General features: G+C 70.6%; 53 protein-coding genes (2 of these 53 cut by a window edge). 19 read left to right on the top strand and 34 right to left on the bottom strand.

The window, feature by feature from the left end:
- On the bottom strand, positions 1-220 hold the start of the coding sequence (locus MKK65_RS15745; protein WP_058192046.1) for a phosphoribulokinase. 641 nt of this gene lie to the left of the window's left edge; 220 of the gene's 861 nt are visible here — the first part of the coding sequence; the start codon lies at positions 218-220; the stop codon falls past the left edge of the window.
- A 21-nt stretch (positions 221-241) separates the two neighbouring features.
- Positions 242-1,297: a class 1 fructose-bisphosphatase gene (locus tag MKK65_RS15740; RefSeq protein WP_243958763.1), complete on the bottom strand. Its 1,056-nt coding sequence runs from the start codon at positions 1,295-1,297 to the stop codon at positions 242-244.
- 182 nt (positions 1,298-1,479) lie between these two features.
- On the opposite strand from MKK65_RS15740, the gene MKK65_RS15735 reads away from it, so the two are divergent.
- Together MKK65_RS15735 and MKK65_RS15730 are read left to right on the top strand one after the other, a co-directional pair.
- The gene (locus MKK65_RS15735; protein WP_243958762.1) at positions 1,480-2,421 is read left to right on the top strand and encodes a LysR family transcriptional regulator; all 942 of its coding nucleotides are present in this window, start codon (positions 1,480-1,482) and stop codon (positions 2,419-2,421) included.
- Positions 2,418-3,659, top strand: coding sequence for an NAD(P)/FAD-dependent oxidoreductase (locus tag MKK65_RS15730; protein ID WP_243958760.1), 1,242 nt, complete (start codon positions 2,418-2,420; stop codon positions 3,657-3,659). The genes MKK65_RS15735 and MKK65_RS15730 overlap by 4 nt, the downstream gene beginning before the upstream one ends.
- Positions 3,660-3,674: 15 nt before the next feature.
- Here MKK65_RS15730 and MKK65_RS15725 read toward each other — a convergent pair whose 3' ends face one another.
- The 3 genes from MKK65_RS15725 to MKK65_RS15715 all read right to left on the bottom strand — a co-directional run bounded on the left by MKK65_RS15725 (position 3,675) and on the right by MKK65_RS15715 (position 6,970).
- Positions 3,675-4,919 carry an MFS transporter gene (locus tag MKK65_RS15725; protein ID WP_243958758.1) on the bottom strand — a complete coding sequence of 415 codons (1,245 nt, stop codon included), beginning with the start codon at positions 4,917-4,919 and terminating at the stop codon, positions 3,675-3,677.
- 77 nt (positions 4,920-4,996) lie between these two features.
- Entirely contained in the window at positions 4,997-5,908 is a 912-nt protein-coding gene (locus MKK65_RS15720) for an amino acid ABC transporter substrate-binding protein (RefSeq protein WP_243958756.1), read from the bottom strand.
- A gap of 162 nt (positions 5,909-6,070) precedes the next feature.
- The gene (locus tag MKK65_RS15715; RefSeq protein ID WP_313902043.1) at positions 6,071-6,970 is read right to left on the bottom strand and encodes a LysR family transcriptional regulator; all 900 of its coding nucleotides are present in this window, start codon (positions 6,968-6,970) and stop codon (positions 6,071-6,073) included.
- Between the two features lie 97 nt (positions 6,971-7,067).
- On the opposite strand from MKK65_RS15715, the gene MKK65_RS15705 reads away from it, so the two are divergent.
- Complete coding sequence (locus MKK65_RS15705) at positions 7,068-7,694, top strand: glutathione S-transferase family protein (protein WP_243958754.1); 627 nt, start codon at positions 7,068-7,070, stop codon at positions 7,692-7,694.
- Between the two features lie 8 nt (positions 7,695-7,702).
- On the top strand, positions 7,703-8,626 hold the full coding sequence (locus tag MKK65_RS15700; protein WP_243958753.1) for a pyridoxamine 5'-phosphate oxidase family protein: 924 nt from the start codon (positions 7,703-7,705) through the stop codon (positions 8,624-8,626).
- Position 8,627: 1 nt separating this feature from the next.
- On the opposite strand, the gene MKK65_RS15695 is transcribed toward MKK65_RS15700, so the two are convergent.
- A complete protein-coding gene (locus MKK65_RS15695) occupies positions 8,628-9,278 on the bottom strand; it encodes a glutathione S-transferase family protein (RefSeq protein ID WP_243958751.1) in 651 nt (216 codons plus the stop codon).
- Between the two features lie 240 nt (positions 9,279-9,518).
- Between MKK65_RS15695 and MKK65_RS15690 the strand changes: the two genes are divergently transcribed.
- From MKK65_RS15690 to MKK65_RS15670, 5 genes are all read left to right on the top strand, one after another.
- The gene (locus tag MKK65_RS15690; RefSeq protein ID WP_058192055.1) at positions 9,519-9,899 is read left to right on the top strand and encodes a response regulator; all 381 of its coding nucleotides are present in this window, start codon (positions 9,519-9,521) and stop codon (positions 9,897-9,899) included.
- A gap of 89 nt (positions 9,900-9,988) precedes the next feature.
- Positions 9,989-11,965, top strand: coding sequence for an AI-2E family transporter (locus MKK65_RS15685; RefSeq protein WP_243958749.1), 1,977 nt, complete (start codon positions 9,989-9,991; stop codon positions 11,963-11,965).
- A 143-nt stretch (positions 11,966-12,108) separates the two neighbouring features.
- Complete coding sequence (locus tag MKK65_RS15680) at positions 12,109-13,725, top strand: hybrid sensor histidine kinase/response regulator (RefSeq protein WP_243958747.1); 1,617 nt, start codon at positions 12,109-12,111, stop codon at positions 13,723-13,725.
- 17 nt (positions 13,726-13,742) lie between these two features.
- A complete protein-coding gene (locus MKK65_RS15675) occupies positions 13,743-14,042 on the top strand; it encodes a plasmid stabilization protein (protein WP_243958746.1) in 300 nt (99 codons plus the stop codon).
- 133 nt (positions 14,043-14,175) lie between these two features.
- Positions 14,176-15,141: an alpha/beta fold hydrolase gene (locus tag MKK65_RS15670; protein ID WP_243958744.1), complete on the top strand. Its 966-nt coding sequence runs from the start codon at positions 14,176-14,178 to the stop codon at positions 15,139-15,141.
- 50 nt (positions 15,142-15,191) lie between these two features.
- On the opposite strand, the gene MKK65_RS15665 is transcribed toward MKK65_RS15670, so the two are convergent.
- Together MKK65_RS15665 and MKK65_RS15660 are read right to left on the bottom strand one after the other, a co-directional pair.
- Positions 15,192-16,112, bottom strand: a complete 921-nt coding sequence (locus tag MKK65_RS15665; RefSeq protein WP_243958742.1) for a ketopantoate reductase family protein — start codon at positions 16,110-16,112, stop codon at positions 15,192-15,194.
- Positions 16,109-19,195 carry an FAD-binding and (Fe-S)-binding domain-containing protein gene (locus tag MKK65_RS15660; RefSeq protein WP_243958740.1) on the bottom strand — a complete coding sequence of 1,029 codons (3,087 nt, stop codon included), beginning with the start codon at positions 19,193-19,195 and terminating at the stop codon, positions 16,109-16,111. Before MKK65_RS15660 ends, MKK65_RS15665 begins: the two co-directional genes overlap by 4 nt.
- Positions 19,196-19,310: 115 nt before the next feature.
- On the opposite strand from MKK65_RS15660, the gene MKK65_RS15655 reads away from it, so the two are divergent.
- The 6 genes from MKK65_RS15655 (at position 19,311) to rpmG (ending at position 24,763) form a co-directional block, all read left to right on the top strand.
- On the top strand, positions 19,311-19,649 hold the full coding sequence (locus MKK65_RS15655; protein WP_243958875.1) for a hypothetical protein: 339 nt from the start codon (positions 19,311-19,313) through the stop codon (positions 19,647-19,649).
- 137 nt (positions 19,650-19,786) lie between these two features.
- Positions 19,787-22,108, top strand: coding sequence for a ribonuclease R (gene rnr / locus MKK65_RS15650; RefSeq protein WP_243958738.1), 2,322 nt, complete (start codon positions 19,787-19,789; stop codon positions 22,106-22,108).
- Between the two features lie 23 nt (positions 22,109-22,131).
- Positions 22,132-22,602 (top strand): DUF983 domain-containing protein, encoded by a 471-nt coding sequence (locus MKK65_RS15645; RefSeq protein WP_058192063.1) that lies wholly within the window; start codon positions 22,132-22,134, stop codon positions 22,600-22,602.
- Entirely contained in the window at positions 22,553-23,302 is a 750-nt protein-coding gene (locus MKK65_RS15640) for an NUDIX hydrolase (RefSeq protein ID WP_243958736.1), read from the top strand. The genes MKK65_RS15645 and MKK65_RS15640 overlap by 50 nt, the downstream gene beginning before the upstream one ends.
- Positions 23,299-24,489, top strand: coding sequence for an MFS transporter (locus tag MKK65_RS15635; protein WP_243958734.1), 1,191 nt, complete (start codon positions 23,299-23,301; stop codon positions 24,487-24,489). Before MKK65_RS15640 ends, MKK65_RS15635 begins: the two co-directional genes overlap by 4 nt.
- Positions 24,490-24,595: 106 nt before the next feature.
- A complete protein-coding gene (rpmG, locus tag MKK65_RS15630) occupies positions 24,596-24,763 on the top strand; it encodes a 50S ribosomal protein L33 (protein WP_058192064.1) in 168 nt (55 codons plus the stop codon).
- 364 nt (positions 24,764-25,127) lie between these two features.
- Here rpmG and MKK65_RS15625 read toward each other — a convergent pair whose 3' ends face one another.
- From MKK65_RS15625 to MKK65_RS15570, 12 genes are all read right to left on the bottom strand, one after another.
- Positions 25,128-26,048 carry a LysR family transcriptional regulator gene (locus MKK65_RS15625; protein ID WP_243958732.1) on the bottom strand — a complete coding sequence of 307 codons (921 nt, stop codon included), beginning with the start codon at positions 26,046-26,048 and terminating at the stop codon, positions 25,128-25,130.
- Between the two features lie 91 nt (positions 26,049-26,139).
- The gene (locus MKK65_RS15620; protein WP_243958730.1) at positions 26,140-27,801 is read right to left on the bottom strand and encodes an OFA family MFS transporter; all 1,662 of its coding nucleotides are present in this window, start codon (positions 27,799-27,801) and stop codon (positions 26,140-26,142) included.
- A 137-nt stretch (positions 27,802-27,938) separates the two neighbouring features.
- A complete protein-coding gene (locus tag MKK65_RS15615; protein WP_058192067.1) occupies positions 27,939-28,232 on the bottom strand; it encodes a formate dehydrogenase subunit delta in 294 nt (97 codons plus the stop codon).
- A gap of 4 nt (positions 28,233-28,236) precedes the next feature.
- Entirely contained in the window at positions 28,237-31,098 is a 2,862-nt protein-coding gene (gene fdhF, locus MKK65_RS15610; protein WP_243958729.1) for a formate dehydrogenase subunit alpha, read from the bottom strand.
- Between the two features lie 11 nt (positions 31,099-31,109).
- On the bottom strand, positions 31,110-32,669 hold the full coding sequence (locus MKK65_RS15605) for a formate dehydrogenase beta subunit (RefSeq protein WP_243958727.1): 1,560 nt from the start codon (positions 32,667-32,669) through the stop codon (positions 31,110-31,112).
- Complete coding sequence (locus tag MKK65_RS15600) at positions 32,666-33,151, bottom strand: formate dehydrogenase subunit gamma (protein ID WP_243958725.1); 486 nt, start codon at positions 33,149-33,151, stop codon at positions 32,666-32,668. Before MKK65_RS15600 ends, MKK65_RS15605 begins: the two co-directional genes overlap by 4 nt.
- Positions 33,152-33,408: 257 nt before the next feature.
- The gene (locus MKK65_RS15595; protein ID WP_243958723.1) at positions 33,409-34,065 is read right to left on the bottom strand and encodes a glutathione S-transferase family protein; all 657 of its coding nucleotides are present in this window, start codon (positions 34,063-34,065) and stop codon (positions 33,409-33,411) included.
- A 97-nt stretch (positions 34,066-34,162) separates the two neighbouring features.
- Positions 34,163-34,594: a cytochrome c-type biogenesis protein gene (locus tag MKK65_RS15590; protein WP_243958720.1), complete on the bottom strand. Its 432-nt coding sequence runs from the start codon at positions 34,592-34,594 to the stop codon at positions 34,163-34,165.
- A 236-nt stretch (positions 34,595-34,830) separates the two neighbouring features.
- Complete coding sequence (locus MKK65_RS15585; protein ID WP_243958718.1) at positions 34,831-36,834, bottom strand: heme lyase CcmF/NrfE family subunit; 2,004 nt, start codon at positions 36,832-36,834, stop codon at positions 34,831-34,833.
- A 10-nt stretch (positions 36,835-36,844) separates the two neighbouring features.
- Positions 36,845-37,360, bottom strand: a complete 516-nt coding sequence (gene ccmE, locus MKK65_RS15580) for a cytochrome c maturation protein CcmE (RefSeq protein WP_243958715.1) — start codon at positions 37,358-37,360, stop codon at positions 36,845-36,847.
- A gap of 148 nt (positions 37,361-37,508) precedes the next feature.
- Positions 37,509-38,996, bottom strand: a complete 1,488-nt coding sequence (gene ccmI, locus MKK65_RS15575; protein ID WP_243958713.1) for a c-type cytochrome biogenesis protein CcmI — start codon at positions 38,994-38,996, stop codon at positions 37,509-37,511.
- A gap of 175 nt (positions 38,997-39,171) precedes the next feature.
- On the bottom strand, positions 39,172-40,590 hold the full coding sequence (locus tag MKK65_RS15570) for a sensor histidine kinase (protein WP_243958711.1): 1,419 nt from the start codon (positions 40,588-40,590) through the stop codon (positions 39,172-39,174).
- Between the two features lie 369 nt (positions 40,591-40,959).
- Between MKK65_RS15570 and MKK65_RS15565 the strand changes: the two genes are divergently transcribed.
- Entirely contained in the window at positions 40,960-41,559 is a 600-nt protein-coding gene (locus tag MKK65_RS15565) for a GNAT family N-acetyltransferase (RefSeq protein WP_243958709.1), read from the top strand.
- Positions 41,560-41,764: 205 nt separating this feature from the next.
- Here the strand turns inward: MKK65_RS15565 and MKK65_RS15560 are convergent, their stop codons facing one another.
- The 7 genes from MKK65_RS15560 to MKK65_RS15530 all read right to left on the bottom strand — a co-directional run bounded on the left by MKK65_RS15560 (position 41,765) and on the right by MKK65_RS15530 (position 46,357).
- A complete protein-coding gene (locus MKK65_RS15560) occupies positions 41,765-42,985 on the bottom strand; it encodes a 2-methylaconitate cis-trans isomerase PrpF family protein (protein WP_409565436.1) in 1,221 nt (406 codons plus the stop codon).
- 5 nt (positions 42,986-42,990) lie between these two features.
- Complete coding sequence (locus tag MKK65_RS15555) at positions 42,991-43,668, bottom strand: response regulator transcription factor (protein ID WP_243958705.1); 678 nt, start codon at positions 43,666-43,668, stop codon at positions 42,991-42,993.
- 35 nt (positions 43,669-43,703) lie between these two features.
- Entirely contained in the window at positions 43,704-44,075 is a 372-nt protein-coding gene (locus MKK65_RS15550; RefSeq protein ID WP_243958703.1) for a PepSY domain-containing protein, read from the bottom strand.
- A 208-nt stretch (positions 44,076-44,283) separates the two neighbouring features.
- Positions 44,284-44,484, bottom strand: a complete 201-nt coding sequence (locus MKK65_RS15545) for a hypothetical protein (RefSeq protein ID WP_058192080.1) — start codon at positions 44,482-44,484, stop codon at positions 44,284-44,286.
- Positions 44,481-44,813, bottom strand: a complete 333-nt coding sequence (locus MKK65_RS15540; protein WP_243958701.1) for a hypothetical protein — start codon at positions 44,811-44,813, stop codon at positions 44,481-44,483. The genes MKK65_RS15545 and MKK65_RS15540 overlap by 4 nt, the downstream gene beginning before the upstream one ends.
- 372 nt (positions 44,814-45,185) lie before the next feature.
- Positions 45,186-45,689, bottom strand: coding sequence for a hypothetical protein (locus tag MKK65_RS31220; protein WP_279596744.1), 504 nt, complete (start codon positions 45,687-45,689; stop codon positions 45,186-45,188).
- Between the two features lie 122 nt (positions 45,690-45,811).
- Positions 45,812-46,357 carry a phage tail tip lysozyme gene (locus MKK65_RS15530; protein WP_243958699.1) on the bottom strand — a complete coding sequence of 182 codons (546 nt, stop codon included), beginning with the start codon at positions 46,355-46,357 and terminating at the stop codon, positions 45,812-45,814.
- Between the two features lie 44 nt (positions 46,358-46,401).
- On the opposite strand from MKK65_RS15530, the gene MKK65_RS15525 reads away from it, so the two are divergent.
- Entirely contained in the window at positions 46,402-46,965 is a 564-nt protein-coding gene (locus MKK65_RS15525) for a GDSL-type esterase/lipase family protein (protein ID WP_243958697.1), read from the top strand.
- A gap of 320 nt (positions 46,966-47,285) precedes the next feature.
- Here MKK65_RS15525 and MKK65_RS15520 read toward each other — a convergent pair whose 3' ends face one another.
- Together MKK65_RS15520 and MKK65_RS15515 are read right to left on the bottom strand one after the other, a co-directional pair.
- Positions 47,286-48,542 carry a DUF2793 domain-containing protein gene (locus tag MKK65_RS15520; RefSeq protein ID WP_243958695.1) on the bottom strand — a complete coding sequence of 419 codons (1,257 nt, stop codon included), beginning with the start codon at positions 48,540-48,542 and terminating at the stop codon, positions 47,286-47,288.
- 144 nt (positions 48,543-48,686) lie between these two features.
- Positions 48,687-52,583 (bottom strand): glycoside hydrolase/phage tail family protein, encoded by a 3,897-nt coding sequence (locus MKK65_RS15515; RefSeq protein WP_243958693.1) that lies wholly within the window; start codon positions 52,581-52,583, stop codon positions 48,687-48,689.
- A gap of 81 nt (positions 52,584-52,664) precedes the next feature.
- Here MKK65_RS15515 and MKK65_RS15510 point away from each other — a divergent pair, with 81 nt between their 5' ends.
- Positions 52,665-52,946 (top strand): helix-turn-helix domain-containing protein, encoded by a 282-nt coding sequence (locus MKK65_RS15510; RefSeq protein WP_243958691.1) that lies wholly within the window; start codon positions 52,665-52,667, stop codon positions 52,944-52,946.
- A 96-nt stretch (positions 52,947-53,042) separates the two neighbouring features.
- Here MKK65_RS15510 and MKK65_RS15505 read toward each other — a convergent pair whose 3' ends face one another.
- Genes MKK65_RS15505 through MKK65_RS15495 form a run of 3 tightly spaced genes read right to left on the bottom strand, consistent with a single transcriptional unit; the run spans position 53,043 to position 55,099 of the window.
- Complete coding sequence (locus MKK65_RS15505; protein ID WP_243958689.1) at positions 53,043-53,576, bottom strand: NlpC/P60 family protein; 534 nt, start codon at positions 53,574-53,576, stop codon at positions 53,043-53,045.
- Positions 53,573-54,448 carry a DUF2163 domain-containing protein gene (locus tag MKK65_RS15500; RefSeq protein WP_243958687.1) on the bottom strand — a complete coding sequence of 292 codons (876 nt, stop codon included), beginning with the start codon at positions 54,446-54,448 and terminating at the stop codon, positions 53,573-53,575. Before MKK65_RS15500 ends, MKK65_RS15505 begins: the two co-directional genes overlap by 4 nt.
- Positions 54,449-54,457: 9 nt before the next feature.
- Positions 54,458-55,099, bottom strand: a complete 642-nt coding sequence (locus MKK65_RS15495) for a DUF2460 domain-containing protein (RefSeq protein ID WP_243958685.1) — start codon at positions 55,097-55,099, stop codon at positions 54,458-54,460.
- A gap of 241 nt (positions 55,100-55,340) precedes the next feature.
- On the opposite strand from MKK65_RS15495, the gene MKK65_RS15490 reads away from it, so the two are divergent.
- Positions 55,341-56,249 carry a TauD/TfdA dioxygenase family protein gene (locus MKK65_RS15490; RefSeq protein ID WP_243958682.1) on the top strand — a complete coding sequence of 303 codons (909 nt, stop codon included), beginning with the start codon at positions 55,341-55,343 and terminating at the stop codon, positions 56,247-56,249.
- A gap of 78 nt (positions 56,250-56,327) precedes the next feature.
- Here the strand turns inward: MKK65_RS15490 and MKK65_RS15485 are convergent, their stop codons facing one another.
- Positions 56,328-56,825, bottom strand: a complete 498-nt coding sequence (locus tag MKK65_RS15485) for a GNAT family N-acetyltransferase (protein WP_243958680.1) — start codon at positions 56,823-56,825, stop codon at positions 56,328-56,330.
- A gap of 46 nt (positions 56,826-56,871) precedes the next feature.
- On the bottom strand, positions 56,872-56,927 hold the final stretch of the coding sequence (locus MKK65_RS15480; protein WP_243958678.1) for a hypothetical protein. It continues 142 nt past the right edge of the window; only the last 56 of its 198 coding nucleotides appear in the window; its start codon lies beyond the right edge, outside the window — the gene reads right to left on this strand; it ends in the stop codon at positions 56,872-56,874.

The raw sequence follows: 56,927 nt of genomic DNA, 5'->3' as shown, positions 1-56,927 counted from the left end.
CCGGCAGCAGGTTCGCCCGGGGTGCGAAATGCGACAGCGTCGGCTCACGAGCCATCATGGCCCGCATCGTATCCCGGTCGAAGGCGTGGAAGCCGTCGCCTTCGATGAACACCGCGCGCACGTCCTCCCGGCGGAAGATCTGCTCGAAGGTGTTGCGCACCGAAGTTGTGCCGGCCCCGGAGGAGCCGGTCACCGAGATGATGGGGTGCCGCGCCGACATTCTGTGTTCTTGGCGTCCTGCCTATGAGCGCATCAGGCCGCGCTGGCCGAACAGCGGCGAGCGGCCGGCATCGGGCTTGCCGCCGGCGTAATAGGAGGCCACGCAATCGACCTCCTCGGTGGAGCCGCAGACCAGCGGGGCGCGCTCGTGGATCCCGGTGGCCACCAGGTCGAGGATGCGGGTCTGGCCGTCGGTCGCGGCGCCGCCGGCCTGCTCGATGAGCATCGCCACCGGGGCGACCTCGTAGAGCAGCCGCAGGCGGCCGCGGGCGTAGTTCTTCCGGGCGTCGCCCGGATACAGGAACACGCCGCCCCGGGTCAGCACGCGCTGAATGTCGGCCACCAGGGAGGCGAGCCAGCGCATGTTGTAGTCCTTGTCGCGCGGCCCCTCGGTGCCGCGCTGGCAATCCTCGATATAGGCCTTCACGGGGGCGTCCCAGTGCCGGACGTTGGAGGCGTTGATCGCGAATTCCTTGGCCGAGGCCGGAACGGACATGCCTGCGCTGGTCAGGCGGAACACGCCGTCCGCGCGATCGAGCACGTAGGATTGCGTGCCGTCGCCGAGCGTCAGGATCAGCGCGGTGGCCGGGCCGTAGGTCACGAAGCCGGCGGCGATCTGGGCGGTGCCCGGGGTGGTGAACGAGGCCAGCGGGTTGGCCGGATCCTTGATCGACGGGCGGATGCCGAAGATCATCCCCACCGCCATGTTGACGCCGATGTTGGACGAGCCGTCCAGCGGGTCGATGGCGACCGCAAGCGGCGCGTCCGGGTTCAGCCGCATCACCTCCTCGGCCTCCTCGGAGGCGACCTCGGCCACCGGAGCGCCTTGCAGGGCGGCGGTGACGCTCTCGTGGGCGATCACGTCGAGCGCCTTCTGCACGTCGCCGTCGCTGTTATGCTCGCCCGCTGCCGCGAGGTCGCCGCCGAGCGCGCCGCGCCCGATCAGCGCGCTGATCTCCACCGCCGAGCGCGCGATCGCGCCGATCACCGCGGCGGCATCCTTCAACGCCGGGTTGGTTTCGACCGCCTGCACCAGGCAGGTCTCGAGAGGCGTCCCGATCGCTGCTGAAATTGCCATCGGCCTATCTCTCCTGCTGGAATCCCGCCTGCCGGGATCGCGCGTTCCGCGCCGGGTCTGTACCGGGCCCTCTACCACCAAGATAGCGGGCCGCGCGCCTGGATCGACAGGAACCGGGGACGCCACGCTCAAGATTTCTGAGGGATCTTGTGTCATAGGACAAAAAAAACGACATCTCCGCCATGCGCAATCTCTCCCTCAAGCAGCTCCAAGCGGTGGCGGCGGTGGCCCGCCTGGGTACCATGACCCGGGCCGCGCAGGAGTTGAACGTCACCTCGGCCGCGCTCTACGCGCGCATCCGCCAGCTGGAGGAAGAGGCCGGACTGCTGCTGTTCGACCGGACGCCCGGCGGTCTCAAGCCCACCGATGCCGGGCGCGAGATGCTCTGGGCGATCGACAGCATCAACACCGTCCTGGAGACCTGCACCGACCGGCTGCGGACCCTGCGCGGCGCCGAGGGCGGCCGGGTCGCGCTGGGCGTCGTCTCGACCGCGAAGTATTTCGCGCCCCAGGTGATCGCGGGCTTCGTCAAGCAGCACCCCGGCGTCGAAATCAGCCTGTCGGTGCGCAACCGCGGCCAGACCGTCGAGGCGCTGCGCGGCTACGAGATCGACTTCGCCGTGATGGGCCGCCCGCCCCGGGACTTCCCGATCGAGGCCGCGACCTTCGGGCCACACCCGTTGGTGCTGGTCGCGGCCCCGAGCCATCCGCTCGCCGGCCGGACCGGCCTGTCCCGCGAAGATCTGGCCGATCAGCCGTTCTTTTTCCGCGAAGAGGGCTCCGGCACGCGCACGGTCTTCGAAGAGTTCATGAGCGGCATCCTGGTCAAGCGGGCGCTGCTCGACATCGACACCGGCTCCAACGAGACCATCAAGCAATCGGTGATGGCCGGGCTCGGCATCGCGCTGCTGTCGGTCCATTCCGTCGCGGCCGAGGTCGAGAGCGGCCGCCTCGCCCTTCTCGACGTCAAGGGCCTGCCGATCCGGCGCGACTGGTACGCGGTGCGCCGGGCCGACAAGGTGCTGGGGCCGGCGGCCTCCGCGGTCTGGTCCTACCTGATGAGCGACGGCGCGCGGATGCTGCCGGGCGTCACGCTCCCCGAAGTCACCGGGGCCAAGGCGTGAGCACCCCCGGCATCGTCGTCGCCGGGGCCGGCCAAGCGGGCTTCCAGCTGGCCGCCTCCCTGCGCGAGGGCGGCTTCCGGGCCCCGATCACCCTGGTGGGCGACGAGACCGCCCTGCCCTATCAGCGCCCGCCCCTGTCGAAGGCCTATCTGGCCGGCAAGACCGACGCCGAGGGGCTGTTCCTGCGCCAGCCCGGCTTCTTCGCCGAACACGCGATCACTCATCGGCCGGGGATCCGCGCCCTGGCGATCGACCGCGCGGCGCGCCGCCTGCAACTCTCGGACGGCCAAAGCCTCGCCTACGATCACCTCGTTCTGGCCACCGGCGCCCGCAACCGGCCGCTGCCGGTGCCGGGGGCCGATTTGCCGAACGTGCGCCAATTGCGCGGCCTTGCCGATGCCGACGCGCTCCGGATGGCGCTCGGCGAGGCCAAGGCGATCGTGGTGATCGGCGCCGGCTTCATCGGGCTGGAATTCGCCGCCGTGGCCGCGGCACGGGGCCTGTCGGTGACCGTGGTGGAGGCGGCCGACCGGCCGATGGCCCGGGCGGTCTCACGGGAGATCGGGCAGTTCTTTCAGGCAGCCCACGAGGCGATGGGCGTGCGCTTCGCCTTCGGGGGGGGCGTGACCGCGATCGTCGGCCGGGCGGGCCGTGCCACGGGCATCGTCCTGGCGGACGGACGGGAGCTTCCCGCGGACTTCATCCTGATCGGCATCGGCGTGCTGCCGAACCGGGAACTCGCCGCAGACGCCGGTCTCCCGGCCGAGGACGGGGTGCGGGTCGACGCCTTCCTGGCGACGCCCGATCCGGCGATCTCGGCGATCGGCGATTGCGTCCGCTTCCCGAGCCCGTTCGCCCACGGGCTCACCCCGGACGGCACGGTGCGGATCGAGTCGGTGCAGAACGCCATCGACCAGGGCCGCTGCCTCGCCGCGCGGCTCAACGGCAAGCCGGCGGCCTACGGGGCGCTGCCGTGGTTCTGGAGCGACCAGGGTCCGCACAAGCTGCAGATCGCCGGCCTGTCCGGGCCTGGCGATACCAGCGTGGTCCGGGGCTCGGGCTCGGCGTTCTCGGTGTTCCGCTTCCGGGACGGTGCCTTGAGGGCCGTGGAGTCGGTCGACCGGGCGGGCGACCATATGATCGCCCGGCGCCTGCTGGCGGCGGGCACGCCGCTCACCCCGGAGCAGGCGGCCGATCCGGGCTTCGATCTCAAGGCCCTGGCGATGAAGCGGCCCTGACCGGGGACAGACCGATCAATCCGAGAAGGCGATCTTCGGGCCCGGCCGCTGCAGGGCCACGGCGGTGGCAATTCCCAGACCCAGGATCGTGACCGCGCAGGCTGCCAGCGCCCCGAACTGCCCGAGTTGCAGCAGGGCCTGACCCAGCACCGCGACCCCGAGCGCCTGGCCGCAGAAGAACGAGAAGGCGTGCAGCGCCACCGCGGAGGCGCGGGCGGTCGGCGCGACCTCGGTCACCTGGGTCTGGAAGGTGTTGTGCAGCATGTAGAAGCCGAGCCCCATGGCGGTGAGCGCCGCGCAATCGACCTGCCAGCTTCCGGCCAGCCCGACCACGGTGAGCGAGGCGCCGCAGATCAAGCCGCCGCCGATCAGCATCCGGGGCATGCCGAGCAGCCGCACCAGCAGCCCGACCAGGGCCGAGTAGAGCAGGCCGCCAATGGCGAAGCCGGCCAGCACCAGGCCGGCCTCCCGCGGGCCGCCCTCGCCGCGGGCCTCGATCAGCGGGGCGAGATGCGGGAACACGCCGAAGATCGCGATCGCCTCGATGAATACCGCCGAGAACAGGACCCGGGCGCGCGGATTGGCCAGGATCGTCCGGTAGCGCCCCACCGCCTGCCCGAAGGCGGGACGGCGCGCGGGCGCGCGGCCGGTGCGATCGAAGCCGAACACCGTCGCGGCACAAGCGATGGCAGCGACGAGCGCTGTGATCGCGAACACGCCGCGCCAACCGATCGCCGCCTCGATCAGCCCCGCGAAGGTCGATCCTGTGAGCTGCCCGAGAATGACCGCGACGAGGAAGCGCCCGATCGCGACCTGCCGCCGGTCCATCGGCACCCGGTCGCCGAGCAGCGCCAGCGAAAGAGGGATGCAACCGCCCGCCGCCGCCCCGGCCAGCATGCGCAAACCGAACAGGCTGGAGAGATCGGGGGCGAGGCTGCACAGGACGAGGGCGCCGGCGAGGACCGCCAGGCAGACGCTCATCACCCGCTCCTTGCCGAGCGCGTCACCCACCGGACCGAGCACCGGCTGGATGAAGGCGTAGGGCAGCGCGAAGGCGGTCGAAAGCAGCGCCACCGTGTGGGCGTCGCTGCCGAGGTCCCGGGCGAGCACGCCGACCAAGGGCTCGACCGAGCGCAGGGCGAAGGTGCTGCCGAATCCCGCGCAGGCCAGGACGACGATCAGGCGCGGGATCGAGGCGGCGGCCGGCTCCGACCCGTGGGTCGCGGACGGCGTGAGCGCCGGCTCTTGTCTGTCGAGCATGGTGAGGATTCGCGCCGCGGGCGGGACTCAAGACCCGCGGCATCGCATCTCCGCGGCCGGAGCGAAACCCGTCGGGATCAGTGCGCGTAGAAGGCCGGATCCGAATTGTCGCTCGGATGCTCGAACGCCCACTGGAGCGCCGAGGACAGGGGGATGTTGTAGGTCAGCCCCCGCGGCGGCACCGGCTTGAGGAACCAGGTCTCGTAGATCGTCCTGATCTCGGGACTGCGATAGAGATCGGCGGTGGCCTTATCGACCACCGCCTTGAAGGCCGGATCGTCCCGGCGCAGCATGATCCCGTAGGGTTCCGGGTTGGACAGGGTCTCCTGACTGATCACGTAGGCGGCGGGGTCCTTCGACTGGGCTGCCACGACGCTGAGCTGCACGTCGTCCATGACGAAGGCCGCCGCCCGACCGGTCTCGACCAGCAGAAAGCCTTCCGGCACGTCTTTTGCCGAGATCACCGTGATGCCGAGCTTGCGCTCGTTGTTGGCCTTGATCAGCATCAGGATGTTGGTCGAGCCGGCCACCGACGACACCGCCTTGCCGCGCAGGTCCTCCAGGCTGTCGATCTTCTGGTCCTTGCGGGAGACGAACCGGGTCGCCGTGAGGAAGTGGGTGTTTGTGAAAGCGACCTGCTTCTTGCGCTCCGCATTGTTGGTCGTGGTGCCGCATTCGAGATCGGTCGTGCCGTTGGTCATCAGCGGGATGCGGGACGAGGAATTCACGAACTCCATCGCGACCTCGAGCCCCGGCATCTTCAATTCACGCTTCACGGCATCGGCGATCTTCAGGCAGATATCGACCGCGAAGCCGACCACCTTCTGGTTCTGGTCCAGGTAGCTGAACGGCGGCGCGGTATCGCGCACGCCGAGCACGAGCCGGTTGTTGTCCTGGATCTTCTTGAGGGTGCCGGTCTGCGGCTCGGCCCGAGCCGCAGGGGGGAGCACAGCGAGCAGCACGGCGACGATCGGGGTGAGCAGGCGCATGGGCTGGCGGGCTCCGGGGGCGTGCAACGAGGCGCCGACCGCGAGGGGCGGCGGGAAGCCGGATCAGGCTTCCACCCACCGCTCAGCAAGAGTCCGGCCGCTTTGATGCGGGATGGCGGAACCAAGACCGGTCTCCGACCGAACCGAACGCTGGAATATTGATCATTTCTCCGGCTGCGCGGCGTGCAGGACCGGCAACGCGCGTAACGCGTTGGTGGCGTAATCGAGGAAGGCGTTCACCCGGGCGGACCGGAGCCCCTGGCTCGGGGTGACGATCTGCACCGGCACCGGTGGCGGCTCATGCGGAGCAAGCAGGCGCACGAGACGGCCCGCCGCAATGTCCTCGGCCGCCTGATAGGACAGCACCCGGGCGATGCCACGCCCGGCCCGGGCCGCGATCAGCGCCGCCTCGACCTCGTTGACGATCAGGCGCGGCGCGAGGCGGACGCGGTGCGCGCCGAAGCGCCATTCGCGGACATTGGAGCGGACCATGCCCAGGATGGTGTCGTGGACGCTCAAGTCGGCGGGGGTCCGGGGCGTGCCCCGGGCCGTGAGGTAGACCGGACTCGCCACGACCACTTGGCGTACCTGTCCGACCCGGCGCGCGACCAAGCGGGATTCCGCGAGGTGCCCGATCCGGACTGCAACGTCGATGCCCTCCTCCACGAGGTCGAGGTTGCGATCGGCAAGCACCAGTTCGACACGCGCCTCCGCGTAGGCATCAAGAAAGCCCGACACGATCGGCGCGACGTGCTTGCGCCCGAACAGAACCGGGGCCGTGATCCGCACAAGCCCGCGCACCGCATCGCCCGCCGCCCCCGAGACGGTGGCCTCGTAGCCAGCGAGCAGGCCGCGCGCCCGCTCGGCCAGTTCGAGCCCCGCCGGGGTCGGCGCCAGGCGTCGGGTGGTGCGCTCCACCAACCGGGTGCCGGCCCGCGCCTCCAGGCTCGCCAGCGCCCGGGTCGCGGCAGCGGCCGAGCGGTGCGACCGGCGTGCGGCCCCGGCCAGGCTGCCGGCGTCGATGATCGCGACGAAGAGAGCGAGTTCGTCCAGCCGGTCCACGGATCATTTCAGCTTATGAAATTCTGAATGCCATGAATTCCGGATTATCCCCGCGCTGTGCAAGAGCCATGTTCGGGCCTCGCTGGAGACCCCGACCATGTCCGACCCCGACCTGACCCTCTACGGCTTGCGCCTCTCGGGCCATTCGCACCGCGCGGAACTGTTCCTGTCGCTGCTGGGGCTGCCCTACCGCTTCGTCGAGGTGGCCAGCACGGAGCAGCGCGCCGCCGCCAACTTCCGGCACCTCAACCCGCTCGGCCAGATCCCGGTCCTGACCGACGGCACGGCCGTGATCGCCGACAGCAATGCGATCCTCGTCTACCTCGCCGCGTTCTACGCGCCGGAGAGCGGATGGATGCCGGCCGATCCCATCGCCGCCGCCGAGGTTCAGCGCTGGCTTTCGATCGCCGCCGGCGAGGTCCGGACCGGGCCGGCCCTCGCCCGGCTGATGGTGGTCTTCGGCGCGCGCGCCGACCGGGCGACGGTGCACGCGACCGCGGCCCGGATCCTCACCTTTATGGATGGGCATCTGGCCGATCGCCGCTACCTTGCGACCGAGCGGGCGACGCTGGCCGACATCGCCTGCTACACCTACGTCGCCCATGCCCCCGAGGGCGGCGTCTCGCTCGCCCCCTACCCGGCCGTGCAGGCCTGGATCGCCCGGGTGCAGGCCCTGCCGGGCTTCATCCCGATGCCAGCCTCCCCCATCCCCGAACAGGCGTGAGGTGCGCCATGGCCGATTTCCACGCAGACGAGTTGATCGCGCAGGCCCATGCCGGCCACGTCCTCGGCGGCACCCCGGCGATCCGGCCGTTCATGCCGGAGCAGCACCGCCTCTTCTTCGCGGGGCTGCCCTATCTTCTGATCGGGACCGCGGACGCGGCCGGCGCACCGGTCGCGACCCTGCTGACCGGCGCGCCCGGCTTCGTGCAGAGCCCGGACGCGACGCATCTTGCCATCGCCGCGGCCCTCGACCCCACCGACCCGGCGGTTGGATCCCTCGTGCCGGGCGCCGAGGCCGGGGTTCTCGGCATCGACCTGGCGACGCGGCGGCGCAACCGCGCCAACGGCCGCATCGTGCGTCGCGATCGGGATGGCCTGGCCGTGGCGGTCGATCAAAGCTTCGGTAACTGCCCGCAATACATTCAGCGGCGCGCGGTCGAGCCGGTGCCGCGCCGGCCGGGCTCGACCGAGATCCTGTCGGCCCTGGATACGGAGGCCGAGGCGCTGATCGACGCCGCCGACACGCTGTTCGTCGCCACCCGGTCGCGGGACGGGCTCCGGGAAGGCGGCGCCGACATCTCGCACAGGGGCGGGCGCCCGGGCTTCGTCCGCCGCCGCGGCGACGTGCTGACGGTGCCGGATTTCTCCGGCAACCGCTACTTCAACACACTGGGCAATCTGATTGGCGAGCCGCGCGCGGCCGTGCTGTTCCTCGATTTCGCCAGCGGCGACCTGCTGGTCCTGCAGGGCCGCACTGAAATCGACTGGACGGGCGCTGCGGGCCTCCTCGGCGCGCAACGATCCTGGTCCGTTACGATCACGGGCGGTTGGCGGCGCCGGGCGGTTGTTCCCCTGCGCTGGAGCGACCCCGAGCCCGCGCCGCAACTGGCGCGCACGGGCATCTGGGCCGAGGCTGAGGGGGTCCGATCGTGAGTCAGGACGCGCCGCCTGCCGCAGCCTCGTGCTCCCGGGCGAGACGTGCCTCTGCGGCGGCCACGGTCTGGAAGGCCGGCCGGGCACGAACGCGCTCGACATAGGCCGACAGGACCGGGTCGGGCGCAACCAGGCCGAAGCCCATCGTCCAGCCGAGCGCGCTGCCCCACAGGATGTCCGCGGCGCTGAAACGGTCGCCGAGCAGGTACGGCCCCGGACTCAGCGCCTCGGTGATGCGCGCGATCACGCTGTCGTAGTCGGCATAGGCCGACATGGCCCGCGGCCCGGGCTCGCGCTTGAGATGGCGGTCGATCACTGCAGGCTCGAAGCAGGAGCCGTAGAACACCATCCAGCGCAGATACGTCCCCCGGGCGGGGTCGGTGAGGGCGGGCGCGAGGCTGGCCTCCGGGAACATGTCGGCGAGATACAGGTAGACCGCCGCCTGCTCGGTGACGAGCGCCTCGCCATGGCGGATCGCCGGCACCTTCGCCATCGGGTTGATCGCGCGATAAGCGTCTCCGAGATGCTCGCCGGCCCGCATGTTGAGCACGTGCAGGCGATGCGGGGCGCCGAGTTCCTCCAGGAGCACGCGTACGCCCGACGACCGGGTATTCGGCGCATGGTAGAACGCTATCTCCGGCGTATTCGTCATGCCGCACCCTCTCAAATGATGTGATTTGCGCGGCTTACGCTTCGTCCGACCGGGGAACCGGGTCAATTGGGCCGCGCACCCCGCCGGCCGAATAGGTACCGCCTGTTCCAACCGGCGCCGTTCTGTACGCGTCGCTCTCTTCCGCAGGGACCGGAATCGCGGCAGGGACGTTGGGCGATTGTGCGTTGCCGCGCGTTGGGGTGCCTACCGGCTCAGCGCGACCCGGGGATTCGAGTTCTGATGGCGAAGATACTGTTGGTCGAGGACCATGAAGAGATCTGGGACTTCCTGTCCCGCCGCCTCAAGCGCCGGGGCTACGAGGTGATTTTGGCGCATGACGGCGAGGCCGGCGTCCAGCAGGCCCGTTCGGGCCAGCCCGACGTGATCCTGCTCGACATGAACCTGCCGGTGCTGGACGGCTGGTCCGCGGCGCGGGCGCTGAAATCCGGATCCGATACGCGGGCGATCCCGATCATCGCGCTCACCGCCCATGCCATGTCCGGCGATCGGGACAAGGCGATCCAGGCGGGCTGCGACGACTACCATCCCAAGCCGGTCGATTTCTCCAAGCTGCTCAGCCAGATCAGCGCCGCCCTGGGCGAGACCGCGCAGGCGGGCTGACGCCTGCCGACACGGCAGGCTTCCCGAACCGCACCGCCGTCGCGGTGCGGCAGCGTCCCCCGAGTTCGACACGTTAGTGGAGCGTACCCGTGAGCGAGGATCCCGTCACCGCCCAGCGCCTCAAGCAGGGCCTGCCGGTCATCGTCGCGCTGGCCTCCACCCTCCTCGTCGTGTCGATCATGGCGGCGCTGTATCTCGGGCGCGAAATCCTGGTGCCGGTCACGCTGGCGATCCTTCTGAGCTTCGTCCTGGTGCCGGCGGTCCGGATCCTGCGTCGGATCCGCGTGCCGCGGGCGGCGGCGGTCCTCCTGGTGGTGGTGATCGTCTTCGGCGGCCTGTTCGGGATCGGCAGCCTGATCGCCAGCGAGGCGTCGCAGCTCGCCGCCGACCTGCCGCGCTACACCCAGGTGATGAGCACCAAGATCAAGGACCTCCGCGGCGCCACTGCCGGGACCGGGACCCTGTCCCGGATGGTCGACATGGTCCAGGATCTCAGCGCCACGCTGCAGCCGCCCGCCGCCATCGAGGTCAAGGGCCAGCCGGGAACCCGCACGCATCCGCTCACGGTGGAGATCAGCCCCGCCCGGGCGAGCGTCGTCGAGACGTTCCAGACCTTCGCGGGGCCGATCCTGCACCCGCTGGCCACCACCGGCCTGATCCTGATCTTCACGATCTTCATCCTGCTCCAGCGAGAGGACCTGCGGAACCGGGCGATCCGGCTGGCGGGCGGATCCGGGGATCTGCGCCGGGTCACGGCGGCGATCGACGACGCCACCAGCCGGCTCAGCCGGTTCTTCCTGGCTCAGCTCGCCCTCAACATCGCCTTCGGTGTGGTGATCGGCGTGGGCCTATGGCTCATCGGCGTTCCGAGCCCGACGCTGTTCGGCGTGCTCGCGGCGATCCTGCGCTTCGTCCCCTATATCGGCGCCGCGATCAGCGCGCTGCTGCCGCTGATCCTCGCCGCCGCGGTCGATCCCGGCTGGACCATGGTAATCGCGACGGCAGCCCTGTTCCTGGTGGTGGAGCCGATCTGCGGCCACGTGATCGAGCCGCTGCTTTACGGGCACTCCACGGGCCTGTCGCCGATCGCCGTGATCCTGGCGGCCACGATCTGGACCTTCCTGTGGGGGCCGATCGGCCTGGTGCTCGCCACCCCGCTCACCGTCTGCCTGGTCGTGCTCGGCCGGCACGTGGAGCGGCTCTGGTATCTCGACGTGCTGCTTGGCGACCGGCCGGCCCTGGCGCCGCCCGAGATCTTCTACCAGCGCATGCTGGCGGGCGACCCGGCCGAGGCGATCGACCAGGGCTGGCAGTTCCTCAAGGAGCGGGCGCTCGTCACCTATTACGACGAAGTCGCCCTCGCAGGCCTGTTGCTCGCGCAGGAGGATCTCTCGCGCGGCACCCTGGACCGTGCCCGCCAGGACGAGGTCGGCGCCGCGATCCGCACCGTGGTGGCGCGGCTCGGGACCGCTCCGGTGGCCCGGCGGACCTGGCGGGGATCGACGCGCTCCTCCCCGGATACCGAGACCGCGGCGGCGCTCGCGGCCGTGGGACCGGACCGGCAGGTCGCCGGCATCGTGCTGGCCCGCGAGGAACTCGCCCCGGCTTGGCGGAGCGAGACGCCGGTGCTGTGCGTGTCGAGCCGCGGCCCGTTCGACGAGGCGGCGACCCTGATGCTGAGCCAGATCCTGGCCCGGCACGGGCTCGCCTCGCAGACCCTGTCGATGGCCGCGATCCGGGCCGGCGAGCGGCCCGAGAACCCGGAGGGCCTCGCGCTGATCTGCTTCTCCTACCTCGAGCCGGTCAGCCTGTCGCAGATCCGCTTCACCGTGCGGCAGGCCCGCGCCGCGGTGCCGGGCGTGCGCATCCTGGTCGGCTTCTGGCGCGAGCGCGACCCGGCGACCCTGGACCGCCTGCGCCGGGCGACCTCGGCGGATTTCCTGGTCACGTCGCTGAACGAGGCGCTCTCGGCAGTGCTCACCGCCTGCCGAAACCCGGCGCCGCCGCGGGTCGCTCCGGCGCCCATGAAGGCCCTGCCCAATGAGGCCCGGACGGCGGCGGCATAGCAGGCCACCTTCACGGGGGCGCGCGCTGAGCGCGACCTTGGTGCCATCGACAACCGCGATCGCCCCCCTAATGTCGCAACGGGATATCGGTCTCGGGCCGGTCCCCGCTCCATTCAAGTCCGAAAGCATCAAGACCGCGCGGCATGTCCGACTCTCCCGAAAAACCCCCCATCGGACCGGCCGCCGTGGTCAGGGACGGCGCGGCCAGTGATGTCGCCGACCGCAAGAGCGACATCTTCTTTGCCGCGGTGGAAACCACCCGGATGCCGATGATCGTCACCGATCCGCGCCAGCCGGATAACCCGATCATCTTCGCAAACCGCGCCTTCCTGGCGATGACCGGCTACACGCCGGAGGAACTCGTGGGGCGCAATTGCCGGTTCCTGCAGGGCCCGGAGACCGATCGCGAGACCGTCGATCAAGTCCGCTCGGCGATCGCGGACCGGCGCGAATTCGCCACCGAGATCCTGAACTATCGCAAGAACGGGTCGACCTTCTGGAACGCCTTGTTCGTTTCGCCGGTGTACAATGCGGCGGGCGAACTGGTGTATTTCTTCGGCTCGCAGCTCGACGTCTCGCGCCGCCGCGACGTCGAGGAGGCCCTGGGCCAGGCGCAGAAGATGGAAGCGCTCGGCCAGCTCACCGGCGGCATCGCGCACGACTTCAACAACCTGCTGCAGGTGATCGTCGGCTACGTCGACATCCTGGCCTCCGGCCTGGAGAAGCCGGATGCCGACCGCGCCCGGCTCGGACGTGCCACCGACAATATCCGGCAGGCGGCCGAGCGTGCGACGACGCTGACGCAGCAGCTCCTGGCCTTTGCCCGCAAGCAGCGGCTCGACGGGCGCGCCGTCAACCTCAACACGCTGATCGAGGGGATGCGCGAGATGGTCGCCCGCTCGGTGGGCGAGGTGGTGACGATCGAGCTGGATCTCGCCCGGGACCTCTGGAACTGCCGGGTCGATCCGACCCAGGCCGAGGTCGCGATCCTCAACGTGCTGATCAACGCCCGCGACGCGATGCCGGAGGGCGGCACCGTGCGGATCGCCACCGAGAACACCGAGATCGTCTCGGGCGGCGAGATCGGCCCGCTCCGCCCCGGCCGCTACGTCAGCATCGCCATCCGGGATACCGGCACCGGCATCCCGCCCGCGGTGCTCGCCCGGGTGATGGACCCGTTCTTCACCACCAAGGAAGAGGGCAAGGGCACCGGGCTCGGCCTGTCGATGGTCTACGGCTTCGCCAAGCAGTCGGGCGGCGCCGCCCAGATCGAATCGGCGGTCGGCGCCGGCACGACGGTGCGCCTGTCCTTCCCGGCCACCGATAGCGACGCGCACGCCCCGTCCAAGGTCTCGCACCGGGCGGTGGACCGGCGAGGCACCGAGACCATCCTGATCGTCGACGACCGCGAGGACGTGGCCGAGCTCGCCCGCACCATCCTGCGGGATTTCGGCTACACGACGCTGATGGCCGGCAATGCCCGCGAGGCCCTGGAAATCCTCGATTCCAGCGAGCGCATCGACCTGCTGTTCACCGATCTGATCATGCCGGGGGGCATGAACGGCGTGTTGCTCGCCCGGGAGGCGCGCCGCCGCCAGCCCAAGCTCAAGGTTCTGCTCGCCACGGGCTACGCGGAGGCGAGCCTGGAGCGAACCGATATCGGCGGTTCGGAGTTTGATCTGCTCAACAAGCCTTACCGGCGCACGGAGCTGGTTCGCCGCGTGCGGGCGATCCTCGACGGGCCGACCGGCGTAGGCTGAGCGTGAGGAACGGCGCCATGGCGCAGGGCGACAAGGCGAAATACACCGGCAAGCAGAAACGCAAGGCCCAGCACATCGCCGAGTCCTACGAGGCCCGCGGCGTTCCGGAGCAAGAGGCCGAGGCCCGCGCCTGGGCGACCGTCAACAAGGATGACGGCGGCGGCAAGAAGCCGGCCGGCTCCGGTCGCGGCAAGGCCACGGGACACCCAGCGGCCCACAAGGGCGGCGAGGCTTCTGCGAGCCGGACGCCGGAACAGCGCTCGGCCTCGGCCAAGAAGTCTGCGGCGACGCGCACGGCGAATGCCGCGAGCGCGTGATCGGACAACGTGGGATCGGACTGGCCCCAGTCATTCTTACTTCTGGAAGTGGGGTGGAAAGCAGCCCTTGCGGAGCTTCGACCACTGATCGTCGAGGCGAAACGTCGTTTCTCACGCGCGAAGGAACTGGGCCATGCCGACACAGACCGTTCTCGCCGCCGCCGCGCTGGCATTTGCACATGGTTCGCCTCAGCCGCTTCCCTCCGTCTCGGCCACGACGAGCTACCACAGGGCCGAAATCAACGGCGTGGGTGTCTTCTATCGCGAGGCTGGTCCGCGTGACGCACCCACGATCCTCCTGCTGCATGGCTATCCATCGTCGTCGCGGCAATGGGATCCGCTACTGCCGCTGCTCGCCGACCGCTACCACCTGATCGCGCCAGACTATCCAGGCTTCGGCCACAGCGATGCGCCATCGCCCGAACAGTACTCTTATACCTTCGACAACATTGCCGCGACAATCGAGGGCTTGATCGCGCATCTTGGCATCGAACGATACACGCTCTTCATGCAGGATTACGGCGGCCCGGTCGGGTTCCGCATCGCGCTCGCCCACCCCGAACGGGTGCGTGCGTTGATCGTCCAGAACGCCAACGCCTACGCGGAGGGGCTCGGGCCGAAGTGGCAGGGCATCGCCAAGTTCTGGGCCGACCCCGCAACTCACCCTGAGCAGGTCGACGCCTTCACATCCCTTGAAGGAGCCAAGCAGCGCCATCTCGGCACCAGCCCGAACCCCGAACGGTACAACCCGGACACCTGGGCGGACGAATATGCCATCCTGTCCCGGCCGGGTGAGCGGGTCATCCAGGCTGCCCTTCTCTACGACTACCGCACGAACGTGGCGTCTTACCCGGTCTGGCAGGCATGGATGCGTGGTCATCCGTTGCCGACCCTTGTGCTGTGGGGCCGCTACGACCCGTCCTTCCTCGTGCCCGGGGCGGAAGCCTATCGACGCGACATGCAGACGGCGGAGTTACATATCCTGGACGCCGGACACTTCGCGCTGGACGAGGCGACGGATGAGGTCGCGCGGCTAACGCGCGACTTTCTTGCTCGGCATATCGAGACTGCGAAAGCTCCCGCGTCCGCGCCTCAATAGAATATAGAGCGCCCGATCGAACGTCAGAGATAGTTCAATAACTGACTCCATCATCCGCCCCATACCCCCGCACCTCTCGCCCGATCCCGCCCCTCGACCAGCTTGACCAGCGTATGCAGCATCCGGTTCGCCGGCGTCGGCACGCCCAGCGCCGCGCCTCTCCGCACGACGTAACCGTTGAGGTGGTCGATCTCGCTGGGCCGGCCCCGGGCGAGGTCCTGGGCCGTGGAGGAGCGCTGGTCGGCCATGCTGGTGCTGAGGGCGAGCACCGTGTCGAGGATGTCGTCGGGCACCGATACGCCCGCAGCGTTCGCCACCGCGACGCATTCCTGCACCACGTCGGTCATTGCCGCGACCACGCCCTCGCCCTGGATCAGGCGGCCGTAGGGCAGCTGGGTCAGGGCCGAGAGGGCGTTGTAGGCGCAGTTGAGGATCAGCTTGCCCCAGAGCGCGTCCAGGGCGCGCGCTGACACAGTGGTCGGAATCCCGGCCGCATCGAACGCGGCGGCAATCGTCGGGCTCGTTCCCGAGGCGCCAAGGATCAGGTCGCCCCGGCCGTTGTGGCGGACGTGGCCCGCCCCGACCATCTCGGTGGCGACATAGACCGCCACCGGCACCACGGGCCGCCCCAGCACAGCGGCGAGGCGCTCGGCATTGTCGACGCCGTTCTGGAGGCTGAGGGTCGTGGCCGAGGAGCTGAGATGCGGGGCGATCGTCGCGCCCGCCGCTTCCGTGTCGCCCGACTTGACGCAGACCAGCACCAGATCGGCTCCGGCGACGCCGTCGCCCGACGCGGTCGCCTGGACGGCGACGGTGTCGCGCCCGGCAGCACTCTCCAGCACCAGGCCATCGGACCGGACCGCCTCGACCAGGGTCGGTCGGCCGATCAGCGTCACCGCATGGCCGGCTCGGGCCAGCAGGAAGCCGTAATAGCAGCCGACGGCGCCGGCCCCGAGAACCGCGACCTTCATCGGGCCGAAGCCACGGCGCGCTCGGGATGGAACGGCGCGGCGCCCACCGCGCTCGTGCGGACATGGTCGAGCAGGGCCTGGACCGGGTGGCGCAGCCGGACGCCGTCGACGAGCTTGGCCTGGGACCGGCAGGAATAGCCGTCCGCCAGCAGGGTGCCGGCGGGGGCGTCGGCCACGTGGCGGGCCCAGCTCAAGCCGTAGATCGCCTCGGAGGTGGCGCGGTTGCGCATCTCGTGGCCGTAGGTCCCGGCCATGCCGCAGCAGCCCGTCGCCGGCACGTCGAGCCGCAGCCCGAGATGGGTGAAGACCGCCTGCCAGTCGCGCACCGCGCCGGGGGCGTTAGTGCGCTCGGTGCAATGGGGCAGCAGCCGCAGGGTTGCGCTGCCCTGGCGGGGCGCGATCCGGTCGAGCTGCGTGGCGAGCCATTCCTGCAGGATCTGGACCTTGGGCAGGTCGTCGTTGCCGAACGCCTGGGCGTATTCGGACCGGTAGGTCAGCGTCATCGAAGGGTCGAGGCCGACGAGCGGCACGCCCGAGCGGGCGAGCGCCCGCAGCATCGCGGCGTTGGTGCGCGCCACCGCGGCGAACCGGGCCAGGAAGCCGTGGACATGCAGCGGCTTGCCGTTCGGCCGATAGGGCACGAGCCAGGGCTGGAAGCCCAGCGCGATCAGGAGCGCGCAGGCATCCACCACCAGGCCCGCCTCGAAATGGCTGGTGAAGGCATCCTGTACCAGCAGGACGGCACGCGCCCGCTCGGCCGGGGCGAGCCGGGCCAAGGCCTCCGGGGTCGCGGTGGCGACGCCGAGCGCCGCGAGCCGCGTCCTCAGATCCACGGGCGACAGGGCCGGGATCCCGACCAGGCCGGCCTTGGCCAGCAGCATCCGGGCGAGCGGGTTGGCCAGAGCCGCGTTGCTCATGCGCGGCATCCGGGCCGCGAGCGGGAGCAGCGGCTCGAGCGCCGCCACCAGATGGTCCTTCAAGGGCCGGGCGTAGCGGGCATGGTAGAGCGCCAGGAACTTCGCCCGGAAGGTCGGCACATCGACCTTGATCGGGCAGGAGCCCGTGCAGGATTTGCAGGCGAGGCAGCCGTCCATCGCCTCCTTCACGGCGTGCGAGAAGTCGCCGTCGTCGGGCGCGCGCCGGACAGCGCTCCGCAAAGTCGCAAAAAGATCGGGCAGCCAGCCGGCGCGCTGGCGCTTCAGCTCGGCGGCGGGGTCGATCCCCGCCTGCGCGGCCAGGCGCAGCCACTCGCGCATCAGCGACGCGCGGCCCTTGGGCGAATGCCGGCGCTCCCGGGTCGCCTTCCAGGACGGGCACATCGCGTCGTCCGGGTCGTAGGTGAAGCAGGCGCCGTTGCCGTTGCAGTGCAGAGCTTCGTCGAAATCCTGCCGGACCGGCGGCGGGATCGTGCGGTCCTGCTCGCCCCGGCGGGGCACGCCGTCGATCCGCGTGAGCGCGCCGCCCCGGGCCGAGGCGATCTTGCCCGGGTTCATCCGGTCGCCCGGGTCGAAGGCGCGCTTGATCGCCTCCAGCGCCGGCATCAGCGGCCCGAAGGTCGCGGGCACGAACTCGGACCGGAATCCCTTGCCGTGCTCGCCCCAGAGCAGGCCGCCATACTTGGCGGTGAGCGCGACCACGCCCTCGGTCACCTCGCGGATCAGCGCGTTCTGGTTCGGGTCCTTCAGGTCGATCGCCGGACGGACATGCAGCACGCCGGCATCGACATGGCCGAACATGCCGTAGCGCAGCCCCTTGGCGTCGAGCAGCGCCCGGAACTCGGCGATGAAGTCGGCCAACTGCTCCGGCGGCACCGCGGTATCCTCGACGAACGGGATCGGGCGCGCGTCGCCCTTGGCGGCGCCGAGCAGGCCGACCGCCTTCTTGCGCATCGTCCAGAGTTTTTCGATGGCGTCGCCGCGGGCGATGGTGAAGCCGAGGCGTTTGGTGTCGGTGCCGCGCGCGTCCGCCAGCGTCGCGGTGAGCCGCGCCAGGGCGGCATCCACGGCCTGCGCATCGTCGCCGACGAACTCCACGAGGTTGATGCCGTGGACCGGACGGCCTCCGGGATCGTCCGGGAAGAAGGCCTGCACCTCGGCCCAGATCGGATCCTGGCGGGCAAGCCCCAGCACGGTGGAGTCGATGGTCTCCACGGAGGCCGCGCCGAAGGGCAGCAGCGCCTGGGCGTCCCGCAAGGCCGCGTCGAAATCGACGTAGGAGAGCGCCACCAGCACCGAGGCCTTCGGGATCGGCAGCACGTTGAGCCGCGCCTCGGCGATCAGCGCCAGCGTGCCCTCGGAGCCGCAGATCACGCTTTTGAGGTCGAAGCGCCCTGACGCGTCGCGCAGGTGTGCGAGGTCGTAGCCGGTGAGGCAGCGGTTGAGCTTGGGAAAGCGCTCGGCGATCAGCGCCGCGTTCTCGGTGACGACCGTATCGACGGTGCGGTGGATTTCGCCGACGCGATCGTTGCGCGCCTTGGCGGCCGCGAGCCCGGCCTCGTCCAGCGGCTCGGCGTCCCAGACCGTGCCGTCGGCGAGCACGCAGATCAGGGCCAGGACGTGGTCGCGGGTCTTGCCGTAGAGGCAGGAGCCCTGCCCGCAGGCGTCGGTGGAGATCATGCCGCCGATGGTGGCGCGGTTCGAGGTCGAGAGCTCGGGGGCGAAGAACAGGCCGTGCGCGGCGAGCGCCCGGTTGAGTTGGTCCTTCACCACCCCGGGCTCGACCCGGACGGTGCGGCGCGCGACGTCGATCTCCAGAATGCGGTTCATGTGCCGCGAGGTGTCGACCACGAGGCCGTGGCCGAGCGACTGGCCGTTGGTGCCGGTGGCACCGCCCCGGGGGCGGATCACGATCTCGGTGAAGCGTGGGTCGTCGAGCAGCTTGGCGATCCGCACGAGGTCGTCACGCGAGCGCGGGAAGGCCACGGCCCCCGGCTCGACCTGATAGATCGAGTTGTCGGTGGCAAAGACCGTGCGGTCGGCAGCCGACACGGTGAGGTCGCCCTCGAAGCCGCGCAGGCGCAGTTCGGCGACAACCGCCTCATAGAGCGGCACGGCCTCGGTTTGGCGGGTCAGGACCGGGATCATGCAGGCGTTCTACACCCGGCGGATCGCGAAGGAAGATCGGCGCTTATGTCACGCCGACCCGATGGGGGCTGGCACCCTGTTTGCCACAGGGAGCGACGTTACGGAGCGGATGCACATGAACGCGAGCGTCGAACGGGTCCGGGATGCCCTGGCCGAGCTGATCAAGGCCGCCCTCATCTCCGACGACGGCAATAGCCTCGCCTGCCGCGAGGTCGGGCGGGAGAAACTCGCCGGGCTAAGGGCAGACCCGCCGGAGGCCGGGAGCCTGCGCATGGACGGCGCCTGGATGCTGGCGATCCAGCAGGCGGAGACGCCGGAGCTGGCGGCCGAGGAGGGCCAGGTGAACCTGACCCTGCCGCGCGCCTGCCCGTTCAGCCTGGACGACATCCTCGCCCCGGGCTTCGATGTGGATCACGCGGTCGAGCGCATCCGCAAGTCCGCCTCCACGGGCTGAACGCGCCTGTTGAGGACGCGACGGCCGCCGTTGCCGCGGACCGGCCGGAACCCCATCTTTGGGTGACTAGACCGAATCAGCGGTCCGGCGCCCCATCGCGGGCGCATCGCTTTCCGAGAACTGTCCGGCACCACCTTTTGGCACCACGCATCAGCGCAGAGGCGGCCGAGCCCGCCGCTCCCCCGCCCTTCCCCACCCGCGAGCAGATCCTCGCCTTCGTGGCGGAGGCGACCGAACCCGTCGGCAAGCGGGAGATCGCCAAGGCATTCGGCATCAAGGGTGCGGCCAAGATCGACCTGAAGCGGATCCTCAAGGAGATCGAGGAGGACGGCGCCCTCGATCGCGGGCGCGGCGGCTTGGCAGCCGCGGGTCGCCTGCCACCGGTAGTGCTGACCGATATCCGCTCGCGCGACCGGCACGGCGACTTCCTGGCGATCCCGGTGGAGTGGGCCGGCACCGGCAAGCCGCCGTCCATCGTGCTTACCCAGCCGCGCGGGCCGCGCAAGGGCAACCGGCCGGCCGCCGGGATCGGCGACCGCGCCCTGGTCCGGGTCGAGCGCGACGCCGAGGGCGGCTATACCGGCCGGGTCATCAAGGTCATCGGAAAGAACAAGGCCGAGATCATCGGCGTATACCGGGCTGGCGCGCAGGGCGGCCGGATCGTGCCCGTGGAGAAGCGCTCGCAGGGGCGCGAGATCCTGATCCCGCCCGGCGAGGAAGGCCAGGCCCGGGACGGCGACCTCGTCAGCGTGTCGCTGGAGCGTGAGACGCGCTTCGGCCTGCCGCGGGGCCGGGTCCGGGAGCGGCTCGGCTCGCTCGGCTCCGAGAAGGCCGTGAGCCTGATCGCGCTCCACCTGCACAACATCCCGCACGTCTTCTCCGACGCGACCCTGGCCGAGGCCGATGCCGCCGCGCCCGCCGCGCTGAAAGGCCGCGAGGATTGGCGCGACCGCCCGCTGCTGACCATCGACCCGCCGGACGCCAAGGACCACGATGACGCCGTGATGGCCGAGTCCGATTCCGACCCGGCCAATCCCGGTGGCTTCATCGTCACCGTCGCCATTGCTGATGTCGCGGCTTACGTCCGCCCCGGCTCCAGCCTGGACCGCGAGGCTTTGGAGCGCGGCAACTCGGTCTATTTCCCCGACCGCGTCGTGCCGATGCTGCCGGAGCGGATCTCGAACGACCTCTGCTCCCTGCGCGAGGGCGAGGACCGCCCGGCCATCGCGGTGCGGATGGTGATCGCCGCCGACGGCGAGAAGCGCCGCCACACGTTCCACCGGGTGATGATGCGCTCGCGCGCCAAGCTCGCCTACGCGCAGGCGCAGGCCGCCATCGACGGCCAGCCGGATGCCGCCACCGAGTCGCTGCTGGAAACGGTCCTGCGGCCGCTCTGGACGGCCTACGCCGCCCTGCGCGCGGCGCGCGACCGCCGCGGCCCGCTCGCCCTCGATCTGCCCGAGCGCAAGGTGCTGCTGTCGCCCGAAGGCGCGGTCGACCGGGTGATCGTGCCGGAGCGCCTGGACGCGCACCGGCTCATCGAAGAATTCATGATCCAGGCCAACGTCGCCGCGGCCGAGACCCTGGAGGCGGCCAAGCAGGTGCTGATCTACCGGGTGCACGACGAGCCGGCGCAGGAGAAGATGCAGGCTCTGGGCGAGGTGCTGGCCTCGGTCGGGATCAAGCTGCCCAAGGAAGGCGCGCTGCGCCCCGCCTTGTTCAACCGCATCCTCGGCTCGGTGGCGGGCAGCGAGCACGCGACCTTCATCAACGAGGTGGTGCTGCGCTCCCAGGCCCAGGCTGTCTATGCGGCCGAGAATCTCGGCCATTTCGGGCTGAACCTGCGCCGCTACGCGCATTTCACCTCGCCGATCCGCCGCTACGCCGACCTGATCGTCCACCGGGCGCTGATCACCGCCTGCCGCCTCGGCTCCGATGGCCTGTCGCCGGAGGTGGCCCTGGGCGAGCTGGCGCAGATCGGCGAGCAGATCTCGGCGGCCGAGCGCCGCGCCATGGCGGCCGAGCGCGAGACCATCGACCGGCTGATCGCCCACCATCTCGTCGACCGGATCGGCGCGACCTTCGCGGGTCAGATCGCGGGCGTCACCCGGTCGGGCCTGTTCATCAAGCTCGACGAGACCGGGGCGGACGGGTTCGTGCCGATCTCGCAGCTCGGCGCCGATTATTTCCGCCACGAGGAGGCGCGCCACGCCCTGGTGGGCGAGCGCAGCGGCGAGACGTTCCGATTGGGCGACCGGGTCGAGGTCCGGCTGGTGGAGGCCGCGCCCGTGGCCGGCGCGCTGCGCTTCGAGCTGCTCAGCGAGGGCAAGCCCCGCGCCGGTGCCGGCAAGGATGGCGGCGGCCGGAAGCCCGGCGGCCGCCCGTTCAAGGCGGCGCCGTCGGGGCGTCCGCCCGGCATCCGCAACTCCGGTACGCGCCACCGCGGCTCGCGCCGGTGACCCGGCCGGTGTAGACCCTGGACATGGCCACCGACGCGATTCCCGTGCGCACCCGCCTGATCCCCGCGATGGCGCGCGGCTTCATCGGCCGCTGCCCGCATTGCGGCCAGGGCCGGATCTTCGGGCGCTTCCTCAAGGTGCGCCCGGAATGCGACGTCTGCGGCCTGGAGCTGCACCATCACAGGGCCGACGACCTGCCCCCCTACGTGGTGATCTTCATCGTCGCCCACGTGGTCGGCTACCTGATCCTGGAGACCGAGAGCGCCTACGACGTCCCCCTCTGGGTCGAGATGGGCGTCTGGCCGGTCTTCACGCTCCTGTTCGCCCTCGTCCTGCTCCAGCCGGTCAAGGGGGCCGTCGTCGGGTTGCAATACGCCCTTGGCATGCACGGCTTTGCCACGTTACCGCGGGGCCGCCCCGTTTCGGGGTTGAAGGAGACGCGCCTTGCCGCAGCCGGAGCCGCAGCAGGAATCCGAGATCCCGACCAGCCCTGAGCCGAAGCCGTCGCCGGCGCGCCTGCGCCCGCGGGACGCTGCGACCCTGATCGTGCTCGACCGGCGCGGCAAGGGCGGGCCGAAGGTCCTGATGGGCCGGCGCAACCCGCGGCTCGCCTTCATGCCGGGGCAGTTCGTGTTCCCGGGCGGACGGATCGAGCTCGGCGACCGCCACATGCCGGTGGCCGGCGCCCTGCCCGACTATGCCGAGGCTGCGCTGACCCGCCAGGTTTCCCGGCCACCGCACCATCTCGGCCGGGCATTGGCGCTCGCCGCCATCCGCGAGACCTACGAGGAGACCGGCCTGCTGCTGGGGACGACCGAACACGGCGCCCCCGATACCGCGCCGGAGGGCTGGGAGCCCTTCGCCCGGCACGGCATCCTGCCGGATCTCGAGGCGCTCCACCTCGTGGCTCGAGCGATCACCCCGCCCAAGCGCGTGCGCCGGTTCGACACGCGCTTCTTCGCCGTAGACCGCCGCATGGTCGCGGCCGAGGAGCCGGGCCGGGTGAGCGCGGATTCCGAGTTCACCGAACTCGCCTGGGTCTGCCTGGACGCGGCGCGCAAGCTCGACCTGCCGTTCATCACCCGAGCAATCCTCGACGATCTCGAGGCGCAGATCGCCGTCGATTTCGCGCCCTACCGGATGATCCCCTTCCATTACGAGCGCTACGGGCGCCGGGAACGAGTCGCTCTGTGAATGTTTCGGAAAGGCCGGACCGGATCGCCGCGCCAAGCGGGATCGGGCCGGACACCGTGGCGGCGATCACCGCCGCCATCGCCTGTGTCACGGTGGTCGGGATCGGGCTGAGCCTGTCGATTCCGCTCCTATCGATCGAGCTGGAGCGGCGCGGCGCGTCGAGCACCTTGATCGGGCTTAACACCGCGATCGCCGGCGTGGCCAGCATCTGCACGGTGCCGTTCGTGCCGCGGCTCGCGTCGCGGATCGGCGTGGCGCGGCTCCTGTGCCTGGCGCTGATCGTGGGGGCGGTGAGCCTCGCGGCGTTCCCGATGGTTCCCGGCATCGCCCTCTGGTTTCCGCTGCGCTTCGTGTTCTCGGCGACGCTGGGCGCGCTGTTCGTCCTCTCCGAGTACTGGATCAACGCCGCTGCCCCGCCGGAGCGCCGCGGCCTCGTCATGGGCATCTACGCGACCGTGCTGGCGGCGGGCTTCGCGGTCGGCCCGGTCCTGCTGGCGCTGGTCGGCACCGAAGGCTTGCCGCCCTACCTGACGGGGGCCGCCCTGATGCTGGCCGGCGGCCTGCCGATCGTCCTCGCCCGCGGGTTGTCGCCGACCATCGCGCACGGATCCGGCCGCAGCATCCTCGCCTATCTCCGCCTCGCCCCCGGCGCGCTGCTCGCAGCCCTCGCCTACGGGGCGGTCGAGACCGGGATCTTCGCAATCCTGCCGCTCTACGGGCTGCGGCTCGGCTACGACGCGAAAGGCGCGGCCGGCCTCGTGAGCCTGATCGCGCTGGGCAACATGCTGTTCCAGATCCCGTTCGGCTGGCTCGCCGACCGCTTCGACCGGCGCGCCGTGCTGCTCGGGGCGAGCCTCGGCGGGGCCGCGGGCTCGGCCCTGATCCCGCTGGCCTCCGGATCACCGGTGGCGCTCGGCCTCATCCTGTTCCTGTGGGGCGGCATCGCCGGCACCCTCTACACGGTGGGCCTGACCACGTTGGGCGACCGGGTGCCTGCCAGCGATCTTGCGGGCGCCAACGCGGCGTTCGTGGTTCTGTACAATGTCGGCTTGATGCTGGGGCCGCCCCTGATCGGCGGCGGCCTCGACCTCGTGCCGCCGCACGGCTTCGCTTGGGCCCTGCTGGCCCTGTTCCTGGCCTTCTCGGTGAGCCTTGCCACGATGGAGCGATCCGCCTCCCGGTCTTGACCTGGGGGGTGCGATCGGGCATTGACCCGGCCGTATTCGGCCGGGCTCTCCCGGCCATTTGCGTTTCGCTCACGCGGAATGCCGCACCCTGCAGGAGCGCCGCGCCATGGCCAAGGCCGTCACCGTCAAGATCAAGCTCATCTCCACCGCCGACACCGGCTACTTCTACGTCACCAAGAAGAACTCCCGCACGCAGACCGAGAAGCTGACGATGCGCAAGTACGATCCGGTGGCGCGCAAGCACGTCGACTTCAAGGAAACCAAGATCAAGTAAGGCACGATCGAGCAAGGCTTGGGGCTCCCCTCAGGCCGCGGCCGATCCGACGAGCCGCTCCGGGGACGGGGCGGCTTTTTTTCTATGCGCGGCTTCTTCCGTCCTCCGGTGGTCGGCCTCAGCCCAACGCCGCCGCTTCGTGTCGCCGCGATGCGGGCGCTGCCCGGCGGCGTTCAGAGATTCGCATCCCTTCGCATTGGCCGGTCCGGTCATGGGAGCGCGCGCACGATGACGAGAATGCTGCTGCCGACCGCCCTCGTCCTGGCGGTTCTTGCGGCCCCCATCGTCCTTTAGGTGCCGCTTGTCCCGTACCGCGCCGTTCGCGTCCTCTGGCGGGGCGTGTTCGCTGCGGTCTGAGCGCGCCTCACGCGCCTGGCACGGATCCGGACAACTCGGGATCGAGCGTCCGAGCCAGGGTCCGGGCGATGGCGACGAGCGCCGTCACCATCGGGGTCGAGGGTTCCCGCCGCGGCGCCACGAGGCCGATCGTGTGCTCCAGATCCGGCGCGGTGATCGGGATCGCCCGCACCCCAGACATCGGCCCGAGGGCGTCGACCAGGATCTCCGGCATGATCGAGGCCCAGCGCAGGCTGCGCACATGGGTCATCAGCACGATCATCGAGTTCGATTCGAGGGTCGCCACGGGGTCCGCGCCCGATTCGCGGATCTGCTGGTCGATGATCCGCCGGTTCTGCATGTTCGGGGTCAGCAGGCAGAGCGGCAGGCGGCCGGTCTCCGCCCAGGTGACGCTGCTGCGGCCGTCGAACGGCCCGCCATCGGCCATCACCAGGCGGTAGCGCTCCCGGTAGAGCGGCACCGAGACGACCCGGCCCAGCGGCTCGTTGTCGAGATACGTCAGCCCGGCATCGGCCTCCAGGTTCTCGATCAGCGAGAAGATGTCGGCCGAGGCGGCGGATTCGACCGTCAGCCGCACGTCGGGGTGGCGCTCGCCATACGGGGTGGTCAGGCTCACGATCATCGGCAGGGCCGTGGGGATCGCCGCGATGCGCAGATGCCCGGTCAGGCCGCGGCGCAGGCCCGTGACCTCCTCGTGCATCGCCCTGGCATCGGCCACGATGCGGCGCGCCCATTCGAGGACTCGCTCACCCTCGGGGGTAAAACCCTGGAAGCGCGAGCCCCGCAACACGAGCTGCACGCCGAAGCGATTCTCCAGCTGCTTCACGCCCGCCGAGAGGGTCTGCTGCGTCACCCCGCAGGTCTCGGCCGCATGGCCGAAATGCTGTTCGCGGGCGAGCGCGAGCAGGAAGTCGAGCTTGTCGATCACGGAGGCATTCCGAGCGGTGCGGGCCCCGCAGGATGGGATGCCGAAACCTAATGGGCCGCCGGTCCTGCCACAACCGGCGGGGCGCGTCCGCTCAGCGGAACAGGATGAACGCCTTCGACACGGTGATGCCGATGCCCCAGAGGATCGGGATGCCGACCACCGCCCAGGCCAGGGCGGCCCCGGCGCCGAACCCGCCGCGGCCGATGCCGAACGAGCCTGAGGACCGGACGGCAGCGGCACCGGCCCTGGCGTCGAGGGTGGCGCGCTCGGCATCCGACATGAACCAGCGCCCCGCAAGCGGCCGGATCAGCAGGTTGCAGACGAACCCGGCGGCCAGGAACGCGGCCAGCACGTACATGGTCCGCCCGTAGAGATCCGCACCCTGTACCCCGGCGGCGGCCTGGGCCTCGCGGATCTTGGTGACCACGAACGGCCCGACGATGCCGGCGGTCGACCAGGCGGTGAGCAAGCGCCCATGGATCGCGCCCACGAACTGCGTCCCGAACACATCCGCGAGGTAGGCGGGGATCGTCGCGAAGCCGCCGCCATACATCGACAGGATCACGCAGAAGAAGGCGACGAACAGCGCCTGCGAGCCGATCCCGGCAGCCCAGGGCGCGGCGGCGTAGAGAACGCCGCCGAGTGCGAAGAAGATGGCGTAGGTCACCTTGCGGCCGATCCGGTCCGACATCGAGGCCCAGAAGAACCGGCCCAGGATGTTGAACAGTGACAGCAGGCCGACGAAGCCGGCCGCGATCGCGGCAATCTGTGCCTTCTGGCCCGGATCGAGGGCGGCGAAACCGGTACCGGGCAGCCCGATCAGGGCGCCTCCGAAGATCTCTTGGAGCATCGGCGAGGCCAGCGCCAGCACGCCGATCCCGGCCGAGACGTTGAGGCAGAGCACCAGCCAGATCATCCAGAACTGGACGGTCTTGTGCGCGTCCCGCAGGTGGACGTGGCCCGAGGCGATCATGGCATTCTTGGACGCCGGCGGCGTCCACCCGTCCAGCTTCCAGCCCGCCGGCGGGACCCGGTAGCCGAAGGCGCCGCCCAGCATGAACACGCTATAGCCGACCCCCATGACCGCGAGCGTCTGCCAGACGCCGACCGAGTCGGCGCTCCGGAAGGTCTTGATCAGCCCGTCGGCCAGGGGCGAGCCGATCATGGCGCCGCCGCCGAAGCCCATGATCGCCATGCCGGTGGCCATGCCGCGCCGGTCGGGGAACCACTTGATCAGCGTCGAGACCGGGGAGATGTAGCCGAGCCCCAGCCCGATGCCGCCGATCAGCCCCATGCCGAGCCAGACCAGCCAGAGTTGGTGAAGGTAGACGCCGAGTGCGCCGATCAGGAAGCCGCCACCCCAGCACAGGGCGGCCGCGATGCCGGCCTTGCGCGGCCCGGCCCGCTCCAGCCAGCCGCCGAACACGGCGGCCGAGAGGCCGAGCATCACGATCCCGATGGAGAAGACGATGACGAGGTCGCTCACGCGCCAGTCGCAGGTGGTGGTGAACAGAGCCGTCATCACGCCCATGTCGGGGCAGGCGGCGGGCGCGGGCTGGCCGACGGACAGTGCCCGGCTCAGCGGCAGCCAGAACACCGACAGGCCGTAGGACATGCCGATGCAGAGATGGATCGCCAGGGCCGCGGGCGGGACCAGCCAGCGGTTGAAGCCCGGTTTGGCGATGATGCGCTCACGGGACAGCCAGCCGTGATCGCCCCCGGGCGCGACCGCGCCCGCCAGTTCTGAACGCATCGAGACTTCCTCCGGGCGCGACTTCTTTCGCCGAGTCGCGTCGTTTGGGAAGCTTAGCGGTTATAGATACCGGTTGCCAGCACACGCCACGGCCGAACCCGGGATCTAATCCCCGGCTCGGCCGCGCGGAGTGCGGATCAGCCAGCGTCGCTGGCGCCCTCACCAAGCTTCTGCGGATCGCGGGTCGCCGGGCGCACCGGGCTCTCGGCCTGGGGCTCGGCACCGCGGAGCGCCTGCTGAACCAGGCTGTCGGCCCGGTCGCCCATCTCCGGCAGGGCGGCCTCCAGCTTCGAGACCATTTTAGGCGTCCAGAACGCCGTGATGTGCTTGTGCACCCCGGCTACCGCTTCGTCCTCCGGGTAGGACCGGAAGAACGTGGCGATCTGGTTCGCCATCCGGAGGAGCTTGTCCTCCTGGGTCTGCGCGCTCATCGGCTCACTCCGCCGCGTCGAGAGTTTGGGCAATGCGCGTCAGCGAGAAATCCTCCTCGTAGAACTTCGCCTGCCAGTCAGACGGCCGGTTGGTCCGCCGGACCTGCACCGCCGTCACCTTGTATTCGGGGCAGTTGGTCGCCCAGTCCGAATAGTCGGTGGTGATGACGTTGGCGCCGGTCTTCGCGTGGTGGAACGTGGTGTAGACCACGCCCGGCTGCATCCGCTCCGAGACCTTGGCCTTCAGGGCGATGTCGCCGGAGCGGCTCTCCAGGGAGACCAGGTCGCCGTCGACGATGCCGCGCAGCTCGGCGTCGAACGGGTGGATCTCCAGCACGTCCTCCTCGTGCCAGCGCGAGTTCTCGGTGCGCCGGGTCTGCGCGCCGACATTGTACTGGGACAGGATCCGGCCCGTGGTCAGGATCAGCGGGAACTTGGCCCCCGTGCGCTCCTCGGTGGCCACGAACTCGGTGATCATGAACCGGCCCTTGCCGCGGACGAAGCGATCCACGTGCATCATCGGGGTGCCGAGCGGCGCCTTCTCGTTGCAGGGCCACTGGACCGAGCCCAGCTCGTCGAGCTTGGCGTAGGACACGCCGGTGAAGCTCGGGGTCAGGCCGGCGATCTCGTCCATGATCTGCGACGGGTGGCTGTACTCCATCTTGTAGCCCAGGGCGTTGGAGAGCAGCACCGTGCCCTCCCAGTCGCCGTAGCCGCCCATCGGGGGCATGACCTTGCGGACGCGGGAGATGCGGCGCTCGGCGTTGGTGAAGGTGCCGTCCTTCTCCAGGAACGAGGCGCCCGGCAGGAAGACGTGGGCGTATTTCGCGGTCTCGTTCAGGAACAGATCCTGGATGACGATGCATTCCATCGCCTTGAGGCCGGCCGTGACATGGTGCGTGTCGGGATCCGACTGCGCGATGTCCTCGCCCTGGATGTACATCCCCTTGAACGCGCCATCGACGGCCTCATCCAGCATGTTGGTGATGCGCAGGCCCGGCGCGCCGTCGAGCTTGGCGCCCCACAGGGCCTCGAAGCTCTCGCGGGTGGCGTCGTCCGAGACGTGCCGGTAGCCGGTGAACTCGTGCGGGAACGAGCCCATGTCGCAGGAGCCCTGGACGTTGTTCTGGCCGCGCAGCGGGTTCACGCCGGCACCGAGCTTGCCGATGTTGCCGGTGGCCATGGCGATGTTGGCCATGCCCATCACCATGGTCGAGCCCTGACTGTGCTCGGTGACGCCCAGCCCGTAATAGATGCCGGCCGCGCCACCGGTGGCGTAGAGCCGGGCAGCCGCACGGACCTCGGCCGGATCGAGGCCGGTGAACGACTGCTGGTTCTCGGGCGAATGCCGCTCCTCGGCGATGAACCGGGCCCAGGTCTCGAACTCGGCAAGATCGCAGCGCTCGCGGACATAGGCCTCGTCGACCAGCCCCTCGGTGACGATGACGTGCGCCAGCGAGTTGATGAAGGCGACGTTGGAGCCGGGCTTCAGCGGCAGGTGGTAGTCGGCCTTGATGTGGGGCGACTTCACGAGGTCGATCTTGCGGGGATCCGCGACGATCAGCTTGGCGCCTTGGCGCAGGCGCTTCTTCATCCGTGAGCCGAAGACCGGGTGGCCGTCGGTGGGGTTGGCGCCGATCACCAAGATGACGTCGGAGTTCTCGACCGACTTGAAGTCCTGGGTGCCGGCCGAGGTGCCGAGCGTCGACATCAGGCCGTAGCCGGTGGGCGAGTGGCAGACGCGGGCGCAGGTATCGACGTTGTTGTTGCCGAAGGCGGCGCGCACGAGCTTCTGGACGAGGTAGGCCTCCTCGTTGGTGCAGCGCGACGAGGTGATGCCGCCGACCGAGTCCTTGCCGTAGGTCGCCTGGATCCGCTTGAACTCGGAGGCCGCGTGGCTGATCGCCTCCTCCCAGGACACTTCGCGCCACGGATCCGTGATCTTGGCGCGGATCATCGGCTTGGTGATGCGGTCCTTGTGGGTGGCGTAGCCGTAGGCGAAGCGGCCCTTGACGCAGCTATGGCCCTCGTTGGCCTTGCCGCCCTTGTAGGGCACCATGCGTACGACGCGGGTGCCCTGCATCTCGGCCTTGAACGAGCAGCCGACGCCGCAATAGGCGCAGGTCGTCACCTCCGCGTGCTCGGGCTGGCCGAACTCGTGGATCGACTTCTCCTGGAGGGTCGCGGTCGGGCAGGCCTGCACGCAGGCGCCGCAGGAGACGCACTCCGATTCCATGAAGTTGGTCGGGCCGGCCGCCACGCGGCTGTCGAAGCCGCGGCCCGCGATGGTCAGCGCGAAGGTGCCCTGCACCTCCTCGCAGGCGCGGACGCAACGGTTGCAGACGATGCATTTCGACGGGTCGTAGGTGAAGTACGGGTTCGACTCGTCCTTGGGCAGATACTTCTCGGCGCTCGGCACGACGTGGTTGTCGCCCTCGTAGCCGTAGCGGACGTCGCGCAGGCCGACCACGCCGGCCATGTCCTGCAATTCGCAATCGCCGTTGGCGGCGCAGGTCAGGCAGGTCAGCGGGTGATCGGAGATGTAGAGCTCCATCACGCCCTTGCGGAGCTTGGCGAGCTTGTCGGTCTGCGTGCGCACGACCATGCCGTTCTCGGCCGGCGTGGTGCAGGAGGCCGGCGTGCCCCGCCGTTCTTCGATCTCCACGAGGCAAAGCCGACAGGAGCCGAACGGCTCCAGGCTGTCGGTGGCGCACAGCTTCGGGATCTGGGTGCCGGCGTGCATCGCCGCCGCCATCACCGAGGTGCCGGCCGGAACCGTCACGTCTATGCCGTCGATCGTCAGGGTGACGGTCTGCTCCGCGACGCGGATCGGCGTGCCGTAGTCGATCTCCTTGATCAGGCCCATCGACGTCTCCTTCACTCGGCCGCGACCGGCAGATCGCCGGCGCGCCTGAAATCTTCAGGGAAGTGGGTGATCGCGCTCATCACGGGCATCGGCGTCAGCCCGCCCATGGCGCAGAGCGACCCATCGGTCATGACCTCGCAGAGGTCCTCGATCAGCTTGAGGTTGGTCTCCGGCCGGATGCCGGCGATCACCTTGTCCATGGTCTCGACGCCACGGGTCGCGCCGATGCGGCAGGGGGTGCACTTGCCGCAGGATTCGGTGGCGCAGAACTCGAAGGCGAAGCGCGCCTGGCTCGCCATGTCGACGGTGTCGTCGAACACCACGATGCCGCCATGGCCGACGAGGCCCTTCTGGGCCGCCATCGCTTCGTAATCGAGGGGCGTGTCGAGCAGGTGGTCCGGGAAGTAGGCGCCCAGCGGCCCACCGACCTGTACAGCCCGCACCGGCCGGCCCGAACGGGTGCCGCCGCCGTAATCCTCGATCACCTCGCGCAGGGTCACCCCGAAGGCGAGTTCGATCAGGCCGCCATGCTTGATGTTGCCGGCGAGCTGGATCGGCAGGGTGCCGAGCGAGCGGCCCATGCCGTAATCGGCGTAGGCCCCGGCGCCGTTCACGAGGATCCACGGCACGGCCGTGAAGGTCATGACGTTGTTGACCAGCGTCGGCTTGCCGAGGAAGCCCTTGAGCGCCGGAATCGGGGGCTTCGCCCGGACGATGCCGCGCTTGCCCTCCAAACTCTCCAGCAGCGAGGTCTCCTCGCCGCAGATATAGGCGCCCGCCCCGAGCCGGACCTCCAGGTGGAAGGTTTTGCCGGATCCCAGGATGTCGGCGCCGAGCACGCCGGCCTCGATGCCGTTGGCGATCGCCTCCTTCAGGGTCGCGAAGGCCTGCGGGTATTCGGAGCGCAGGTAGATGTAACCCCGGGTCGCGCCGGTGGCGATCGCCGCAATGGTCATGCCCTCGATGAGGTTGAAGGGGTCGCCCTCCATCATCATCCGGTCGGCAAAGGTGCCGGAATCGCCCTCGTCGGCGTTGCAGACGACGTATTTCTGCTCGCTCTTGGCGAGCATCACGGTGTTCCACTTGATCCCGGCCGGGAAGCCGGCGCCGCCCCGGCCGCGCAGGCCGGAATCCCGTACGGCGGCAACGATGCCCTCGGCATCGAGCTTCAGCGCCGCCTCGAGCCCACGATAGCCGCCATGGGCGCGGTAATCGGCGACCGAGACCGGGTCGATGACCCCGCAGCGGTTGAAGGTCAGGCGCTGCTGCCGGGCGAGGAACGGGATCTTTTCGGGGTCGCCGAGGCGCAGGGCGTGCTCGCCGCCGGTGGCGAGACCGGCATCGAGCAAGGCGTCGACATCCGTGACCTTGACCGGCCCGTAGGCAACCCGGCCCTCAGGCGTGGCGACCTCGACCATCGGCTCCAGCCAGAACAGGCCGCGCGAGCCGGTGCGCACGATGGTCACGTCAAGGCCGCGGCGCTCGGCGCCCGCAAACAGGGCCCGGGCGACCTTGTTGGCACCGAGGCCGAGCGCCACGGCGTCCCGGGGGACGTAAAGGGTGACGCTCACTGGCGGGTCTCCCGCTTGGTTTCGGCCAGGGCCTCGTCGAGGCCGTCGGCGGTCAGGTGGGCCACCGGCTCGCCGTCGATGAGGGCTGCGGGTCCGTTGGCGCAGAGGCCGAGGCAATAGACCGGCTCGACCGTGGCGCTGCCGTCGGCGGTGGTCTCGTGCCAGCCGCAGCCGAGGCGACCGAGGATCTCGCGGTGGATCTTGTCCGAACCCATAGCCTGGCAGGCCTCGGCCCGGCACAGCTTCACCTCGTGACGGCCGGCGGGGTGTGCCCGGAAGTCATGGTAGAAGGTGATGCAGCCATGCACCTCGGCGCGCGACAGGTTCAGCGCGTCGGCGATGAGCGGCACGGCGCCGCCATCGACGTATCCGAAGGCCTCCTGCAACGCGTGCAGGATCGGCAGCGTCGCGCCTTCGAGATGGGTATGCTCTGCAATGATCCCGGTGGCGCGTTCCGCGCTCCAGGGCTCGTGACGCGCCATGGTTTCCAGCCCAGTCTGTTCCTTTTCTAAAGCGAAGTGGAACAGAAATGCCGAACACCATCAATCGCGCAGTCCGGTCGCCTGACAAAGGATCCCTGTCGAACTGTCACCCATCCCAGGACGCGGGTCGCCCTGCGCGATAAGCCTTTCTTAAAACTCCGTTTTCCGACGTTCAAGATCGCGCGAGACGTCTTGGGTGCAGTGCAACAGAATCTTGTGCCATGCAAGAAATTGCATCCGCCGTGCCGCGCGGGCGCTCAGAACTCCATGTCGAGCTCTTCGATCTCGTCCGGCTCGTCGGCGGCGGCCTCGGCCCAGTCGATCATCAGGGGCCAATGCAGGATCGTGTCGCGATAGGCCGCGGCCCGGGGTGGCAGCGTCACGTCGTAGGTGCGGAAGCGCGTGCAGACCGGCGCGTACAGGGCGTCGGCGAGGGTCGGGCGTTCCCCGAACAGGAACGGTCCGTCATAGCGATCCAGGCAATCGTCGAAGATCGTGATGATGCGCTCGATATCGGCCCGGGCGCCGTTGAACACCCGGAAGCCCGGGTGGAACGCGCGCAGGTTCATCGGCAGGGCCGAGCGGAGGTTCACGAAGCCCGAATGCATCTCGCCCGCGATGGAGCGGCAATGGGCACGCTCGGCCACGGAACGCGGCAGCAGGCCGGCCTCCGGGAAGGTCTCGCCGAGATACTCGGCGATGGCGAGGGTATCCCAGACCACCACGTCGCCGTGCCGCAGGCGCGGCACCAGGAAGGACGGGGACAGGTGCAGCAGTTCCGCCCGGCTGGTCGCATCCGTGCCCGACAGAACCTCGGTGTCGAAGGCGAGCCCCGCCATCCGGCAGATCAGCCAGCCCCGCAGGGACCAGGACGAGTAGTTGCGACTGGAGATGGTGAGCGTGGCGGCAGTCATCGTCTCTACCCCGGGCGCGTCGCCGATCATGCGATCTGCGCTACCGGATCCAAGACTCGTGCCGATTCGATCCGGGCGAATCGCGATGCGCCGAAGTCTACTCCCGTCGGAGCAGCGCGGCGACCTCCGCCTCCTCGGCCGCCGACAGGGTCCGGACCGGCGCGGCCGGCCGGCGGCGGGCGAGGCGCCAGATTCCGAAGGCGCCGAGCAGGACCGCCAGGATCGGGGTCAGCCAGAGCAGCAGCGTGTGCAGGGCGAAGACCGGCCGCAGCAGCACGAACTCGCCGTAGCGGTCCACGACGTAGCGCAGCACGGCCGGGTCGGTATCGCCCTTCTGCAGGCGCTCGCGCACGATCACGCGCAGGTCCTTGGCCAGCGGCGCGTCGGAATCATCGATCGACTGGTTCTGGCAGACCAAGCAGCGCAGCTCGGACGAGATCTCCCGGGCCCGATGCTCCAGCACCGGATCCTTTAGAACCTCGTCGGGCTGCACGGCGTGAGCCGGGGCGGCGAGCGCGAGGATAGCCAAGAATGCGTAGGCGAGGCGGCCACGCGCCCTCCCTCTCCCCTCTGCGGGGGAGGGTGCCCCCTGCGTCAGCAGGAGTCGGGAGAGGGGAGCGACGCTGCAGGGCAGATCGCGCCAGGAGCCGAAACCCGCTCCATCGCGCTGCCCCTCTCCCCCCCTGCTGCGCAGGGTACCCTCCCCCGCAGAGGGGGGAGGGAATATCCACCGGGACCTTGCGCGCAATCCCATATCCCGACCCATCACTCGGCCGGCACGGCGGCGTTCGGCATCGCCCGCGCCCGGGCCTTGGCCGGGACGCCGACACGCATCCGGCGGTCGGTGAGCGACAGCCCGCCGCCCAGCGCCATGACCACGGCGCCGAGCCAGATCATCAGCACCAGCGGCTTGTAGTAGAGGCGCACGCCGACCCCGCCGTCCTGGCCGATCTCGCCGAGGCTGGCATAGACCTGGCTCGCCCCGATGGTCAGCAGGCCCGATTCCGTCACCGACATCTTGCGGCTCGGGTAGAAGCGCTTGCCGGTCTCGACCCGGCCGACCTCGTCGCCGGCGCGGGTCCGGATCGTCAGGAAGGCCGCGGCCTCCTCGTAGTTCGGGCCGGCCCGGGGGGCGACGCGGTCGAGGGTCGCCGTGTAGGGGCCGGTGGAGAGGGTCTGGCCGGGCTTGAGCGTCGCCAGCCCCTCGGTGGCCCACCCTTGGGCGGCGATGCCGATCACCACCACGCCGACGCCGGCATGGGCGAGCGCGGTGCCCCAGGCCGAGCGCGGCAAGCCGATGGCCCGGCGGCCGATCTGGCCGAGGTTGCGCGTTCGGCTGGCTCCGTAGCCCCGGGCCCGGGAGACGATCTCCAGCGCGGAGCCGATCAGCAGGTAGGCGCCGAGACCGATCCCGACCGGCGCCATCACGGGGCCGCCCCAGGTCAGGGCCAGAACCGCGAAGCCGACCACCAGGGCGACGGCGAGCGCCGCGAACAGGCGCTGCGAGGCGGCGAGCACGTCCCCGCGCTTCCAGGCGAGCGCCTGTCCGAACGGGACGATCAGCAGGAGCGGGATCGCCAGGGGGATGAAGGTGGCGTTGAAGAAGGGCGGCCCGACCGTGATTTTTTCCCCGGTCAGCATCTCCAGCAGCAGCGGGTACAGGGTGCCGACCAACACCGTGGCGCAGGCGGCCACGAGGAACAGGTTGTTGAGGACGAGGGAGCCCTCCCGGGAGATCGGCGCGAACAGGCCGCCCTGGCGCAGCAGCGGCGCCCGCCAGGCGAACAGCGTCAGCGAGCCGCCGATGAACAGGATCAGGATCGCCAGGATGAAGACGCCGCGGGTCGGGTCGGTGGCGAAGGAATGTACCGAGGTGATCACCCCGGAGCGGACTAGGAAGGTGCCGATCAGCGACAGCGAGAAGGTCAGGATGGCGAGCAGCACCGTCCAGACCTTCAGGGCGTCGCGCTTCTCCATCACAACGGTGGAGTGCAGCAAGGCCGTTCCGGCGATCCAGGGCATCAGGGAGGCGTTCTCGACCGGATCCCAGAACCACCAGCCGCCCCAGCCGAGCTCGTAATAGGCCCAGTACGAGCCCATCGCGATGCCGAGCGTCAGGAATGACCAGGCGGCGAGCGTCCAGGGCCGCACCGCGCGGGCCCAGACCGCGTCGATCCGCCCGTCGATCAGGGCGGCGACCGCGAAGGCGAAGCTGATCGAGAAGCCGACATAGCCGATGTAGAGGAGCGGCGGATGGATCGCGAGGCCGACATCCTGGAGCAGCGGGTTGAGGTCGTTGCCCTCGAGCGGCGCCGGCACCACGCGGCTGAACGGGTTCGAGGTCGTGATGATGAACAGCACGAACACGAAGGTGATCAGGCCCTGCACGCCGAGCGTGTTGGCGCGCAGCCGCGGCGGCACGGAATTCTTGGCCGCCGCCACGCAGGCACCGAACAGGGTCAGGATCAGGACCCAGAGGAGCATCGAGCCCTCGTGGTTCCCCCAGACGCCGGAGAACTTGTAGATCAGCGGCTTCTGCGTGTGCGAGTTCTCGACCACGTTCTGGACCGAGAAGTCCGAGGTCACGTGCGCCCAGGTGAGGGCCGCGAAGGCGAAGAGCACGCACGCGAAGGCGCCGAGCGCCGCCTGCGAGGCGACCTGGCGAAGGGCCGGGTCGCCGGAGCGGGCGGCCCAGACCGGCATCACCATCTGGACAAGGGAGATCGCCAGCGCGAGCGCGAGCGCGAAATGGCCGGTCTCGACGATCATGCCGGTTTCCTTACCGCTCGCTGCGGGGCCCGAGGGTCCCGCCGTTCGAGGCGGTGACGGGCTTCGGGCCGGCCTTGGGGCCGCCCTTGTCGCCCCCCTCCTGCCAGCGGCCCTGCGCCTTGAGGGCGTCGGCGACCTCGCGGGGCATGTACGATTCGTCGTGCTTGGCGAGCACGGTGTCGGCGCGGAAGCGACCGCCCGGCTCGAGCATGCCCTCGGCCACGACGCCCTGCCCCTCGCGGAACAGGTCGGGCAACAGGCCCTTGTACTGGACCTCGACGGTGGCGTTGGTATCGGTCACCATGAAATCCACCGTCTGGTCGGGCCCGCGCCGGAGCGAGCCGTCCTTGACCAGCCCGCCGAGCCGCAAGCGGGTGCCGGGGGCGATGCCCTGCTGGGCGATATCGGTGGGCGAGCGGAAGAACACGATCGAGCCGCTCATGGCGAACAGGATCAGCCCCACGGCGAGCGCCAGGACGCTGCCGCAGGCGGCGATCAGGATCAGGCGGCGGCTCTTGCGCGTCACGTGTCTTCCACCCCGGGATCCGGCGGGCTTATACCCGACCAGACCTGAACCGTTCTCATTCTAGCCTTGCAGGGTGTCGGCCCGGCAGCCGCGCCGGTCAAGGGCGCAGGCCGGGACCGATTGTCGTACGAACAGCCGCGCGCCGCCGTCAGGGATCGGATTTGGCGGGCAGATCGAGCTCCCGGGCGAGCCCGTCGAGCCGGCTCACCGCCTCGGCATTGGCGGCGAGCGCCATCCGGGCGCGGTCGAGGGCCTTGATCGCCTGATCGTGTTCACCCAGCGCGCTGTAGGAGCGCACGAGGCGCAGCCATTCGTCCGGCGTGCCGCCCCGGGCCGCGAGGCGCCGGTCGAGGCCGTCGACCATGCCGCGGATCGCGGCGTCGCGCTCCGCCGGACCCATCGCCTGCATGGCGGCGGCCGCCGATTCGGTGTCGGAGCGGGGTGCGGGCGCGACCATGGGACCGGGTGGCGCCGGCGGGGTCTCGCTGCCCGGATCGAGGCCCAGGATGCGGGCGCCCGCCTCGACCTGGGCGAGCCCCTGCGGATCGCCGGCCAGCGCCACCCGGGCCCGCGCCAGGGCGGCGATCGCCTGATCGCGCTCCCCGAGCACCGCGCGCGACCGGGTAAGCCGCAGCCACTCGTCGGGGGTCCCGCCGCCGGTCTTGAGCCGGGCATCGAGCCCGTCGACCATGCCGCGGATCGCGGCCTGCTGCTCGGCCGGAATTTTTGGGGGCGCCGGGGGCGCGGCGGGCGGCGCAGGCTCGCCCTTGAGCCGGGCGAGGTTCTGCCGGACCAGCCCGAGCCAGGGCGCGTCGGCGGGGCTCGCCTCCTGCAGGGCGGTGAGCTGGCGGATCGCCTCGCCGGGATCGCCGGCCTGCTCGGCGGCCCGGGCGAGATAGAAGCGGGGTTTGGGCGCGTTCGCTTCCTTGGCCTGGGCCTTCTCGAACAGCGCCTTGGCCTCGGGCGAGACGGTGCCCTCGCCCGCCGCCGTCAGGGCCTCGCCCCAATCGGCCAGGGTGTCGGCGGTCTCGCCCTTCAGCCGGGCGATGTTGGCGAAGGCGCGGGCCGCGTCGTCGAACCGGCCGGTGCGCATGTAGACCGGGGCGAGCACGGCCCAACCGCGGGCATCGTTCGGGTCGCGGGCCAGCCGCGCCTCGATCTGGCCGACAGCCTTCATCAGGTCTTCGGTGCCGCCGCGGGCGGCCTGCCGGTCGGCATCGGTCTGCGCCGGCAGTTCCGGCGAGCCGTAGAGACCGTAGGCGATCAGCGCGACCAGCGGGATCGTGGACAGCGCGAAGGCGGAGGCCGCCCGGCGCCGGCGCAGCCGCGGCTCGGCCGGGCGCGCAGCCTCGTCGGCGTCGGCATCCTCGGCATCGCGCCGGACGTCGCGGCTCGCCCGGAGCAACCGGCGGGCCGCCTCGGCGCGTGCGGTCTCGGCCTCGTCGGGCGCGATCAGGCCGCGCTCCTGGTCGCGGGCGATCTCGGCGACCTGATCCTCGTAGAACGCGGTCTCGGTATCGACGCTGGAGCCGCCGCCCTCGCCGACCGGAACGGCGGTGCGCCGTGACATCGGCCAGAGCAGGCCCAGCACGCAAGCTGCGGTCATGCCCGCCAAGATGAACCAGATCGCCGTCATCGAACCTTCGCCAGCGAGCCCGACTGACCCGCGCCTCCCCACGCCCTGTGGATCCGGCGGCTGGACGCCACGACGGCCTCCGGCGGCGGGACGGTGTCACGCAACTTCAGCACGATGACAAGGGGCAGGCGCGAGCCATGAGGCCGCGTCCCACGGCGGAAAAACCCGCGTCGGATCAATGGCTGGCCGCACCCACCGGCGCGTCGCCCGGCACTTCGAGGACCGCCCGCAGGCCGCCGAGACTCGCCTGCTCCAGGGTGAAGCGCCCCCGGTACAGGGCGGCGAGGTCCGCCACGATGGAGAGGCCGAGGCCCGAGCCGGGCTTCGATTCGTCGAGGCGGCGGCCGCGCCCGAGCACGGCCTGGCGGGCCTCCGGGGGCAGGCCCGGGCCGTCATCCTCGATGGCCACGACGAGGTGGGGATAATCGTGCTTGGCCACCGCCTCGGCCCGGATCGCCACCCGGCCGTGGGCCCATTTCGAGGCGTTGTCGACGAGATTGCCGACCATCTCCTCGAAATCCTGGCGCTCCCCCCGGAAGCGCAGGCCCGGGGGAACGTGGACATCGTAGGCGATGTCCTTGTCCCGGTAGATCTTGCCGAAGGTGCGCACGAGGCCGGCCAGGGCCGGCTCGACCTCCGTGGAGGTGCCCAGGGTGCCGGCGAGCGCGGCGGCGCGGGCGCGGTCGAGGTGGTAGTTCACCTGGTCCCGCATCACTGCGGCCTGCTCGCGGATCTTCTGGGACAGCTCCTCGGGCGCGTCCGAGGCGCCGACCTCGTTGACGATGATCGAGAGCGGCGTCTTGAGCGCGTGCGCGAGGTTGCCGACCTGGGTCCGGGCGCGCTCCAGGATCTCCCGGTTGGTCTCGATCAGGAGGTTCACCTCGCCGGTGAGCGGGGCGATGTCGCGCGGATAGGTGCCGGTGATCCGGTCGGCCTCGCCCCGGCGCACGGCGCCGAGCGCGGCACGCATCTTCTTCAGGGGCGCCAGGCCGAACCGGATCTGCAGCAGGGTGGTGATCGCCAGCGACAGGCCGAGCAGCCCGAACGTGATGGTCAGTGAATTGCGAAACCGGTCGACGTCGTTGACGATCTCGTCGGCGGGCCCCGCGACCCGCACCGTGTAGCGGCCCTCCTCGCCGAGATCGACGTCGCGCTCCATGATGCGCAGCAGGCGCCCGTCCTGGGCCTTGCCGTAGCCCTGGCGGATCTGCCCGACGCCGACCTTGCCGTCGGCATCGGTGGCGGGCCCCAGCGGCACGCCGACGAGGGAGCGGGAGGTGCGCAGGTCCCGGGGCTTCGCATCGGGCTTGCCGACCTGCCAGTACCAGCCGGACAGGGGCAGGTCGAAGCGCGGATCGCCGAGCGAGAACGTTCGGCTCTCGGGATCGTTGGGCGAGACGAGATCGGTGGCGAGGTTGTTGGTGAAGACCAGGAGCCGGCTGTCGAAGGCGCGCTCGGTGTTCTCCCGGTACAGGGTCGTCAGGATCCAGGCCGCGATCAGCAGGATCGCCGAGCTCGACAGGAACGCCGACACGGCCAGCCGCACCGCGATCGAGCGGCGGCGCAGGGAGAAGAGACCGATCAGGGTTTTCATCGGCCCAATGCTGGCTGGGGAAGTGATGGTCTAGTCTCGCTTGATCGGCGCACGCACCGCCTCGCGCGCGGTCACGGCGCGCAGGTCGTCACCGATACGGAGAGCGTCACCCCGCAGAGCCTCGGCCTCGTCGCGATGCAGACACCGGATCGGGTCGTATCCGAAGGACCAGAAGGACGCCAAGGCATCCAGGCCCGTCCATGGTTTGAACCGGCGTGTCCGCGACGCCGGACCGCGTCTGTCGGCGGGTGTCATAGCGAGGGGCAAATCCGTGGGGCGCAGACTGGCCTCATGTAGAACAACTGACGACAGCGCGACAACAACCGCACGCTCGGAGAAACGACGACGCAAGACGTGGAGGTGATTCCTATGGAAACGCGGGAGCTTGGGTTGGAGGAACCCCCTCCCCTCGGCCCCCTCGAACGATTGACGGAAGAGCATGAGCTGATCGGTTTCGCCGGAGGACCCGACGACGTCGGCGATCAGGCCGGTTGGCTCAGGAGCCAAGCTCTTGCGAACGATCGCGAGGGCTACACGCGCGCGTTCGTCGCCTGCTTTCCAGGCACCAAGCGCGTTGGAGCGTTCTTCGGACTGTCATCCGCTGTGGTAGCCCGAAGCGATCTCCCCAAGCGGGCGCAACCGCACGGAACGCCCAGGGTCGTGCCCGCAGCCTTGATCGGGCGCCTCGCTCTTCACGCGGACCTGCAAGGGCGCAACTTAGGAATAGAAATTCTCATCGCTGCGATCGAGCAATGCGTCGTGGCGTCCGAGCAGATCGCTTTCCGGGTGATCATCGTCGATGCCGCCAGCCCCAAGGCTCGGAGACTCTATGAAAAACTCGATTTCAGGCCGATCGCCAATCTGGAGCTTCCAAACCGTTTATTCCTACCGGTCAAAACAGCGGCGGCGTTGATGAAGCTCAAACCGGGAAGCAATAGCTCGTTCTACTTGGGCCTAGCGTCGCCATGAGCGTGCATGCGCAACAGTCTGCGTGGCCCCCTCCGAAGGAGCCGGCGGCGTATCGAGGGCGTCCGTGAGGGCATCGAAAGCTGCGTTCGACAGCAGCACAAGATGCGGATCATTCGCCGTCTGACGATGACCGCCGACGGGCGCAGGCATGGTCCTGTCGACACCTCCGCTAACAAACCGCTTCGCGGGGCGCTGCCGATGGGTGCTATCTTTGACCGGGCGCTTGTTCATGGGACTCACCATCGGAGAGTGTAGCGCGTGTCCCATCCGTTTGCACCTGAGTGCGAGGCTCATAATACACGGCGCCCCGCATCAGCGGCCGCGCCGTGCGGAAGAAGGAGCCGCGCTCCGCCCGCCATCCGTCGCCGTCCCGCGTCACAGCGGCGTCGGCGGTGAGGATCCCCGAGGGCATGCCGACCCGCAGGGCCGCGTCGCCGGTGGCGCGGGCGGCCTCGTGGACCAGGCTGCCCGCGATCCGGGCGGCCACCGCGAGGCACAGGGTGGCGGTAAGCGGCAGCGCCTGGTGCGGCGCGCCGTTCGAGATCACCCGGGCGGTCAGATCGACGTCCGCGGCGCGGATCGCCGTACCGGACAGGCTGGCGGAATCCTGCGGCGGCGCGACCAGGCCGACGAAGGGCACGTGAACGATCCGCGCGGCGGCGTCGCGATCGGGGGCGATGCCCATCGCCACGGAGGCGGCCAGGCGGATCCGCGCCAGCCGGTCCAAAAGGCCCGGCACCGCCTCCAGGGCGGCGGGCAATTCGGTGCCGGTGAGGCCGAGATCGGCGGCGCGGACGAACACGCAGGCATTGGCCGCATCCACCAGCGAGGCCTCGACCGGGCCGAGGCCCGGCACGTCGAGGATCTGCCGGACGGCGCCGGTGGGCAGGAGCCTTCCGGTGGTGGCGCCGCCGGGATCGACGAAATCGAGGCGGATCGGCGCGCCGGTGCCGGTGACGCCGGGGATCGCCAGGTCGCCGCGATAGACGGCACGGCCGCCCCGGACCTCGAAGGAGGCGTCGATCTGCTTAGCAGTGTTGGTGTTGAAGATCCGCAAGCACGCCGGGCCGTCGGCGGCCTCCACCAGCCCCTCGTCCACCGCGAAGGGGCCCACCGCCGAAAGCATGTTGCCGCAATTGCCGGACAGGTCGATCCGCCCCTCGCGGACCACCACCTGCACGAAGGTGTAGTCGATATCGGCATCCGGTCGGGTCGAGGGCTCGACGATGCAGATCTTCGACGCCGAGGACACGCCCCCGCCCATGCCGTTGAGCTGGCGCCCGAACGGGTCGGGGCTGTCCATGGCGGAGAGGAAGGCGGGCTCCCAGGCGGCGATGTCCCCGGGCACGTCCTGCCGACGCAGCATCAGCGCCTTGCTGGTGCCGCCGCGCATGAACACGGCCGGCAGCACGCCGGACGCCGGCACCGCGGTCACACCCGCGCCGGCGGCTGGTTGGGATCCACCAGGTAGCCCAGCCCGCGTACGGTCTGGATCAGGTCCACGGCGAGCTTCTTGCGCAGGCGGCCGACGAACACCTCGATGGTATTCGAATCCCGGTCGAAATCCTGGTCGTAGAGGTGCTCGGTCAGCTCGGCCCGGGAGACCACCCGGCCGGTATGGTGCATCAGGTAGGAGAGCAGCCGGTATTCGTGGCTGGTGAGCTTCACCTGGGCGCCGTCGACGAAGACCTTGCCGGAGCGGGTGTCGAGGGTGACCGGCCCGCAGGCGATCTGGCTGGTGGCGTGGCCCGCCGCCCGGCGCAGGAGCGCCCGGACCCGCGCCATCAGCTCCTCCATGTGGAACGGCTTGGTCACGTAATCGTCGGCGCCGGCATCGAAGCCATCGACCTTGTCCGACCAGCGGTCCCGGGCCGTGAGGATGATCACCGGCGTCTTCACCCCGGCCCGGCGCCACTTCTGCAGCACCGAGACGCCGTCGGCCTTGGGCAGGCCCATGTCAAGGATGATCGCGTCGTAGGGCTCGCTCTCCCCGAGATAGCCGCCCTCCTCGCCGTCATAGGCCTTGTCGGCTACGTAGCCGGCCTCCTCCAGCGCCGCGACCACCTGCCGGTTGATATCCCGGTCATCCTCCACGACGAGCAGTCGCACGGCTCACTCCATTCCACTGCGGGTGTGAAGCCCGGTCAGTATTGGCCCGCGACCTTGCCGGTGCGGGCGTCCACGATCACGTGCACGAAATGCCCGTCCCGGCGCAAGGCGGTCAGCATGTAGACGAGCCCGTCCTCGTGACGGCACAGGCTCGCACGCTGGATCTCGGCCCGGGGGATCACCGTGCGGGCCGCCCGAATCGCCGCCACCGGGGCGATCACGCGCCGCTCGCCGACCTCCTCGCGCATGTCGGCCGGCGACAGGCAGCTCTCGATCCGCAGGGGCGTCGGATCCGCCACCTGGGCCGTCTGCGGGGCCGGCCCGTCATCGGCCATGGAGCCGAGGCCGCTGGCGGCGAGGGCCGCGGCGGTCAGGCTGATAGCGACGAGGGCGATGGCGTAGCGCATTGCCAGAAGATTAGCGCCGAGGGCACTGAATGCCCCCTGAATATGGAGCTGTAGGCCCGACGACGCGCGATCGGCGGGCTGTCGACTCCGGGGACATGAGAACTGTTTGATCGCGGACGGCATCGACCGGCATTACGGCCGACGGGCTTTTCGGGTTCCACGGCTCCGGCGGTGCCGCACAGGCGATTGTGGCGGCCGGCCCCAGGGCCTAGCGATCGGCCCGGCATCCGGCCGGCGGGGCCGACCGGAACAGGGTCGCCGGCGCGGCTGCGTGCGCAGCCAAAACGGCGTCGATCGACCAGGGCCGCGCCCCGAATTGCGCACCGAGCTGGAGCATGATCGCGATCGAGGCCGCCCCGGACAGGGCCAGCCAGATCCGGTCGAGGATCCGATTCCACTGCCGGCTCATCGTGCGCCTCCCGTGATCAGGGTCCAGAACGCCCGCAGGGCGGGCATACGCTCGGTGAGCCACGCGATCTGGTCCGAGAACCAGTGCGCGGCCGCCGCCGCGGTGACGAAGGCGAACAGGGTCGCGTGCTTGAGGCGCCTCAGGTAGCGGCGCAGCACCCGCCGCTCGACATGCGCGTCCACGAGCTCGTCGAGGACGGCCAGGCGCGGCTCCGTCTGGCGCGCGACATAGGCGTGCCAGAAGGGCGGGAACCGGATCGTACGCGCTTGCCCGTCGGGGTCGAACGCGCGCTCGGGCGGGTGGCGTGGGGCCTGACGGACGGCGTTCATGGCTTCCTCCCCCGGCACAGACCATTCCCAGCCTCGCACCAGACTGCGCGCAAGGCTCGAGGCGCTCCCTCTCCCGTGCGGGCGACGACGTTCGCGTATCGTCTTCGGTCAGGCCCGACGCACTCTCCTCCCCCTTGTGGGGAGGCGTTGGCGGTGGGGGTGGTTCAGGAGGCACCGTTGCGCTCCATCCTGCACCACCCCCATCCCTGACCCCTCCCCGCAAGGGGGAGGGGAAACGCGTTGTGTTCCAGAGGCTTGCCAAGGAACGAAGCCGATATGTGAATCTGTTAGCCCATGCGGGTGCGGGACCCCGTCTCGCATCCGGCATCGTGTGAAGTCGGCCGCTTGCGGGCGGAGACGCGCCGACCGCCGTCAGGCCTGATGCGCCGCGTCCCGCTCCCGCAGCGCCGCCAGCGCCGGCGTCAGGACGTTGCCGACGCTCGCCTGCGGATCGAGCGGCAGGGCCCGGAAGATCCGGGCGGCGACGCCCTCGGGGCCGCCCGCCTGCCGGACGACCCGGGCCGGGGCATGCGCCAGGACGTGCCGGGCGCCGGCCGCCACCACCGCGGAGCCGAGATCGACGCTCACGGTCCGGCCCCGCGCGGCGCCGGCCACGGCGTTCTGGCCGTACTCGGCCCCGGCCCGGATCGCCGCCTCGACCCGCTCCCGGGTCAGCAGCGAGGCCGCCCAGGGCGCGACCCGGGCGATGCCGGCGGTGACCGCCGCGGCGGCGATGGGCACCAGCACGGCCGAGACCGGCTGCAGCAGGCCGACCAGCCAGTCGCCCCAGGGAATCGCCACGCCATCCGCCGGAGCACCGGCCAGCGCCGGGGAAACCAGGGCGACGAACGGGATCGCGGCGCTGGCCAGAGCCATTCCCGATCGCGCTGCGACCGGGAATGGCACTAGGTCTTTGATTTGACGCGCTCGTTTACGCCGAACCGGTATCCACTTCGGCGACGAGCGCTCTGGCGCCAGCCCGGCACGGAAGAGCTGCGTCATGATCGATCTCCGGTGTTGCGCGCACGGCGGACCCGGCCGGCTCGGGATTCGGATGGCGGCGGCGCGGCCGCGCGCAGGGCGGAAAGCGCCCGGCGGGCCCAGGCCAGCCGGCTCGCTAGGGCGACCACCCCGGGCCGCTCGAAGAGCCGGCACACGGTCTCGGTGGCCGCCTCCAGGGTCGGGGCCTGCCGCAGGGTGGCGAGCGCCGCGGCCTCCGTGGTGCGCAGCTCCACGCAGAGGTAGCGGTACTGCGCGTCCAGCGATGCCGGATCGAGGGCCTGTGCCCGGCACCAGGCCTCCATGGCCACGCGCCGGGGGCCGGTCCATTGCGCCAGCCCCCAGCCGCCCCGGGACTCCGCCACCACAGGGGCGACCTCCTGGAGCTGACGAAAGCCGCCGCTCTCGTGGCCGAGATTGCCCAGCAAGCCGGCGGCCTGGAGATCGGTGAGCCCGAGATCGCGCATCAGGCGCGGTCCGAGGCGCCGGCATCCGGCCGCGAAAGCGTCGCCCGGCCCCCGGGCCGGACCGGTGGTTGCGGGCATGGGTCTTCTCCGGGCAGGGTCCGCGTGAGGCGGACGGGGGACACGTGGGACACGGACAGGACCGGCCGCTGGTGTTCATCGGCGACTCGATCACCGCCGGCTGGGGCGTCGCCCGGGCCGAGACCTTCGCGCGGCACGGGTTCAACGCCCGGGGCGTGCCGGGCCAGACGAGCGGGCAGATCCGCGCCCGGTTCCTGCAGGACGCGGCCGGCGCCCGGGGAATCCACCTGCTGTGCGGCATCAACGACATCGCCGAGATCGGCGGTCCGGTCCCGGACGGGGCGATCCGGGACAACATCGCCGCCATGGCGCGGGCGGCCTTCGAGGCCGGGCTGCCGCTCTGGATCGGCACCGTGATGCCGAGCGATTTCTGGGGGTGGCGCCCGGAGCTGCGGCCGGTGGCGCGCATCGACGCCCTGAACCGCTGGATCCGCACCCATTGCGCCGCCAGCGCCGCGGCGGTGATCGACTATCACGCGCCGCTTGCCACCCCGTCAGGTGCGCTCCGGCCGGAGTTCACCGAGGACGGCATCCACCTCAACGCCGCCGGCTACGCCGCGATCGAGCCGACGCTGCTGGCGGCCCTGGCGCCGGGGGATGAACGGTGAGGCAGGGCTGACGGCTTCAACAGCCTATCGCCACGGCAACGTTGGCTTCCCCTCGCCCCGCTTGCGGATTCACACATCAGGGTTGTCTTGAAACAAGGCTCTGAAACGCAACGCGTTTCCCTCCCCCTTGCGGGGAGGGGTCAGGGGTGGGGGTGGTGCAGGATGGGGCGCGGCGGTGCCTCCTGAACCACACCCACCTCCAACGCCTCCCCGCAAGGGGGAGGAGAGCGCGTCGCGTCTTTCGCCGTGCGATGTGTGAACGTCGCAGGCAAGCGGGACGAGGGGAACATGCCCGCACCGTGCGCTTCGGAATCCCCCCTTCAAGACCCCAGCGCCAGCCAGTGGGTCGGGACATTTCCAGCGCCCGTCACCGTGCCGCCGGTCGTGCGGCGGTTGCGGAGGGTGAAGCCGGTGGTGGTCACGTCGCTGATCTGGCTGGCGTAGAGCGTCCCGGCATCCCCGGCGACCGGTTGCGCCCAGGCACCCAGGCAGGCGCTGGGGAAGGCCGGCGCGAACGACACCGAGAAATCCGCATCGGCGCTGGTCGCGAGTCCCCATTGCAGGATCAGGCCGTTGGCGAGACGGGCGTAGCCGTTCGGGGTCAGCGCCTGCGTGCCGAGCGCCAGGGGCGTGCCGTCGGCGCGCTGGTACTGGCGCACGCGCCAGCGGCCGGCGCCGTCCGAGGTGGCGAGGCAGGTGTCGTCGGCGGCCGTGACGATGTCGGCGTGGGTCGGCAGCACCAGCTGCTCGGGATCGTGGACCAGGGTGGCGGCGCCGGCGAAGCGCAGGAGCCGCTCCCGGTCGGCGCCGGAGCCGAAGCGGGTGATCCGGGCCGTGCCGGTGACGAGGATCCGCCGCGTCCCGGCGCCGCCGAGATCGGTGGTCGCCGCCGAGGCCAGCACGGTCTCCGTGGAGGCGAAATCGATCCCGCCCTTCGCCGCGGATGCGGTGAGCGCGGTCCTGAAGGTTGATCCGTCCGGGGAGACCTTCAGCGAGAAGTCGTCGCTGCCGAGGAGGCCCAGCAGGGCGCGGGCGGAATAGCCGGTCTGGAGGATCAGGCCGGCATCCCGGGACGCGGCCTGCTTGTTGACCGCGATCCGCATGTCGCCGGAGCCCGGTGTGGCGTCGTCCCAGGTGAGCAGGGCCGCGTCGGACTTGACCGCGAGGCGGTTGGTGGCATCCGCCCCGGTGTTGATGCCGAGCCGGCTGACGCTCTGGATCGCCGTGAGCGTGCGGCGGAAGCTGCCCCAGGCGGTGCCGTCGAACACGTAGAGGTCGGCCTCGTCGATCACGTAGGCGAACCAGCCGGCCCGGGGCACGGCGCCGATCCAGACACCGTCTGAATAGCGCACCACCTGGCCGGCGAGCCCGGCCCAGGCGCCCCCCGGGTTCGACGCGACAACGAGGTAGCGGTCGCCGTCGGCGGGGTTCTGGGGCGGCGCCGTGAGGTCCTTGTCCAGGCAGGCGAGCTGGACCAGGGCGTCGAGGAGGCCGAGCGCCTCGTTGTGGGTGACGTGCTTCTGGGCCTGGCTCGCCGCGATCAGCGGCAGGCCGAGGCGGGGCGTGGCGTCGGTCATGGGGGGCTCCGGGGGGGCTTGCAATGCCGTCATCGCGAGCGCAGCGAAGCGACCCAGTGCAGCGCGCGATCACGATGGGTGGCGCATCCCTAGGTTGCTTCGCTGCGCTCGCAATGACGGTGAGGGCTTCGCTCCAAAGCCGGATCAGGCGGTTCGGATCGGGATACGCGCGCGCGTCGCCGGGCCGGGGCCGGCCACGGCGCCGATCAGGGCCACGGCCACGTCGAGGCTGGTCTGCTTGCCGCCGAAATCGGCCGCCTCCTCGGCGTAGAGGACCTGCTGCGCCTCGGCCCGGATCCGACGCAGGGGCGTACCGGCGCCGGAGAAGACCGTGACGGCGTAGGCCTCCGGCTCGTCCAGCGGAATCTCGGCGGGCTCCCAGGCATCGCCGTCCCGGCGCGCCCGGCGGATCCAGGAGAGCCGCACACCCGAGGCCTCCCGGCGCGCCCGCAGGTGGACCGGCCGCAGGGGACGCAAAGCCGCAAGCCCGGCCGTAGCGACGAACTCCGTGAAGGCCGGATCGCCCGGATCAAGGGCGGCCGGGCCGACGCGGTAGCGGAAGAGGCGACCGACCTCGTCCAGGCGCGCGACCAGGGGCACCACCGCGCCGTCGTCGAGCCGCACGATCAGGCTGCCCGCCGGCGCCACCCGTCCAGCCGACGCCTCGCTGCCGGCTAGCCCGCGCAGGAAACCCGAGAGCCGGTAGGTGTCGGGACCGGTCAGCACCGCGTCGGCGGCGGAGAGCAGCTCCACGGCGCCGTCCGGCCCGATCAGCGCGAACAGGTTACCGCCCGCGCGCATCGCGGCCTCGCCGATGGAGCCGAGCGCCCCGCCCCGCCGCAGGGTGACGTCGAGGGAAACGCCCCGGTGCAGCCGCCAGAGCGGGCCGGCCGGCAGGGCCGTGAGGGTCCGGCCGAGGCAGGCCGGGTAGTCGACGAGGCCGTGGAGCGCGAGCGGCCCAGATCCTTCCGCACGCCAGAGAGCCGCCGCCCCGGGCCACGGCTCGGCCGCCACGGCGAGGTATTGCAGCACCGTCGGGCTGCCGCGGTCCACCGGCAGGTCGAGCGCGAGGGCGAAGGGCGGGCCCGGGAAGGCCGGCACAGGACCCGCCGGCAGGGCCGGGCTGCGGGGCAGGCCGCGCGCGGGTCCGCCCCGGGGCGGCACGCCGCTCGCTTCGATCCGGCGCCCGGTGGGGGCGTCGTCGATCCGGTCGATCCTGCGCAGAACCGTCCCGCCCGGCACGTCGGCCGGCACCGCCAGGAGGTCGCCGGGCTCCAGCTCGACGCGGCGCGGGCTCAGGGTGAAGACCGCGCTGTCCCGGGCGGCGATGACCCGGTCGAGCATCGCCTCAGCCAAACCGTCGCCGGTCTCCCGGCGGGTGACGATCGCCGCCTCGATCCGGGTCTCGCGCCGCCGCTCGCCCACCGGGCGGATCGCGGCGGCCGTGGCGCGGCGGTAATCCGGGCTCTCGGATTCGGTCAGCCCGAGCTCGACCGAGCGTGGCAGCCCGCTCTCCTCGGCCCGGACCTGGCGCAGGACCGGTTTGTCCTCCGACAGCCGGACGAGATCGGCCTCGGCCAGCACCACCGGCCGGTCGCGGCGGGGCCCGCGCAGGTGCAGGGTACCGGCCACCGCCGAGACGTCGAGGCCGTAGACCTGCGCCAGGGTCTCCAGGGCGGCGCGCGCCGAGAGCGGCCGGTCGAGGACGTAGCCGTCGAGGAAGGCGGCGGCCTCCACGGCGACCGGCGCGTCGAAGCCGAAATCCGCCAGGATCTTCAGGACCAGCCGATCGAGGTCGCAGCCCTCGATCCGTCCCGTGATCCAGTGCCCGACCCGCCAGTTGGCGGTGTCGGCCCAGACCGCCTGCACGGCCGGGAAGGCCGGGTAGGGCCGGGCGTCCCAGGACCAGACGAAGATCGATCCCGGATCGACCATCCGGCCGCCATAGACCGGCGAGACCGGGTTGTCGGAGTCCGAAAAACCCGCCACGGCCGGATCGAACCGGGCGATCACGGCCTCGAGCCCGCGCAGCTGAATCAGCTCGTCGCGCAGAGCCCGGGAATGCGGCGGGTAGGCGCCCTCGGCGGATTTCGGATCGGGGAAGACGTTGGGGCCGTTCGTGCCCTTGTCCACCGCCGGCACCCCGACCTCGGTGAGCCAGATCGGCTTGGCCTTCGGCACCCAGGCGGTGGCGCGGGTCTCGACGCCGCCGTCGCGCTCGACATGCGGGTTCGACCACCAGCCGACCAGGTCCTTGGGCCGGAAGACCCACGGCTTGCCGGCGGCGCCGTCCTGGATCGGCAGGCGCGCCTGCGCGTCGCGCCCGGCCGCGTCGGCATAGTACCAGTCGAACGCCTCGCCGGAGGCACCCCGGGCCTTCAGGTAGGCGCGGTCGGCGATGTCGCCCGAGACCGCGAGGTCGGCGTGGTCCGGCGCGTCGCGCCAGTCGGAGATCGGCGGATACCAGTCGATCCCGACCGCGCCGATATTCGGGTCGGCGAACAGGTCGTCGAGGGGAAACCGGATCGTGGCGCCGCCGTCGCGGACATGGGCGCCGTACTCGGTCCAGTCCGCCCCGTAGACGAGGGTGACGCCGGCGCCAAGACGGGGCCGCAGCTCCGCCGCGAGGGTCTTGAACGCCTGCACGGCCGGGTAGCCCGCGACGCCGCGGACCCGGGTGAGGCCGACGAACTCGCTGCCGATCACGAAGCCGGCGATCCGCACGCCGCTTGCCGCCCATTGCGCCGCGAGACCGGCATAATGCAGCACCTCCGCGCGGTAGCCGTTCGCGAAGAAGCCCTGGACCTGCGCCTCCGCGGCGGCAGTGCCGTCCGGGCTCCCCGGGACGCCCGGGGCCGGGTCGCAGGTGATGCGCCCGCGCCAGGGATAGGGCGGCTGGGTCGCCCCGGGCACGCGTGGGTCGGGCAGGCTGTTGCCTGCGGCCACGTCCATCATCACGAACGGGTAGAGCAGCACGTCGAGGCCCCGGGCCGCGAGGTCGGCGACAAGCCGGGCCAGCCCGGCATCCGACGGGGTGCCGCCATAGGCGGGGGTGCCGTCCGGCAGGGTCGAGACCAGCTCCGCCTTGTCGCGCGTGATCCCGGCGACGCTCCAGGGTTCCGGCAGGGTGCGCTTGGTTCGGGTCTCGACCTTCGGCACCACCCAGCAGGCGCCGGCCCGCAGGTCGGTGCCGAACCACGTCGCCACCACGGCGACCCGGCGCAGGTTCGGGCACAGGGCCTGGAGGGCGTCGAGCGACGCCGTGACGTCGGTGGCGCGCTGGAGCTGGTGCCGGTTGGCCGCCTGCGTCCGGCCGAGGCCGAGATCGACGGTGACGCGGTTCGGGTCGAGAGCGAACTCGCCGGCCCCCGGGATCAGGTCGACGGCACGGATCCGGTGGAACAGGCCGTTGACCGGGCGGACCACCTCGAAGGCGAACTGGGGCACGCGGTTGCCGAACTCGGCGAGCGGCAGGTTCTCGAACACCACGTAGGCGAGGCCGCGATAGGCCGGGGCGTTCTCCGCGCCCTCCTTGGCGACGATCAGCGGGTCCGGCGCCTGGTCGGGGCCGCCGGTATGGACCCGCAGGGTGATCCCGACCTGGTCGATCTCCTTGCCGTCCGCCCAGATCCGGCGGACCATCGCGATCTCGCCCTCGCACAGGCCCACCGCCAGGTTGGCGAAATAGGCGTAGCGGGTGCGCACGGTCTTCTGCCCGCCCGCGCCCTTGGAGGCGGAGGCCGCGCGCTCCACCGTCGTGTTGGCGACCTCCCGGGCCCGCGTCGCCCAGATCAGGCTACCGCCGATCTTCGCCCGCCCGTAGACCCGGGGGATGGGGTCGCCCTCCGTGGAGGACAGGCCGGCGACATCGGCGAGCCGCGGCCCCTCGACGAAGCGCGCGTGTCGCCCGGAGCCCGACAGCATCCCGTCGAGCCCCGCCCCCGCGGCCGCCCCGAGCACGCGCCCGACCACCGCCCCGATCGGCCCGCCCAAAGCGGTCCCGACCGCCGCGCCCGCCGTCGACAGGATTAGGGTGGCCATGGCGGGCTCCGGAGTGGGGGCGGGCGTGTTGTGGTAAGGTTTGCCGTTCGGGGAAGGGCATCGACGGCAGGGGCGGCGGCCATGGGAGACACGCACTTCGACAGCGTCTGGGACGCGATCGAAGACACGCCGGCGGAGGCCGCGCGGATGCGCCTCCGCTCGCAGCTGTTGATGGCCCTGCGCACTCACATCGAGCAATCCGGCCTGAACCAGTCCCAGGCGGCGAAGGTCTTGGGCGTCACGCAGCCGTGCGTCTCGGACCTGATGCGCGGCAAGATCGACCTGTTCGCGATCGACACGCTGGTCGCGATGCTCGCCGCGGCCGGACTCCAGGTCGAGCTGCGTGTCGCTGTGGCGGCTTGATGCGGTTTGGGATCGAAGCGCTCACCACTGCCTCCACCGTCATTGCGAGCGCAGCGAAGCAACCTAGGGAAACGCGCGATCCCAGACCGTAGCGGTTCACCGGGTCGCTTCGCTACGCTCGCGATGACGGTGGGAATGACCCTCCTTGCGCGTGCCAGGTGCCAAGCCGCCCGTGGCGACCAGCTCCTCCGGGAACCGGAAGACCCCCGTCAGGTGCCGCCGCCACCAGGCAGTGAGCGCCACCTCCGTCACGGCGGCGTGGTCATGGGCGTGGATCATGGCGCCGTCGCCGGTGGCGATGGCGCAGTGGTGGGCCGGGAGATGGCGCCGGAAGGCGAAGAGCAGCACGTCGCCGGGCCCGGGCGTCGCGCCGGCCGCCGGCATCAGGTGGCGGGCCGCTGCCGCGGTGAGCGGGTCGGTGCCGGGGGCGGCGGATTCCGCCCAGGTGGCGGCGTAGGGCGGCACCGGTTCCGGCTCGGCCCCGTAGAGCCCGCGCCAGATCCCGCGCAGCAGCCCGAGGCAATCGCAGCCGACGCCGCGCAGGGACGCCTGGTGCCGGTAGGGCGTGCCGAGCCACAGCCGCGCCTCGCCGAGCGCGGCCACGCCGATATCCCGTCGCATCGCGCTCATTGGAACAGGCTCCCGCCGTCGAGGATGGGCTCCGAGCCCGGCACGGCGCGCATCACCGCGTCGTTGCCCGGCATGTGCGGAAAGCCCTGGAAGTTGACCGCGTTGGCGAAGCGGTCGCGGCAGGTGGCGAGCCGCTTGTCGCAGCCGGCGGTGAGGCTGAACGCATCCCCGGCCGCCACCGGCCGGGGCGGTGCGGTCCAGAGTTCGAGCAGCGCGCCGAGCTGCAGCCGCACGTCGGCCGTGAGCCCGGCATTGGCGCCCTCCGTCCAGGTGAGCGTTCCGCCGGTGAACAGCCCGTCCGCGAAGCCGCCCGCCAGGGTCACCGCGAGTGTCGCGGGTTCGGGCAGGCCGGTGACCCGCCCGGTGGTCCGCCAAGCCGAGAGGTCGACCCGGCAGCGGCCATCCCCGAGATCGGCACCGCAAGTCGCCCGGTAGGTGCGGCCGCGCTCGGCCCCGAGCCGGTGGGCGAGGCCGCGCAGCTCCGCCACGAAGGCGTCGCCTTCGCGCCGCACCTCGCCGATCGTGCCGACATCGATGAGCAGGCGCGTCTCCGGGTTGGTCCAGTCGACCAGCCAGGTCTCCACCGTGGCGCCGTCGTAGAGGCCGCCGGCGATGTCGGCCTCGGTCAGCCCGAGGGAACTCAGCGCCCCGGCGACATCGCCCCCGGAGACCGCAAAGCCGGATTCGGACGCGGCCTCGGCCGCCTCCAGCCCGGTGCGGGCGGCGTGGACCAGGCCCGCCAGGATCAGGTCGCGGTCATGGTCGGTGAAGCCCAGCGCCACGCCGTCCCGCCGGCGCAGGGACCAGCAGCGGCACAGGGTGGTGACGCCGCCCGCGAGATGGGCCGCGAAGGCATTCGGGATATCGCGCATCGTCGATCCTCACGGCACGATCTCGACGAGCGGCACCTTCGGGATCTCGCCGGCCGTGAAGGCGGCGAGGTCGATGGTGAGGTCGTCGGTGTCGAAGCGGACCGGCACGTCGAAGGCAAAGCCCGCCGTGACCGCTGCGCCCTTGGCCGGGACCTGGCCGGCCGCGAAGGTGACGAGCCCGGTGGTCGGGTCGCACGCGAAGGCGTCGGCGCCGATCTCCCGGCCGGCCAAAGCCACCCGGACGCTGCCGGCTACCGGCTTGGCGATACGCCGGCGATAGGGCGCGAAGTCGGACCCGTAGGTCTTGGTCAGCGGGAAGGAGGCGGTGGCGCCGTCGCCGGTGCCGAGCGTCTGGTCGAGGGGGCCGATCGCCCGGCCGGGGGGCCCGGAGCGGCAATCGACCCGGTCGCGGTAGCGGAAGCCATAGAGCCGGCCGCGCCGCTCCTCGAAGAAGGCCAGCACGGCGTGGAGGGACTCGAGCCCGCGGAGTCCGAACCCGGCATCGTAGCGGCGGCGGGAATCGGCCCAGCGGCCGTTGCGGTGCTCCCGGCCCGAGGCCAGCGTGACGATCTCGGTGAGCCGCTGCGGGCCACCGCTGCCGCGCAGCGACACGTCGAGGGGAAACAGCACCTCGTGGAAGGCGTCGGCCATGGCGCGATGATCCCGGAAAGGGGGCCGGAAAAGGCACGTCCTCCCGGCCGCCGCCGGCCGGGAAGAGTTTTTTTTGGAACGGGGAAAACTTCGGAAACGCCGTTTATCGACAACCGATCGCGACCGGGTGAAGATCATTCAAGACGACGGACGCTTCTTCGAAGACATTCATCTCCGGCAGATCTCGAAAGATCTTTCCCGGCAGGCGTGCGTCGTCCCCGATCCACCGAGGAGCCTTCCAATGAGCGCCGTCCCGCAGCCGCTGCACCCCACCCTCGACATCCGCCGGGTCGCCGGCCGCATCGGCGCGGAAATCCGCGGGGTCGCGCTCGCGGGCGATCTCGACGCCGCGACGGTGGCGGCGATCCGCCAGGCCCTGGTCACCCACAAGGTGGTGTTCTTCCGCGACCAGGATCTCGACGAGGCGGGCCAGGAGACGTTCGGCCGGCGGCTCGGCGATCTGGTCCCGCACCCGACCGTCCCGTCGCTCGCCGGCACCGCGGGCGTCCTCGATCTCGACGGCAGCCGGGGCGAGCGGGCAAGCTCCTGGCACACGGACGTGACCTTCGTGCCGGCCTATCCGGCGATCTCGATTCTGCGGGCCGTGACCCTGCCGGCCTATGGCGGCGACACCCTCTGGGCCAACACGGCGGCGGCCTATGCGGAGCTGCCCGAGCCCCTGCGCGAGCTGGCCGACCGGCTCTGGGCGCTGCATTCCAACGTCTACGATTACGTCGGCGGGCGCGTGAACGCCCCGGAGGCCGGCCGCCAGCGCTACAACGAGGTGTTCACCCGGACCGTCTATGAGACCGAGCACCCGCTGGTGCACGTGCATCCGGAGACCGGCGAGCGCTCACTGATCGTCGGGCATTTCATCCAGCGCCTCCTCGGGCTCACGACCGCGGATTCACAGCACCTGCTCGCGATCTTCACCGACCACGCGACCCGGCCCGAGAATACGGTGCGCTGGTCCTGGCGGCTCGGCGACGTAGCGATCTGGGACAACCGGGCGACCGTCCACCGGGCGGTGGACGATTACGGCGACCAGCCCCGGGTGGTCCGCCGGGTGACGATCGAAGGCGTTTCCCCGGTCAGCGTCGACGGACGCCGCAGCCGGGCCAGGGAGGCTGCGGCCAGCAAGGCGGCGTGAATGGCGATAACGGCGCCCGGTCGTGACAGACCGGGTGACGCGTAGTCCCTCGCTCGCGCGTCGTCGCGAACAGACGGTTCAAACCGGCCTCGACACATATGGCTGCAGATCCAGCCACATGACCGGGGCCGGCGATGCCCGGTTGGCGTCCGTATCCAACAGGGTAAACCCCTGCTTGCTGTAGAAGCCTACGGATTCCTGCTTGGCGTTCGCAACCAGGAAGCGACAGCCGACACTGGTGCAAACACGGTCTACGGCGATGCTAAGCGACAAGGACAGGAGATCCCGGCCGATCCCGCTGCCGCGCGTACCATCCGCAACCGCCAGCCGGGCAATCCGAATGGCGGGCTGACTGGGATAGCGGTCGGCTCGTGGCTTACCTTTTACAGAATAGGTTCCACCCAAAGCGATCTCCGCGCTCATCAGACTGATGAAGCCGAGAATGCGCCTGTCGTCGAAACCGTCTGGAACCGCGACATAAGTCTGCGTGATCAGCTGAGCGCTGGCACGTTCCGAATCTTTGCGGAAGAATATTTTTAAGGGTCTGTGCCGCTCGTCTGCGAGCGCGAATGGCACCTTGCAATCACCGGTGCGTATTGGACGAATAATATAAGGCGTTGTGCTACTTCCCGACCATATCATGTCCTGCATCGACAGCAGCCTTGCCCGATTCGGTCA

Source organism: Methylobacterium sp. J-001, from assembly GCF_022829565.1.
Taxonomy (GTDB): Bacteria; Pseudomonadota; Alphaproteobacteria; order Rhizobiales; family Beijerinckiaceae; genus Methylobacterium.
This window is presented reverse-complemented; position numbering and strand designations above follow the sequence as displayed.

Coding starts and splice junctions, on each gene's coding strand:
- MKK65_RS15740 (WP_243958763.1), bottom strand. CDS start 1,297: ATGGCAATTTCAGCAGCGATCGGGACGCCTCTCGAGACCTGCCTGGTG.
- MKK65_RS15735 (WP_243958762.1), top strand. CDS start 1,480: ATGCGCAATCTCTCCCTCAAGCAGCTCCAAGCGGTGGCGGCGGTGGCC.
- MKK65_RS15725 (WP_243958758.1), bottom strand. CDS start 4,919: ATGCTCGACAGACAAGAGCCGGCGCTCACGCCGTCCGCGACCCACGGG.
- MKK65_RS15720 (WP_243958756.1), bottom strand. CDS start 5,908: ATGCGCCTGCTCACCCCGATCGTCGCCGTGCTGCTCGCTGTGCTCCCC.
- MKK65_RS15705 (WP_243958754.1), top strand. CDS start 7,068: ATGTCCGACCCCGACCTGACCCTCTACGGCTTGCGCCTCTCGGGCCAT.
- MKK65_RS15700 (WP_243958753.1), top strand. CDS start 7,703: ATGGCCGATTTCCACGCAGACGAGTTGATCGCGCAGGCCCATGCCGGC.
- MKK65_RS15695 (WP_243958751.1), bottom strand. CDS start 9,278: ATGACGAATACGCCGGAGATAGCGTTCTACCATGCGCCGAATACCCGG.
- MKK65_RS15690 (WP_058192055.1), top strand. CDS start 9,519: ATGGCGAAGATACTGTTGGTCGAGGACCATGAAGAGATCTGGGACTTC.
- MKK65_RS15680 (WP_243958747.1), top strand. CDS start 12,109: ATGTCCGACTCTCCCGAAAAACCCCCCATCGGACCGGCCGCCGTGGTC.
- MKK65_RS15675 (WP_243958746.1), top strand. CDS start 13,743: ATGGCGCAGGGCGACAAGGCGAAATACACCGGCAAGCAGAAACGCAAG.
- MKK65_RS15670 (WP_243958744.1), top strand. CDS start 14,176: ATGCCGACACAGACCGTTCTCGCCGCCGCCGCGCTGGCATTTGCACAT.
- MKK65_RS15665 (WP_243958742.1), bottom strand. CDS start 16,112: ATGAAGGTCGCGGTTCTCGGGGCCGGCGCCGTCGGCTGCTATTACGGC.
- MKK65_RS15660 (WP_243958740.1), bottom strand. CDS start 19,195: ATGATCCCGGTCCTGACCCGCCAAACCGAGGCCGTGCCGCTCTATGAG.
- MKK65_RS15655 (WP_243958875.1), top strand. CDS start 19,311: ATGAACGCGAGCGTCGAACGGGTCCGGGATGCCCTGGCCGAGCTGATC.
- MKK65_RS15645 (WP_058192063.1), top strand. CDS start 22,132: ATGGCCACCGACGCGATTCCCGTGCGCACCCGCCTGATCCCCGCGATG.
- rpmG (WP_058192064.1), top strand. CDS start 24,596: ATGGCCAAGGCCGTCACCGTCAAGATCAAGCTCATCTCCACCGCCGAC.
- MKK65_RS15620 (WP_243958730.1), bottom strand. CDS start 27,801: ATGCGTTCAGAACTGGCGGGCGCGGTCGCGCCCGGGGGCGATCACGGC.
- MKK65_RS15615 (WP_058192067.1), bottom strand. CDS start 28,232: ATGAGCGCGCAGACCCAGGAGGACAAGCTCCTCCGGATGGCGAACCAG.
- fdhF (WP_243958729.1), bottom strand. CDS start 31,098: ATGGGCCTGATCAAGGAGATCGACTACGGCACGCCGATCCGCGTCGCG.
- MKK65_RS15600 (WP_243958725.1), bottom strand. CDS start 33,151: ATGGCGCGTCACGAGCCCTGGAGCGCGGAACGCGCCACCGGGATCATT.
- MKK65_RS15595 (WP_243958723.1), bottom strand. CDS start 34,065: ATGACTGCCGCCACGCTCACCATCTCCAGTCGCAACTACTCGTCCTGG.
- MKK65_RS15585 (WP_243958718.1), bottom strand. CDS start 36,834: ATGATCGTCGAGACCGGCCATTTCGCGCTCGCGCTCGCGCTGGCGATC.
- ccmI (WP_243958713.1), bottom strand. CDS start 38,996: ATGACGGCGATCTGGTTCATCTTGGCGGGCATGACCGCAGCTTGCGTG.
- MKK65_RS15570 (WP_243958711.1), bottom strand. CDS start 40,590: ATGAAAACCCTGATCGGTCTCTTCTCCCTGCGCCGCCGCTCGATCGCG.
- MKK65_RS15565 (WP_243958709.1), top strand. CDS start 40,960: ATGGAAACGCGGGAGCTTGGGTTGGAGGAACCCCCTCCCCTCGGCCCC.
- MKK65_RS15550 (WP_243958703.1), bottom strand. CDS start 44,075: ATGCGCTACGCCATCGCCCTCGTCGCTATCAGCCTGACCGCCGCGGCC.
- MKK65_RS15545 (WP_058192080.1), bottom strand. CDS start 44,484: ATGAGCCGGCAGTGGAATCGGATCCTCGACCGGATCTGGCTGGCCCTG.
- MKK65_RS15540 (WP_243958701.1), bottom strand. CDS start 44,813: ATGAACGCCGTCCGTCAGGCCCCACGCCACCCGCCCGAGCGCGCGTTC.
- MKK65_RS31220 (WP_279596744.1), bottom strand. CDS start 45,689: ATGGCTCTGGCCAGCGCCGCGATCCCGTTCGTCGCCCTGGTTTCCCCG.
- MKK65_RS15530 (WP_243958699.1), bottom strand. CDS start 46,357: ATGCCCGCAACCACCGGTCCGGCCCGGGGGCCGGGCGACGCTTTCGCG.
- MKK65_RS15520 (WP_243958695.1), bottom strand. CDS start 48,542: ATGACCGACGCCACGCCCCGCCTCGGCCTGCCGCTGATCGCGGCGAGC.
- MKK65_RS15515 (WP_243958693.1), bottom strand. CDS start 52,583: ATGGCCACCCTAATCCTGTCGACGGCGGGCGCGGCGGTCGGGACCGCT.
- MKK65_RS15510 (WP_243958691.1), top strand. CDS start 52,665: ATGGGAGACACGCACTTCGACAGCGTCTGGGACGCGATCGAAGACACG.
- MKK65_RS15505 (WP_243958689.1), bottom strand. CDS start 53,576: ATGAGCGCGATGCGACGGGATATCGGCGTGGCCGCGCTCGGCGAGGCG.
- MKK65_RS15500 (WP_243958687.1), bottom strand. CDS start 54,448: ATGCGCGATATCCCGAATGCCTTCGCGGCCCATCTCGCGGGCGGCGTC.
- MKK65_RS15495 (WP_243958685.1), bottom strand. CDS start 55,099: ATGGCCGACGCCTTCCACGAGGTGCTGTTTCCCCTCGACGTGTCGCTG.
- MKK65_RS15490 (WP_243958682.1), top strand. CDS start 55,341: ATGAGCGCCGTCCCGCAGCCGCTGCACCCCACCCTCGACATCCGCCGG.